Genomic DNA, 57671 nt, shown 5'->3' with positions numbered 1-57671 from the left:
TGAATCTTTGCAGTGTAAACTCCAATAGGTTAGTATCCTTAATTGAATAGATTATAGCGCTGATTTGATACTTATTTGCAAAAAGACTAGATTCACGTAGGACGATTTCAACATTTACTTCAGCAAATTCGTTGACAGTTTCCTTTTTAAATACCTTTTTAATGAACCGTTTTTCGTTGGTAAATACGCTCCTGAACTTTAGGTATGGAAAAGACTTACTAACATAAATCCTTGAGGGATGTCGCATTTTGAAATACTCAATTTCCTTTTTAAGATCTCTTCGCATTTATCATTTTCTTATTGTGTTCAAGTTGGACTGAAGAAGCCTAGGAGCAGAATGACATATGCACTTTCAGTGCTAGTTGGACATTGATTGAGTTAGTGGCGTCAACATGACTTTTAAATGACCACCTAGGAGATTTTCCAACTCGTCGGCTATAATCAAAGAGTCTTGACGTTTAATCACTTTTTTTGTTGAGAAATAATATCGTAAACCTATTTTTCTTGATACTTGAAGGATATCATCTGTTACTGTTTGGAGTGCCTCATTATACAGTATCGGTTGAACAGAATTTGTTAAAACTTCTTTCAATGAGTTAAAATTAAATGCTTCCTCGGTATTGTTGAGTTCCATCTTAAATAATTCATCCACCTTACCTGTATAATCTTCCAGAAACTCCAAATAATTATATAATTGTGTTTTTCCACTGATACTGTATGCCAAAATGGGTTCTATTGAAGCTAGCTCTTTAATTGAATCATTATATTTAGCCTCGATCTTTCCAATATCATTTCCCAGCTTTTCAGAAAGCTCTTTTTGAAGGAATATGTTGAACATTTGATTTATTATTGGTTGAATCGATTTTATATCTTCTCCAGGGAAACTCTTTTGAAGAAATTCAACGAGTGATGGTATAAAGTCGTCTAGTTTGGTTTTAGTAAGGACAAACCTTATTTCTAAAAGAGTAAATAAAATTGAATTTATGATCTTTCTATTTTCTCTTTTAACCTTGAAATGATCTCGAAGTTCATTCAAAAGCCAACCGACCAGAACACCAACAAGTGTTCCGATTAATGGTAGTATCGTCTTTATATTATCAGTCAAGAAATCCAAGCAGATTCAGATTTTGTCTATCTATAAATGTAACGTGCACTTTCCGTTTTATCTAATTGTAAGAGAAACAGGTTGAAATCTTGTAAGTAGTTCACTAATAATTAGATATCCATTTGTATCCGTCTATAATCGTTTACAAGCGGATTAACATTCACTGTTTTTTTGAAAATAACTCTTTTAATCCATATTCATATGGCCAAGTGTTGGTTGCCAAATAAAATACCAGAAAGTAGGGAAGAGGATTTTGGGAAAGTTTAGGACTAATTTAAGTTGGTGGATTTTAAGTTCTAGGTTTTAAGGTTTGCTGCCTATGCTGCGCTCTGGCAGGTAGGTTGGCTTTTGGCTACCGAGCTCCGCTCAACCTGATTTTGCTTAAGTCTTATGAGTTCTGGGATTTAGTCCTTAGGTTTTTGAAGATTATTCCAAACTGAATTTCAGCGAAGTAATTGAACTGGTTGATCTTCATATTGCTGTCTTCCCCAACGGGTATGTCATACGTCACATTTGGAGTAATGTATCTCGTGAATTGCGGAGAAGAATAGAGGCTGATTTTTTCATTAGGCTTGTATTCAAACATGAGACCTCCGCATAAATTCAAGGTAACTTGCTGAGGGTCTGAATATTGATACTTCACATCCGAATTTGTATAATGGTTCATGGATGGAATTTCATGACTCCCAATTTTATAGTTTATTAGTTTGTCTATTTCGGCACCTATTTCGATACCTATAACGTACTTGTTTCGTTCCACAAGGTTATGAGCGCCCATCACTTGTATTCCCAAATATTGATAGGTGTTATTAAATTTTTTCACCTCAGGGTTGTTTCCGTAGAAGGACCCAAGTGATCCATTGTATTGATAAATGGCCTCTGGAATTGGGACCGAAACTCGTTCAAAGAGGGACTTATACGTTAGACCAGTTGTTAACTTGACTTTCCTTTTTAAATCTAAAGAGAATCCTACAAAAGAACTTATGCCAACTTGAGGGTCTTCTCTGTCATCATAATAGTTCTTAAAAGTGTCAAAATTCGCCTTATCTGAATTGGAATTATCGTTTTTTACTTCTTTATAAGATCTGTAGTTATAATTCGGCGAAAGTGAAAAGACATAACTTATGTTAGATTGAGCGACTGATTGGAATGCAATTAAAAGGAATATCAGAGATGAAAGAATTTTAATCATTATGTCAAAGGGCTTAAAAGGTGTCATTATCAGATTTCGTTCGCATTGATCTCAAATTCAGTTTGGTTTTGATCTGGCGATTTCTCTATCAGGTTGCTTAAACTATTTCTTGTTAAGGTATTTCAGTGTTTTCTTGATATCAGTCTGTATTTCTTTCTCAAGCCAGTCAAACCAGTCTGAGCTTGTTTTTTCCTGATGATGTAGCCAATACCCAAGAAGAAAGGTATATAATTTATGGTGGAGATACCCAGCGCCACCGCCCATTTTCCAGCCAGTATGAGTATTGCCAGACCAGGTGGTCATTTTAATAAGGGATGAATTGGCAAGGAAAACAGCAAAGCCAAACAGTGAAGCTACCAAATCTGTCAAGGGCTCGTCATTTTCTTCAATAATGCCTTCTCCGAGAAGTTTAATGTGTGCTACTTCGTGAGCGATGGTTGCAATCAAGGCAATTGGATTCTTAATCAACGTGCGCTCGATACCAACTTCATATACTCCATCTACCAGTTTGGAATAGCGCCCATTGGTGAGTTGTGAGTTTTCCTCATAGTGAGAAAGCACACCTTCATCAGTAAATTCCATTGGTTGGAATTCTTCATAGAAGTATACCTGAATGGAGCTGTTTTGCTGAACGTTCATTTTGTCAGCTACCAAATCAACTAGCTTCAGTACTTCGTCCTCTTTTCCATGATAGTCGAAACCAATGAAGCTTTTGGTAGGAGCGTAAGGTTCTACTTCACGAAGGTTGACATGAAAAGTCTCTTCAAACCAGTGAAAACAGGCTTTGATCCATTCTTCGTCTTCAGCTGTAATCGGTGACTTTGAGGTATTCCAAAACATAGAGACTAAAGTAATGCAGATTGCTATAAAAGATGTAAGTGTGATTTAGGAGTTATTTCTTAATTGGATTTCTGCCTATGCTTCACTCCGGCAGGTTTGTATGTTCTGTGTTTTAAGTTTTAGAGTTGTGATTTGACCTTGCCTGAATATGGATGCCTTTTTCTGTAACGAGTGTAAAAAAGGCTGAGAATTACTCTCGTATAAAATTCGAAGGTAAGTTTTACTCCTGAGGTACAGAGCCAGTGGCGGGAATAAGTTCTTTTGGGGTTCTAATACCTAAGTCTGGTGTGCTCATTATTTGGCTCCAAATATGGCACTAATGTTTGTTGTCTAATAACTAAAGTGTTAATAGAGCTTATTGAAATCACTTCTTCAACTTCTCTACTTCCTCATTAATCCTTTTGATCATCCACTCTTTCATGTTGTCATATACAAGTGGGCCGAGGAGGTTTTCGACGACTTTTCCATCGACTACTAATTGATTGTGCGGATAACTCCTCACATTAAAGGTCTTTTTCACTTCTTTGAATCCATCGACCGTATATACTGGGAATCCGAAATCTCCGAATTTGTCAAAGTAGGCATGAACTTTTTCAGGGCTGGAAGGGGTAATAGATATCAACTGTACTTTATTGTTCGTGCTAAAGTATTCGCTTAGTTCTTTCAGGACTTGCTCTTCTTGTTTACATCCTCCACAGCCTACAAACCAATAGTTGATCCACGCCACTTTGCCTTGTAAGTCAGTGGCATCAAAAGTAAGGCTATCCAAAGAGTAGAGCGATAACTCCCTGATTTGAGAACCCATTTCAAATCCTTGTTTGGTTTGGTAGACATCAGGGAAAGCTTTTTGACTGAAGGAGTAGATGGAACAAAAAAGCAATAGGGTGGAGATAGTTAATTTCATGGCTAGTAAAATGATTCTATAGGTATAACGACGTTATAGCGTTTTTATAACTGAAAAGTTAATTGAATCATTTTGCATTTCGGGAATTGTAATCCCAAAGTGGTGGGATGAAGGATTTGTAATCCTGTAGCATTGAAGGAGTTTCCAATTTGTGGTGCCGGTGCAGTCCTCTGTATTGCTACAAGCCTTCCACTCTATATAATGCATTCATTTGTTTGCTCATTACTTTTTCAGGAGTCATTTTCATCATTCCTCTAAGTGCTAGTTGCCCTGCTCTTTGATGAACAAGCTTTCCAAAGCGCCAGGAGTTATTGACGACATAGTCTACTTTTTTCCTTCTTTGGTGCTCAAATACTGAGAAAGCCTCTTGAGGATTTTTGAATTTTTTTAGTGAATCGCTGATGTAATAGGCATCTTCTATTCCCTGACATGCACCTTGTCCCATATTGGGGGTAGTGGCATGCGCTGCATCACCGAGTAGGCATGCATGGCTGGTATGCCAGGTGTTCAATCGTTTCAGATCCATGAGTTCCGTAGTGTGCATATTTCCAGAAGCATTGATGAGGGAGGCCACTATCGGGTCAAAGTCATCAAATTGCTTGGATAATGATTCTTTGGTGATTGATTTTGGACTGATTTCCTTGTTCAGTACGGTAAAGAAGTAAACAGAATCATCTGATAGTTGAGAGAACCCAAAGCGGCGTTTATTTCCCCAAACTTCCTTGCCTTCATTTTTTAAATGATCCGGTAGATTATAGGTGACGACACTTCGGGTGCAAATTTGCCCAGTAGGTCGATAAACTGAGGCTATTTTCATTGATTCTCTAACCTTGGACCTGATCCCATCTGCACCCAATACGATATCCGTTTGAACGGATTTATCTTTAAAATGTAGCGTTGTGTGTTGGTCTGTAGTCTCGTAATGCAGGTAGGGCATACCTAATTCGATGATGCCTAATTTGGCACATTGATCATAGAGGATTTGTTGAAGTTTACCCCGATGTATAGCCACTGTTTGATTGCCATGATGGTCAGAAACCACATGGTTTTGGATTTTTTTGATTGGACAGAGGTTAGGATAAGTGATCTCCATTTTGTTAAGAATACATCCATTGCTTAAAACTTCATCATATATACCCAGCCAGCGCAATACCTGTACGGCATTTGGCTGCAACCAGATTCCTGCACCTATTTCATTGAGATGATCAGCTTGCTCATATACCGTAGAATAGATACCTCTCTTATGCAATGCCAGAGCAGTAGTAAGTCCTGTTATGCCGCCTCCTATGATTGAAATTTCCATTTGTTTATTAATTTAGGTTAAATATACTAAAATAGGTCAAGTGTACTAATTTTATGAAAACAAAGGAGCGAATACTGGTGAAGGCGTTGGAGTTATTCAATAATGAGGGAGTAAAGGAGGTCACGCTCAGAAAGGTTGCCGGGGCACTTGGTATCAGTCAGGGTAATCTGAATTACCATTTTAAGACCAAAGGAGAAATTATAAGACAATTGTATTATGATCTCGTAGATCAAATGAACGATGCAATGCAACAATTAACTCGAGAACAGCCAATACTTTCTTATTTGAGTAAGAGTTCACTTATTTCCATGGAGGTATTGTATGCCTATCGTTTTATTACGAGAGACCTGTATCAGGTTTTGGAATCCGATCAGGAATTGAAACAGCATTATCATCAACTACAGAAAATGCGTAATGAGCAGTTTTTATCACTTTTTCAGCATATGATCTCGGGTGGCCTTATGAGAGAGGAAGAGCTGGTAGGCGAATACGAGAGGTTGCATGAGCGCATGAATATTTTAGGAGATAACTGGATAAGTGCGGCGGATTTTTTTCAGGGTGAAAGTCTCTCTAAAGTAGCACATTACCACGCTTTGCTCTTTGAGATTATCTACCCATACCTCACGCCAAAAGGGAAGGAGCAATATTTGGAGATTGCGACTTAGATGACAGTTACTTTATGTCATTGATTTGGTTTTTTATGATCATTGAAATCTGCTTTACTAAGAAGTTAGGAGTTGTATTTACTTAATGTTGAGTCTGAAAGTGAACAAGAACGTACTCATTGGTCTGGTTTATTTAGGAATCTCTGTACCAAACGAAATAATAAATCCATTGGGGTCCGTAATGTCAAAGTCTCGCATTCCCCATTCTCGGTCTCCAATTGGATTGGTAATGTTTGCTCCAGTCTTTTGATATTCCTCATAGAGGGCATCAATGTCATTCACAAATATCATCAGTGAGATATGTGCTGTTGATGGTGCGAAATCATCTTGCTTTTTGGAGAAGTGTATACTTACCTCATCATCCCGGTTCACTACCACATAGTCAGGCGGATCTCCCCACTGGAAGCGGATCTCAAATCCCAATACATCCCGATAATATACAGCTGTTGCTAACGGATCATCTACCGGGAAGATGGATGCAGCATGGGAGTATTTGCTTTTCATGGTAGGGGGGTGATTTTGATTGGACACCTGAACTAAAGGTATGATTTTAATCCGTTTTGAATAAAATAAACCGTTTTGTGGAAGCAGCAAGTGAGAAGAAAATAGCATAGGAAAAGATATCCTTGCTATTCTTTAAGAATGGTGAAAACCTGTTTGTTTATATGTACAAAATAGACACCTTCTTTTAGTTCAGACAAATTAATTATGTTGTGATGTTGTCCAATATATTCTGATTTTATAAGTGATCCATCCAAAGAATAAATTTGTGTCAAAATCGACTTTCTCAATTCTTTTTCTGGAAGTACTATGCACATGTAGTTTTTTGTAGGGTTCGGATATATTTGGATTAAACTGGTGTTTAAGGAAAGTGGTATTAAAATCTCAAATTCCTGGTAGATCGTGTCAGAGTCGAGATATTCATCATTTCCTTCTGCAAAGGCTCCAACACGAACATGACCAATATCTTGTATGGTTACTTGATTTCCATTCAACGTTACATAATCTTCTCCTTCGTCAATAAAAAATGCTACGTCTAGGTTGCTGCTTGACTGAGCAATAAGTTCAAAAGACTGAGTCCCCAGTAATTTGTCTGAAATGGCTTCAAAATTAATTGTTTGCTCCGTTTTAATGTATTGTTGACTAATATTCGAATACCAGGAGTATCCTCCTTCAATGTTTTTCGCCACACGATAATAGTAAGTGAAACCTCCTTCAAGATTTTCATCCATGTAATTATTGCCCTCAATATTTGACGCAATTAGCTGAAAATGTATAGAATCAATAGAACGTTCCAGTCTGAAATTACTCCCTAAAGAAGCAGTGTCAGACCAGCTTAAGGTCACCTGAAAAGGTTCTGAAGCTTCAGCACTATTCTCGTATGGAGCGGAGGGGAAGTCGATTTCTGAAAGGGTTAGGAATTGGTTTGGATCTGTATTAAGCTTTTGTAGAAACCCTTTCATGGGCCATTCCACAACTATTGTGTCAATCTTATCGACCTGTCCAAATCCAAAATGTACCTTGAGTGAACTCTGAGAATTATGACCAGTTTTGGATTGAACAACCCTGGATTGCCAACTATTATTTGATTTAGTTCTGACAACAGATCCAATAGCAGAGCTATTGCTATTTGTGCCTATTAAGGTGATGCTAATCCAATTATTTTCATTAGGGGTGTTACGATATAATATATCTGAGGGTGAGTATCCGTCTTCATGAGAATTAGCGATATAAAGGTCAAGGAAACCATCTTGATTAAAATCTCCAGAAGCAACACCCCATGAATAATTAGAATTGTTAATGCCTTGATTTTCGCTAACATCAGTGAAAGATTTATCTCCATTATTTTGAAATAAGTAAGTTTTTCTATCCTCATCATTTCCTACCAGGATTAAATCGATAAAACCATCATTGTTATAATCTCCCCACGATGCGGAGTTAGAGCTGTGAGAGGTTAGTTCATTGTTCACCTGGGTGAATGTGCCGTCACCATTGTTTTCAAAAAATTGATTGCCTTGGTTGACATTATTCTGGATAAGAACATCGAAATCACCATCATTGTCATAATCCGCCCAGGATGAACCAGTTGAGCAGTTGGAAATCAGTAATTGATTGTTTGTGCTTTCGACGAAACTTTCATTATCGTGATTTATATATAGATAGTTTTCGTCACAATAGTTAGGTACAAACAAGTCTAATGTGCCATTGTTGTCAAAATCAATCCATGTAGGGTCTTGGCTAGATCCATTTGTCGTAACCACACTATTCGGAATCGGTGTAAATGTTTCATCTTGATGGTTGATGTATAGCACATTTTCAGCTTCGTCAGTTAGCTTATAGGAAGCTAAAAATAAATCTACATATCCATCACCATTGAAATCTCCCCATGCTCCTCCTTGATGATCACTTCCAGTGGACTCTGTATTTGTTGGAATAACTTCTTTTTTTGTGAAAATACCATTGCCAAAATTCTGATATAAATAATTCTCTTGCTGGTTAACAACAAACACATCTATCCAACCATCATTATTGTAGTCTGCCCATGTAGTATTTCTTCCAGTACCTTCGGTATTTACTAAATCGCCTGTCGTAAATTTCGAAAAGGTGCCATCACCATTGTTTTCATAGAGTACATCCTTTCTTGATTTATTCGAATAATAGGAAGTGGTAATGAATAAATCTTCGTCACCATCATTATCAAAATCAACCCAGGAGATGCCTAGTGATTCCAAACTGTCTTGTGAAATGGTAACATCTTCTACTTTACTGAATTGAGCGGAGGTTTTGCTTGATATCAGATAAAAAGTTAAGAGGATAACTATTGAAATCTTGTTCTTCATTAGAGGTATTAGTTTCAGTTATGGTTGAAGTTGGAATCTAACCATTTTCAAGGATAAGTTTCAAGTCAATTTCACGTTTAGAATGTTAATAGTGAGATTATATATTGATTGCTACGTTTAATTTCATTTAAAAAATATTTCCAATTACCACTCCTTATTCAATTAAACCCTTCTTCCAATTAAAAAATGTCAACTACTTCAAACTAATTGATATTTAATTAGTTACTTTTGTATGTATATACATCTATCTATAATCATTTAGAAAAATATTATGAAAACTAACCTATTGAACAATCTAGGACTAGCTGTAATCGTGACCATTTTCATGACAGCATGTGGTGGCGGAGCTAAAGAACAAAGTACAACTGAAGAACCAACTGAATCTACAGAGGTTGCTGCAGCAGATTATGCTGTAGATCCCGCAGCTTCTACAGTAGCCTGGAAAGGTGAAGTAGCAGGTGTTTATGGTCACAATGGAGTGATTGACATCAAAGAAGGAACGATCTCAGGCGCAGATGGTAAAATCACTGGAGGTACGATCGTTATCGACATGACAACTATCCAGCCTTTGGATTCAGCGTCTTACTCTGAGGAACATCCTGCATCTGATTTAGTTGCTCATTTAAGTACAGGTGATTTCTTCTTGGTAGAAGAATTCCCAACTGCTAGCTTTACGATCAAGTCTCACGAAGGAAACAAATTAGTAGGTGACTTGACAGTAAGAGGTATCACAAGCGAAGAAACTGTTGACTTGAGCAGTGTTTCTTTTGATGGTGGATTCTCTGGTTCTGGAGTATTGGTGTTTGACCGTCAGAAGTATGACGTTAAGTGGGAGCACTACGTAGAGGACTATGTATTGTCTGATGACATTGAAATCAAATTGGATATCGTTGCTAAGTAAATAGTACGATAAATCGAGATAATTATTAGGAATGTAAAAGACCTGTGGAGTTCGCTTCGCAGGTTTTTTTATGCGCTGACGCGAGTCGATAGGATTAGGGTTTAAAGTTCTTGGTTTTCTTTAAAACATAGAACCAAAAACCTATATGTCAGCATCAAGCAAATAATCAATTGGACTCCCTTTAGGGTTGGGGCCAATTCAATTGATTTTTGTCTCTTCATCTTTTAAATCATGTAATAACGGCAGAGTGATGAAAGGTATGTTCTTAAGTCCAGTGTCTAGGTACTTATGTTTGCAAGATGAGATTCCCGGATCTCCACTTCGTTTCGTCGTGGAATGACGTTCTATTTTAATTCAAAAGTTTATCTCAACTCACTAGGATTCACCTTTCGATATTTTTGAAACATTTTATTCATATGACTACCGTCTGTGAAACCAACCTTTTCAGCAATTTGGCTCATGGGAAGACTGCTTTGTTTGATGAGTCTTTCAGCAGTTTTGAGTCGAGTTTCAGTGATCAGATTTTGCAGACGCATACCGGTGTGTTTTCTAAGGTAAATGCTCACATAGTTCTGCGAAATGCTAAACTCCTCGGCTAATTGTTTTTGAGTGAGTTTGTCTCGCGCTCCGATATTTTGACGGATGTAGGTGAGTAATTCACTTACTTTTTGACGTTCATCCAATTTTACTTTGCTGATAGTCGCAATCTTACCCACCAGGTTCCTGAGCATAATGATGAACATGGAGCTAAACAGGTTGAGTAAAAGTGGTCTTGAGAGGGTGGAGGTCACATCAAATTCTTTGAGCATGATCTCTGCCAGATCGCGAATGGACTTTTGATCACTTTCATCTTTGATGATACTTTCAGGGATGGTGTTGGGCATAGTGATCACCTGTTGGATGCGTTTTTTCCAAAGCTTGTCTTGCCATTCTTCTTTTTCTTCAAATAGCTGTTCTGTAAACTTGATGAAGATAAAGCTAGTGGGTGTTCCGATCACAAAATCGTGATGGTCTTCTGGCGTTAGTAAAAAAACATCACCTTCGGCATAGTCGAATGATACATCATTTAAGCGATGCTTACCAGAACCTTCTCTGATGATAACAATCTCGAAGAAATTGTGTGAATGCGTGGGGTAGTCCCATTCATCCATGTCAATTCTGAAGATGTTGAGCGCGTATCGACTAAAGTATCTATGCATAATTTATAAGAAGATGGAAAAGTACAAATTTAAGATCAATTCTTACATTAACATTTGTTCTAAAGTGTCGTTCTTACACTAACCATTACATCAGTGTATTATGGAAAAGATAAAAATAGGAGAATCGGACTTAGAGATAGCACCCATTAACCTTGGAGGTAATGTGTTTGGGTGGACACTGGATCAAAAGGAGTCTTTCGAAATATTAGATGCTTTTGTTGATGGAGGTTTCAATTTTCTGGACACTGCTGACATGTACTCGTACTGGGTAGATGGCGGAGAAGGTGGCCAGTCTGAAACGATCATCGGTGATTGGATGAAGTCTCGTGGCAATCGTCAGGAGATTGTCTTAGCAACAAAAGTAGGGGGTGAAACAGGTACACACCCTGTGGATATCAGTAAAAAGCATATTCTCGAGTCTGTAGATAAGTCTTTGGCAAGATTGAAAACAGATTACATAGACCTGTATTACACGCATTTTGACGATGAGAAAACTCCGGTTGAAGAAACGCTGGAGGCTTATGATGAAATTGTGAAAGCTGGTAAGGTAAGATACATTGCAGCTTCCAATATTTCTCCTGAGCGATTGGTAGAATCATTTGATGTTTCTGATACTAAGGGATATCCAAAATATCAGGCATTGCAGCCACATTACAATTTGCTGGAGCGTAAAAACTACGAAGGAAATTATGCAGAGTTGGCAGATCGCTATGGAATGACTGTATTTCCCTATTGGTCACTAGCGGCTGGATTCCTGACAGGGAAATATCGCTCAGAAGATGATTTGAATAAGAGTGTTCGAGGCGGAAGCGTAAAACAATATTTGAATGACAAGGGCTTGGGAGTTTTGAAGGCGCTCGATAAGGTTGCTGAGGCGCATCAATCCACCCAGGCAACTGTAGCATTGGCCTGGTTATTGTCAAGACCAAATGTAGGAGCGCCAATTGCTTCAGCTACTAAGAAAAGCCACTTGGAAACGATCTTCGCTGCTCCTAAACTGGAGTTGACAGTAGAAGATATCGAGTTGCTGAATGAAGCAAGTGCCGTAGAGGTGCCTGCTTAATGGATAAAGGATTTTTTAAAAATCATATAGTTTAGTTTGGTTAGATTAGGACGCTACACACAGACGGTGTGTAGCGTTTCTTTTTTTATTTAGAGCCAGTATAGGAAGATGGCGAACATTGGAACATCTCCTGGAACGATTTGTAGAAATAGGATCGACTGTTGAATCCTGTTTTGTAAATGATCTCAGAAACGTTCAGATCCGAATTGGTTAGCAAATAAGCTGCACGTTTTAATCGGTATTGATTAAATAAAGCATGTGGTGTTTGACCAGTCAAAGCTCTTACTTTTTTGTACAGGGAGGTTTTACTCATTCCCAGATGGTTGGCCAAATGCTGTGCATCTAGCTGCGGATTACTCATTTCCTCTTTGATGAACTCATCTATTTGTTTGAAAAACTCATCATCTTTCTCACCTATTCCAAAAGAAGAAAACTCTTCTGTTTGGGAATTAATCGATTCAAATTTCTTCTTTAAGAGCTCACGTGTTCCAATTAGTTTCTCTACTCGGATCTTCAAGTGATCGGGATGGAAAGGTTTTGGAATGTAGGCATCGGCTCCAGATTTCAATCCTTCAATGCGTTCTTCCAGTTCACCTTTGGCAGTTAAAAGTATTACAGGTATATGACTTGTTTCTATTTTAGTTTTAACCACATCACACAGATCATAGCCACTCATTTCCGGCATGATCACATCACTGATGACTAAATCAATTTTCTTACTTTCCAGGATGTTCAATGCCTCTTGTGCTCTCGTGCAAGACGTCACATGATACATAGGAGACAGCATGTCTTTCAGTAAACTTAGAATCTGTTCATTGTCATCCACAATCAATAAGTTATGCTCAAAGCGTTCCAAACTAATGTTAATGAGTTCCTTGTCCAGATTGTCTTTATGATAAAACTCAGCCTGCACATGGTCATTGAGCCTGGTGAGCATGGCATTGTCTATCGTATCTTGATGTTGCTGTTCCTGAGTTGGGAGATTGCCTGGAAGCCAGAAGGTGAACTGTGTTCCTTCGTCTGTGTTACTGGTTACGTTGATCTCTCCGTGATGCAGGTTAATGAGCTTCTTGGTTAGCGATAATCCAATTCCTGCACTGTTAGCTGACGGTTCTTCCTTCTCATGATGTATGCTGGTAAATCGCTCAAAAATTCGATTGACTTCATTTTCAGGGATTCCCATGCCATTATCCTTGACGGAGAAATGTACGTTATCACCTTCATTCCAGATTTTCACATCTACTTTACCTCCTTGCTCGGTGTATTTTAGTGCATTGCTGATCAAGTTGATAAGGATTTTCTCCAGGATGTCAGAGTCCATCTGCGCTTGAAGTTCATCTGGAGCTTCATAGGTAAGAGCAATTTCTTTCTCCAGTGCATATTGACGGAAGCTGTGCAGTAATTCTTCGGTGAAGGCTATCACATTGATTGGACGAATGCGCAGTTGTTCTTTACCCATCTCCACTTTTCTAAACTGAATGAGCTCCTGAATGAGCTTTTGTAACCGAAGCGAGTTTCGATAGATCGAATGTGCAGCATTGTTGAGTTCTGCATTGGCTTTGGTCTTCTCCAAAAGCTTCACTGCTGGTCCAAGAATTAAAGTCAGTGGCGTTCTGAATTCATGAGCGATATCCGTAAAGAACTCTAGTTTGTATTTCTGTATCGTGTCGGCTTGTTCCTTTTTAAGGTTCTCGATTTCCCGTGCTTTCTTGCGTTTGGCTCTGTTTCGGGAGATTTGAATCAATCCCAATTGCGCGAGTATTGCCAGAATTCCATAAATCACATAGGCGGTGTTAGTTGCCCAGAATGGAGGGTTGATTGTGATCGCTAATTCCCTGATTTCAGGATTCCAATCACCATTTTCGTTGCTGTTGTTGAGTAAAAGAGTATAGTCGCCCGGAGGAATGTTGGTGAGGTTGATGTTCGATTGTCTGCCTATTTCTATCCAACGATCATCAAAGCCAGCCAATCGATAGCGATAAGAACATCGTTGTTTATGCCAATAATCCAGGGTGGTAAACCGGAAGGTCAAAAAGTTCTGATCATAAGTCAGATCAATGGATCTCTGAAAATCGATGTTTGTTTGAAGAATAGTCGAACTATCGCTTGGTGTTACCGAAACATTGTTGAGAGCAAAGTCAGTAATTACCAGTCGAGGGAAGGTGCTGCTCGTGTCTATTTTGGTTGGATCAACTATGTCAATTCCTTTAGTGCCGCCAAAGTAAAGAAGATTGTTCTTTACATCATGATAATAGGCTCCGTCGGTGTATTCATAGTTCAGAAGCCCATCGGTCCAGTTGAAGTTTTTGAAGGTGTTCGTAGCAGGAGTGAAGGCAAATAAGCCATTGTTGCTGGACAGCCACAAGCGGTTCATATTGTCTTCCAGTATCGCATGAATCGTATTATTGGCCAATCCTTCAGACTGGCTGTACTGCTCTACAGAGTAGTCACTCAGGTTAACTTTGTTCAATCCACCACTTGTACCAACCCAAAGCTTAAAGTGGTCGTCCAAATAGAGACTTAGAATGTCGTTATTGCTCAATGCATAGCGTTTGTTCTCACCCTCTTCCATGGAGTGAGTAAACTTTCTGGTCAAAGAGTTATAGCGATACAATCCTCCATTTCTGGTTCCAAACCAAAGGATGTTAGCTTCTTCGGAAGTGATTGCATACACGATATTACTTTTCAGAGCAATGTTGCCAAAAGGCTGGTCTGGTGTAATGGAGTAATATTCTTTCAACGCGTATTGTCCGGTACCTTTTTTGACGATATCCAGGTAGATGATTCCGTATCCGCTTGTTCCTAACCAGAGATGTCCATAGGCATCAAAGAACACCTTATACACCGAGCCAAAATATAGGTCTGAAGGAGCATTGATGAAATCTTCTGGGAAGTGCAGTACTTTACCAGTCCCATTTTCTAGCATGTCAATACCTTCATTGTCTACGCCCAGCCATACATTTCCATGCTTATCTGGTGCCATTGAAAGCACTGTATTGTCGCTAAGTCCTTTGCTTTTATTTAGTGTTTGGGTAGCATATTGAATCAATATGTTCAATCCACCACTTCGTGTTCCTGCATATACTTTGTTTTTATCCAAATAGATCGAGCGTACAATACTGTGAGAGAGTTTTCCTCCTGTGGTACCTTCTGATATTGGCATAAAGGCTCTGTCCTTGGTTAAATATTTATAGACACCATCACCATCTGTTCCTATCCAGAGAATTCCTTGCTGGGATTCATAAATGGAGAAGATTTTTAGCTTTCGGTCTGAGATAGCTGAAATGTTGTTGTTAAGGATTTTACTTTGAACTTCGGTTCCTGCAAAGGACAGTTTGAGTAACTGACCATCATTGGTTCCCAGGTAAACCGCTTCGCCATCTTTCGTTTTACCAAGTCCTGTGATCATTGCTTGATCTGTGTCAATGGTATATTCCTGAATAATGGCCCCTCCTTTTAGCTCTTTTACAAGTAATTGACCAGATTGATACTGATAGAAGTAGTAAAATCGGTTGTCAATGGCTACAAATCGCTGGAAGAAGACATTTGGCGACCAGCTAAGTTGTGTTGGTTTTTTAGGTCCTTCCGTAGCAAATAATTGCCCCTTGTCGTCAATCGCATAAACGACTCCCTGAAGTACACCGATGTTATGAATGTTTTTGGATGCTCCAGGTAGTTTGACTAGAGTAAACTCATCTCTCTTTTCATCATATTGACCGACACCCCATCCAACCAGGGATATATATAAGGTAGAATCTATAGAAAGAGTCGCTTTTAAATTGTTCTCCAGAAATGGAATGTCCTTGAGGTCGTGGAAGTAGCGATGAAACTGATTGAGTTTGCGATCATAGCGATTGATGCCATCGTGCGTTACTATCCATAAATTTTGAAATCGATCTTCAAGTATTTGTCTGACAATATTATTGCTGATAGACAATGTATCCTCAGTGATCGGTTTGTAACTCTCAATTTGTGCACCGTCGTATCTATTGAGCCCATCCCAGGTTCCAAACCATACATAATCCCGGTGATCCATGTAAATCGAGTTGATCGCACTATTAGATAGTCCTGATCGCTTGTCCACATGCTGCAATGGCCAGTCCGCCTGGGCGTGTAGATCTACTCCCAGTATTACGAAAATGATAAAATACACCCACGTCCATTGCTTTCTGCTCATCTGCTTGTCCTCTCTGGTATTTAAAGTGTCCAAAATAGTAAGAAAATAGAGGAATTTTCAGGCTCTGGACTATAGTAAACACAATTTGAACCATAGAGGACACATCGTGGCAATCGAATTATGAAATTGGCAATACGATACTTGAATGAAGTGTCAGTATTGATTGATTTCTAATAATTCATTTAAATAATATGGATATATCAAGAAGGTTTCAGCAGAATCCAATTCTTGTACCGAATAATGTAGCCCCGAGTACACCTGCTGTGAAGATCGAGTGCTTACTAAACCCAGGAGTTTTCAGGTTTAACAATAAAACCTGGCTTTTGGTGCGAGTAGCAGAGCGACCAGAGCAGGAAGAAGGTAAAACGACGCTTCCTATATATAACGAGGAGGGCCAGTTGGAGCTACTTACTTTTAACAACGACGACCCGAAGTTTGACGATAGTGACAAGCGTGTCTTTGAATACGATGGTGAGCACTACTTGTCCACACTCTCTCATTTAAGATTGCTTTCCAGTGAAGACGGCATTCATTTTTCAGAAGATCCTGCATACGGGCCAGTTTTTCCACTAGGTGCTCAGGAGACTTTTGGTATTGAAGATTGTAGAGTTTCTCAAATCGAAGACACCTATTATCTCACCTATACCAAGGTTTCTCCAACTGGAGTTGGTGTGGGATTGATTACCACCAAAGATTGGAAGAACTATGATCGTAAGGGAATGATCTTCCCCGCGCATAACAAAGACTGTGCGTTGTTCGAAGAGCCAATCAATGGAAAATATTTTGCGCTGCACAGACCGAGTAGTCCTTCAATAGGTGGAAACTACATCTGGATTGCCGAGTCTCCAGACCTGGAGCACTGGGGCAATCACCAGTGCATTGCTACTTCTCGCAAAGGTTACTGGGATAGCGCTCGAGTAGGAGCCGGAGCAGCACCAATCAAGACCGAAAAAGGCTGGTTAGAAATCTATCATGGAGCAGATGAGAACCATCGCTACTGTCTGGGGGCCTTGTTGCTAGACTTGAATGATCCGTCCAAAGTATTGGCACGAAGCGAAGAGCCAATCATGGAGCCGAATGTGGAATATGAGCAAACAGGGTTCTTCGGCAATGTGGTTTTTACCAATGGTCATCTGGTAGATGGTGATAAAGTAACCGTTTACTACGGCGCAAGCGATGAAGTGATCTGCGGTGCCGAGCTGTCCATAAGTGAAATATTAAAATCTCTTGGTGTATGAAATTGTTTGGCAAACTAACTAGGGAAACTTCCTTCTTCAAAGAGCAGCCACGTGACATGCAGGTGTTGCTGATGACCAATATGATCTACGCTTTTGTGTTGCCTGTCATTGAAATCTTTGTTGGTGCTTACATCATGCGAAGCAGCAACGATCCAAAAATCGTAGCGCTGTATCAATTGACAGTTTATACAGGAATTCCTTTCACGTTCATGATTAATGGATATTTATTGAGATGGTTCCGTATCAGCAATCTATACAGTTTCGGAATGCTGTTGAGTGGAGCATCCATGTTCGTGATGATGGGATTGGAGACACTTTCTTTTGAAGGTGTAGCAGTTGCCGGATTTTTAATGGGAGCTTCATTTGGTTTCTTCTGGGCAAACAGAGATTACCTTGCACTTGGAACAACCAACGATCAAAATAGAAATTACTACTACGGACTGGAGACCTTCTTCTACACCATCACGGCAATATTGGTGCCGTTGGCTGTGGGTTGGTTTTTAGGTGCTGCCAATAGAAATGGCTGGTTTGGAGGGCAGATGGTGCAGAGTTACCGCATGGTGACAGTAGCCGTGGTGGTTCTGACAATCCTTTCCAGTATTGTTATTCATAGGGATCGTTTCAAAAATCCCGCACAAAAGAAATTCCTCTTCTTCAAGTTTGATCAATTATGGAACAAGTTGATGGCCCTGGCTGGCCTCAAGGGAATGGTGCAAGGTTACCTGGTAACCGCACCAGCCATATTGATTATGAGACTTGTTGGTGATGAGGGCTCATTAGGATTGATACAGGGGGTGAGTGGGGCATTCACTGCGGTGATGCTCTACCTCATCGGCCGAATGACCAAACCTAAGCATCGTATTACCATTCTATCGGTTGGCTTAGTCATTTTCACTGTAGGGACACTTGTTAACGGAATCCTATTTTCATCAATCGGTGTGATGGTGTTTGTATTGTGTAAAGTACTCTTCCAGCCACTTCATGACATTGCGTATTTCCCAATTCAAATGCGAGTAATCGATGTGGTTTCTGCTAAGGAAAAGCGCAATGAGTTTGCCTACATCTTCAATCATGAGTTTGGCTTGTATCTGGGCAGATTCTTTGGACTTGGATTGTTCATTGCCCTGGCTACTTATGTGTCAGAAACATTCGCACTGAAATACTCTCTCATTGTCGTGGCAGTGTTGCAATTGTTGTCCATTCCATTGGCAAAACACATCACGAAGCAGACAGATGCCTACGAAGGAAAATCAAGTGAAACAGAAGAAGAACCTCTAATTGCAGTAGCAGCAGCAAATGAAACAACTATTTAATAGACATTATGTAATGGTTGCCATCACCACCTCACTGCTCATCAGTGGGTGTGGTGAAGCACCTCAGAAAATTACCCAAACAGCTATTAGCCGAGTGGAAGGAATGCCAAATCAGCCTGAGCCCTACAAGCAATTGAAGTGGAAGGAAAAGGCGATCAACTTCGATCAGTATGCTTTTGACTTCAATCAGGAAGGTGAATACATGCCATTGATTTGGTTGGATTCCTCCAAAAGAAACATTGATCAGGTGACTTATGGCATGTACACAGTTATTGGTGACGTGCGTCAGGGCTTCAAAGCACATCCTGATTTTCATGAGTCATTGACTTCACTTGGAGCATTGATGAGTGCAGGTCTTTCAGGAATTGATAAGACTAATCAGAACGGATACAATTTCGTGAAGATGGCTCAGAACTATTTCAATAGTGATAATGGCTGGAACATCGTCATGAACAACACCAATCCAGATATTGCAATGCTGGGTGGTGGATATGGTCGTGACTGGTGGTATGATGTGTATCCGAACGTGTTGTTTTATGGAGTAAGTGACCTCTTTCCAAATGTCGAGAATGCGGAGAATATCCAGCGCACGGTTGCTGAGCAGTTCTACAAAGCTGATTCTGTATTGAATGGCAATTACGAATACTCGTACTTTGATTATTCCACCATGACGGGAATGAACAATCACATTCCACCTCAGGAAGATGCAGCAGCCGGTCATGCTTATGTGTTGCTAAGTGCTTATAACAAATTCGGTGATGAGAAATATTTGGCTGGGGCCAAATCAGCAATCGAAGCGCTTGAAAATCTTAAAGAAAGCCGCTTTTATGAAGTGTTGCTTCCTTTTGGAGCATATGTAGCTGCTCGATTAAATGCAGAGCACGGCACCAACTATGACATTCTGAAAATTTTGAATTGGTCTTTCGATGGCTGTAAAGCTGAAAGAGGAAGAACCGGTTGGGGTGTGATCTCTGAAAAATGGGGACCTTATGATGTTCACGGCTTGCAAGGAAGTATCATCGATGGCGGAGGTTATGCCTTCTTGATGAACACTCACAGCATGGCTTGGCCTCTGGTTCCGATGGTGAAGTATGATCCATCTTATGCGAGAACGATCGGTAAGTGGATGCTAAACGCTTCCAACTCTACCAGATTATTCTACCCATACGAAATAGATGATGCGCATCAGTGGCTACCAGAAAAGAAAGGCATTACAAAGAATGTGGTTGCTTATGAAGGTCTAAGAAAGACGGATGCTTATGGCAAAGAGCGATTGAAAGGTGTGGAGCCAGTTGCATTAGGCGATGGTCCCAACTGGGTGCCTGGACAGCCAGAAGAATCCATGTTTAGTCTTTACAGTTCAGCCTATTCAGGGATCTATGGAGCTATTATCAAGCAAACCAACGTGGAGAAAATTCTTCAGTTGAATTGTAACGCTACGGATTTCTATAGTGCGAACAACTACCCAACTTATCTCTACTTCAACCCATTTGCGGAAAGCAAAACAGTGGAGTATGAAAACAAGAATGCCGGTTCGATTGACCTCTATGACGCGATCTCTCATACGCTGGTAGCAGAAAGGATTTCAGGAGTTGGTTCATTCGAAATCCCAGCGGATGAAGCAGTGCTATTGGTAGAGATTCCACACGGATTAAAGGTGGAATATAGCAATGGTAAATACTATGCGAATGATCAAGTGGTCGCTTATAAGTGATTGAAAATAAAAGGATTAATCAAAAGATGATGAAAATATACAAGTTACTATTCATGATGTGTCTGATGCTGGCGAGTTGGTCAGTGTCTGCACAGCAGCGAGTCACAGGAAAGGTGATCGATGAAACCGGTATGGAAGTAATTGGTGCCAGCGTATTCATCCAAAATACTACGATCGGAACCATCACTGACTATGAGGGAAACTATGCGTTCTCGGCTCCGGATTCCTTACAGGATGCCAATTTAGTGATCTCTTTCATCGGTTATGCAACTCAGATCATTCCAATGGGAGGTAAAACTCGCATAGATGTTAGTCTGGAGTTGGACAACAAACAGCTAGAGGAAGTAATCGTTGTTGGATATAGCACTCAAACGAAATCAGATGTAACTGGTGCTTTGGCATCGGTGAAAGGAAAGGATTTGAACGCTCTTCCAGTTGCGGGTATTGATCAGGCATTGCAGGGTCGTGCTCCTGGTGTGAACATCTCACAAGTCACTGGTGCTCCTGGTGAAGGAGTATCGGTTCGGATTCGAGGTATCGGTTCATTGAACAGTAGCAACGATCCATTGTATGTCGTAGATGGTGTGCCCACACGTGAAGTGTTGAACATCCTTTCTCCACAGGATATCGAAGAGATTACTATTCTGAAAGATGCATCTGCAGCGGCTCTTTATGGATCTCGTGCCAACAATGGTGTCGTTTTAATTACTACCAAAAAGGGATCAAAAGATCGCTCCATGATCACCATCAACTCTCAGGTTGGTGTGCAAACACACGGTAAGCTGACAGAGATGACCAACCGTGATCAGTATATCGAAATGTATAATGAAGCGGCTAACAATGACAATGCTTTCGTTTCAGACGACTTATTCAAAAGAGCTTTAATCACTGATGAAATTGCAGCCGGATTACCAGATGAAAATCACCTGGAAGCAATCTTCAGAACTGCAGTTATGCAGAACTACGGCATCACAGCAAGTGGCGGAAACGATAAGACTCAGTACTTGCTATCAATGACTTACTTCGATCAGGAGGGGATCATTATTGGAAGTGATTACGATCGATTGTCAGGTAGAATCAATCTAAATACGAAAATGAATGATTGGTTCACTACGGGATTGAATTTGAATGTATCAAGATCGCACAGAAGCATTATTGGAAGTTCTGGAGATGGAGCTGGTGGAAACGGTGGAAGTATTGTTCGATATGCTTTCTTCAGAACTCCTGCCATTCCAATTTATGACGAAAATGGTGATTATGTAGATCTTCCGCAGTATCCAGGGATGTTCGGAGATGGTTACAACCCTGTTGGATTGGCCAATTATTCAGATAACAACAGAACTACAGACAGATACTTTGGAAAAGTATTCGGAATCGTTCGATTCGCTGAGAATCTTAGACTGACCTCTAACTTTGGTTTTGATTCAGAAGATGGATTGCAAAGAAGGTTTGACAGAAACTGGGGTTCCAACGATCGAATCAACAACCCGAATCGATTGAATGTGCAAAATAACAGCGCAGTTTCCTGGACTAATAACAACGTTCTTCAATTTGATAAAAAGTTAGATAGTCATCGATTCAGTGTATTGGTTGGATCGGAAGCGATAAAGACAGAAGGCTATTTTTCAAGCCAAACAGGAAGAGACTTCCCAGATCAGGATCCGAATTTGGTGTATCTAGGCAATGGAATGGGCGAGCCTGCTGTAAGTGAAGGTCGATATGCATTCACCCTGTTGTCTTTCTTCGGTAAGGTTGACTATGATTTCAATGATAAATACCAGTTCAGTGCCTCTGTAAGAAGAGATGGTTCTTCACGCTTTGCGTCTGAGAACAAATGGGGAACGTTCTATGCGGTTTCAGGAGGTTGGAACTTGCACAAAGAAGCATTTCTAGAAAATGTAGACCTGATTTCTCAATTGAAATTAAGAGTGGGATATGGAGAAATTGGTAACCAGGAGATTGGAAACTATGCCTATTCTGATCTGATTAGTCCAAACTACAATTACCCGTTCACTGGTACATCATATAATGATGGCTATGCAGTAACTCAATTGGGTAACAACCAGGTGAAATGGGAATCCAGCAACCAGTTCAATACAGGTGTGGATTTCGAAATCAAACAAGGTGTATTGTATGGTTCAGTGGACTACTACTACAAGTTGACAACAGACATGCTGGTAAAAGCGCCAAACCCTGCAAGTGCGGGGTATGCTTCGGCTGCCTGGGTGAACAATGGTGAGATTTTGAATGAAGGTATTGAGTTGCTTTTAGGTTTCAGAAAGACTTACAATGATTTCAGCTTCAATATCTCTGGAAACGGAGCATATCTTCATAACGAGGTACTTAGCATGGATGGCTTCATTTCTGGTGGAGCGATCGGAAGCAACTACACCACGAGAACAGAAGAAGGCCACTCTATTGGATCATTCTACATGTATGAAATGGAAGGGATATTCCAGAATCAACTGGATATTTCAACGAGTGCCTATCAGGGGAGCAACATTCGTCCGGGAGATGTGAAATACAAAGATCAGAATGGCGATAACTACATAGATGAAAAGGATCGTACGCATGTAGGTAGTCCAATTCCAAAGTTCACAGCTGGACTTAATCTTATGGCTAATTACAAGAATTTCGATGCGACTTTATTCTTCCAGGGCGCCTACGGCTTTGATATCTACAATGTGGCATTCCATGATATTGAAGGATTCTACAGGCCATTCAACTTAACCAAAGAGTATTACGACAATCGCTGGACAGGTGAGGGTACATCTAATGAATATCCAAGAGCGTCCTGGAGTGGTTCGAATAACAACACCAGAATCTCTACTCGATTCCTGAGAGATGGATCTTACACTCGATTGAAGAACGTTCAGGTGGGATACAATTTCCCTCAAGCAACATTGGATAAACTGCACTTGACCCGACTGAGAGTTTATGTGTCGGCACAGAACCTATTGACCTTCACGAAATACTATGGGCTGGATCCTGAGATGACTACCAGTGACAATGCCACCAGTGATGGAGACATGGCAAGAAGCATCGACTGGGGTACTTATCCATCCGCTCGCTCTTACAATATCGGTGTAAACCTAAGCTTCTAAACACATAAGAATCATGAGAAAAAATATTCTATCTATCGCATTGCTCGGATCATTCTTATTTGGATGTGAAGACTTTTTGCAAGAAGATCTACAAGGCAATTATTCCAACGCTACGTTTTATCAAACGGAGGATCATGCAGAGTTGGCATTGACCGGAATTTACAATGCCGTTTCCTTCAGTGATGTTCGCAACCACCTTTGGGTATTTGGTGATGTGGCTTCCGATGATGCTGTGAAAGGTGGTCAGTCTGGAGATCAAAATGACATTCAGTTCATTGATGATTTCACCTATCAGCCAAGTAATGCTTACTTGAACAATATCTGGAAGCATTACTATGAAGGTATTACGAGGGCTAACTATTTGCTGGCCAGTCTTCCTGATATTGACATGGATGCGGAGAGAAAAGGAGAAATCCAGGGAGAGGCGCTGTTTCTAAGATCGTATTTCTACTTCCATTTGGTAAACATCTTCGGAGAAGTACCATTGAAATTGTTGCCTCCACTGACTTCAAATCAAATACATGTTCCACTGAGTAGTGTGGAAACTATCTATGCGCAGATTGATGAAGATCTGGAAACAGCAGCAAGCATTTTACCAGTATCAGCAAGTGGCCGCGTAACTTCAGGTGCAGCTTGGGGTTTATTGGCTAAATGCAGACTCTTTCAAGGAAATTATCAGGGATCATTAGATGCAATCACCGAATTGGAGTCTGCTGGTTCTTATGCATTGACTTCATTGTATACAGACAATTTCACTCTGGGAAATCAAGATAATTCAGAAACCGTATTTGCTATTCGACACCTCACAGGGATGTCTCCAAAGTTAGGATCTTACTTAAATCAATACTTTGCTCCACAGCCAGAGAATGGCTATTTCTTTAACTCTCCTACACAGGATTTTGTCGATGAATTTGAAGAAACCGGAGAGGCAGTCGTTGACCCGAGATTGGACTACTCAGTAGGTCGAGAAGGAACCAAATGGTTGAACGGTGAGGACTTTGTTCCGACCTGGTCACCAACAGGATTTATTAGCAAAAAACATTTGCAGCCGCTAGCAGAAGTGCCAAAGGGAACCAAAGGAGATGGTGGACTGAACTATGTCTACATGCGCTATGCGGAAGTTTTGCTCATGAAAGCAGAGGCTCTGAATGAATTGGGTAGAGGTTCTGAAGCTTTAGCTCCACTCAATGCAGTGCGCCAGCGAGCGAGAGAAAGCTATTTACATGATGAAGATCTTACTGGATTTGGAGCATTGCCAGCAGGCTTGCTTCCAGCAGTGACCACTACAGATACCAATCAACTTCGTGAGGCGATACGTCATGAGCGAAGAGTTGAGCTGGGGTTAGAGTTTCACAGATACTATGACCTCATGAGATACGGGAAAACCGCTGCTGAAGCGGCTCTTTCTGCAACCACCGATTTCAGCTATGAGGCCAATAGGTACTTCTTGTTGCCTCTGGCTGAGACGGATATCAATCAAGCAATCAATTAATAAATCTTAATAACCATCAAAACACATAATCTAAAAAACAGATGAATATGAGAACAAATTTCAAACACTTTTTATGGGTCTTTTCGCTAGTAGCGGTATCTATTCTTGCTTCTTGTTCGGATGATGATCCAGAGGTGCAAGTTGATAAAACTCAGCTTGCAGCGAAAATTACAGAAGCGAATACCGTATTGGACGCGAGCGTTGAAGGTACTGCTGAAGGCCAGTTTCAGATTGGATCAAAAGCAGGATTGGAAGCTGCTGTTGATCTTGCAGAACAAGTAAATGCATCTGAGGATGTTACTCAAACGGCAGTTGATAATGCAACTACAGCGTTGAATCAGGCGATCATCGATTTCCAGGCAAAAGAAGTTATTGCTATTGAGCCGGATGCATTGGTAGGTCACTGGACATTCGATGAAGGTGAAGGTACTTCTACAATAGATTTTTCTGGAAACGAAAGAACAGGTACACTGACAACTGGTCACAGCAACTGGGGTGCAGGTTCTCCTGAGTGGACTACAGATAGATATGGTAATGCTGCTAAGGCACTTCACTTTGGTGACGGAGCTAACGTAGAAATCCCTTATTCTACTGCATTGAATCCTGAAAATATGACGATTTCTCTGTGGGTAAATGCCGACGATGAAGGTGATATTTGGGCGAATAACTACATGGTATCAATGAACCGTTGGAACGGTTACAAGTTGCAATTGCAAGAAGCAAATAAAGCTTTTATGACTGTGAAAGCTGATGTGGATGGTGCTGCGGATCCTGCATATTATGATAGAGATAACGAATCACCTGAGCTTCCAAGAGGTTCATGGTTGCACGTTGCTGTATCATTCGGTGGTGGTGAAATGACTTTCTATGTAAATGGTCAGGAAATCAAAAAGTGGGACAATACCCCAGGTACTGCTATTTCTATTGCTGATGCGCCAGTTAACTTGACAATCGGTCAGGACTTACCAACTTCTACTTACTCAACTGATGAGTCAAGTCCTTACTACGTGGATTGGGGTGGATACTTCAAAGGTTCTTTGGATGAAGTTCGTATTTACAACAAAGTACTTACTGCTACACAGATTGCATCTATCTATGATGTAGAGAAAGTAGCCGAGTAATATATATTCCATTTAATACTTAATTAAGACTGTCTCAAAGGTTCTAAATAATGTCATTTCGAGGTAACGAGGTGCTCGACTAGAGAAATCTATCTCTTCAGAATATTAAGACTTTAAAATTCTAGAAAGATTTCTCCAAAGACGAAATGACACCTTGTGAGACAGTCTATTTTCCATCCAGACCTATGAGAAAAATCTACTTATGCCTGTTGGCTTTGTTCACATTGACTGGTCAATTACTGAATGCTCAGCAAATTGAACTTGATCGAGTAGCTCAGATGCCAGATCTACCTTCCACATATACTATGCGGGATTGGAAGGATGTGGCTAGAAAGTATGATAGTCTGGTCTTTAATATTTCTCAGGAAGGTGAGCATCTTCCTATTGTTACTTTAGGCTCAGAGGGAATCAATTACCCTGAGATTCAGCCTATTTTTATGGATAGCTATGTTGGGTCTAGTTCTCATGGACAGCAGCGAGAAGCTATCAACATTATTCCTTCCATTGTAGGTGCTACACTCGTTGGTGCTGATAAAACTTCCCAGTTCAATATTGATTGGGTAACAAAAGTTCGAGATTTCTATAATCTCAAAAATGAAGAATTGGTATACCTCAATGGGCCGTCCGATAACTCTGGTCATGATTGGTGGTATGAAACCATGCCTAACGTCTTCTTTTATCAATTGTATGATTTGTACCCTTCTACTGATGGCTTTGAAAATCAATTCATCAGTGTGGCGGATCGCTGGTTGGCGGCTGTGGAGGCAATGGGAGCGAATGATGCTCCATGGACTCAACCGGAAATGAATTATCGTGCCTGGAGTTTAACAGACATGCAGCCTTTGGATGAAGGTGTCAAAGAACCTGAAGCATCTGGAGCGATTGCCTGGATATTATATCAAGCTTATCAGCATACTTCAGATGAAAAATATTTAGTTGGAGCACAATGGGCTCTGGATTTTCTTAACTCAGAAACTGAGAATCCTTCTTACGAATTGCAGTTGTCTTACGGTGTGCTAACAGCCGCTAAGCTAAACGCTGAGTTTGGTGCAAATTATGATATAAATAAGCTACTCAACTGGTGTTTTGATCGTGGAGATCTGCGTGGCTGGGGCAGTGTTGTAGGCACCTGGGGAGGGGAAGATGTTTCAGGACTGATAGGTGAAGCCAATGATCAGGGCAATGATTATGTCTTTTTGATGAATGGCTTCCAGCAAGCAGCTTCATTAGCTCCTTTGGTTAAATACGACAAGCGATATGCAAAGTCCATTGCCAAATGGATTCTCAATGTAGCTAATGCTAGTAGACTTTTTTATTCCAAATACTTGCCTGAAAATCAACAATCCGATTATGCCTGGAGTCAGGCCAATGATCCACATTCGGTCATTGCTTATGAGGCGATCAAAGAAACCTGGGAAGGAACCGATCTGTATGCACAAGGAGATTCCAAAGGAGCAGGCTGGGCAGAGACCAATTTAGGCTTATATGGTTCTTCTCATGTTGGATATTTGGGCGCGTTGATCGATGAAACGAATGTTGAGGGCATCTTGCAGATAAATGTGAATGCAACTGATTTTTATAGCGCCAATGAGTTTTCAACTTATTTGTATTTCAATCCATATGATCAGGAGAAAGCAATAACTCTGGAGGTTGGAACGGAATCTCATGATCTATACGATGCCATTTCTGAAACAGTAATTCAGACCAATGTCAATGGATCACAAACGATCAGTATTCCCGCTAAAGGTGTAATTCTTGTGAGTTTGTTACCACCAGGTTCTGCATTGGAGGAGGTTAACGGAAAGTTATATACTGGAGAAGATATCGTCGATTACCATTATGGGTATGACTTCACCTCAGAAGTCCGAATTAAAAGCTTGGCGTCACCTACGGATCAGCTTGAGCTAGGTACCACTTCTGCTATTTATTGCACCACTTCTGGTGCTGAATCTGTGAGCTATCAATGGTTTGTTAATGATGAATTGCAAGAAGCTTCAGCGTCAGAACTAAGCTACATGCCTGCTGAATTAGGAAATGTGAAAATCAAGGTAATCGCTACTTCCGGAGGTCAATCCGTTTCAGATAGCTTATTTATTGAGGTGGTGGAGTTGATTCCGGAACCACCAGTAATTAACGCTATTACTTCAGAAAGTAACTGGTTTCGTCTCGGAACTACATTTACCGTAGATGCTTCAGTGACTGATCCTAAGGGTTTGGAATTGACATACGATTGGTCGGTTACAGGAGGAACGATAGTCTCTGAAAATGGTGCATCTATTGAAGTGACTTCAGTGGAGGAGGGGGTTGTTTCTCTGATGCTTACAGCTTCCAATGGGACCGAATCCAGTAGTGCTACAAAAGATCTGTTAATTGTGGATGAGCATGAACTTTCTGAACCTTTGCTTCAGTTGTCAATGAATCAAACCGTATCTGATCAAAGTGTAAACAATTTCAGCACCTCGTTGAGTGGAGGAAATTATGTGGAAGGTCCTGAGGAGGCGGCTTTAGAAGCTTTACGACTGTCAAGTCCTTCACATGAGTTATTGGTAACCAATTCTGATGAACTTAATTTCCGTGATCATATAGGAATATCACTATGGGTGAAGTTTACAAATTTCTCGGAAGAGCGTTTTTTGATTTCACATGGTAGCTGGGAGCAGAGATGGAAACTATCTACTACAGCTGATAAAAAACTTCGATGGACAGTCAATACTACCACTGGTATCAAGGATTTGGACAGCAGCGAGGAAATGGAGGTCGATCGATGGTATCATGTAGCGGTAGCTTACAATGGCTCTAGTATGCAGATGTATATAGATGGGATGTTGAATGCTTTTATTGCGCATTCCGGGCAGTTGAACCAATCGAGCGTTGCGATCACTGTTGGTAAGAGACTTCCTGGAGATGAACTATACGATATTAGGGGTTCCTTAGATGAAGTTCGTATATATGATGAAGCATTTGATCCAGAAAGCATGGTGAATCTTCTTAGTGAGTGGTCACCAAAAATTGTAACAGGCTTGACAGCTGATAATATGACTATTTATCCTAATCCTGCAACCTCATCTGTACAAATAAAAGTGAGTGCTGGTGATCAGGTAGAGCTCTATGATTTCTCTGGACGAATGGTCAAAGCAGTACTAACCAGAAACCAAAATGCGTCCTTTGTGACTGTTGATGTACGAGATATTCCAGAAGGAGTGTATTTGATTAGAACATCATCTAGTTCATTAGGACATTCATTGATTATCAAAAGATGAACAAACAACAGATTGTAGTTGGAATAGATATAGGTGGCTCACACATTACCGTAGCACCCGTTGATTTAACATCTGGCAAAATTATTACTGAAGGAACTTTCCGAGGAGAGGTGAATTCTAAAGGCTCAGTAGAGGAGGTTATTCAAAATTGGGGGACGGTTATTACATCTTGTATCAATTTTTGTGGTGCAACCAAATTGGGGATTGCCATGCCTGGTCCGTTCGATTATGAAAAAGGAATTGCATTGATTAAGGATAACAACAAGTATGAAGCGCTATATGGTCTCAATGTAAAAGAGCTGCTCGCCGAATCGTTGAATTTGTCAACCACAGATGTTTTGATGAAAAATGATGCTGGCTGTTTCTTGCAAGGAGAGGCTGTAAGTGGTGCTGCTCGTAAATATTCCAGAGGTATTGGAATGACTTTGGGTACAGGTATTGGTACTGCCTTCATGGAAAATTCCCTTGCTGACGATGCTTCCATGTGGTGTTCTCCTTTTAAGGATGGTGTGGCCGAAGATTACATTTCTACGTTGTGGTTTGAACAACAGTATGTACTTCGGACTGGGAATAAGAAGTCTGTGAAAGACATGGCACTTACCCATGATCAAGATGAAGTTGCGCGGGCATTATTTTTAGAGTTTGCTCAAAATTTTGGCGAGTTCATTGTAGGTTTTGCGCAGCAACGGAAACCTGAGGTGATTGTAGTTGGAGGCAATATCATGAAGTCTTCCCAATTGTTTATGCCTCGTGTATTCGAGATACTAGGGGATAATGATATTTCCATTCCTGTTAAGTGCGCTGAACTAGGAGAAGAAGCTGCCATTATTGGAGCAGCCTCTTTACACAGATGAAACTCTGAAATTCGTCACTCCCTGAATCATACGGTTTATTTCATGACTTGGAAGAACTATCATTGATTCTAAGGGAGTCTAAAATATGGAGGCATAATAGATTCCCCTAGAATTTAAATTGATGAAGAGGAAGATTTTTTATCGATCATTATATTCAGGGAATGACGAATTTGACCTTACTGCAATTCTTGTACTTGATCAAAAAGGTCTGATAACTTAGGATTAAAAGAATAGATGAGTTTGTCTTTCATTTCTGTTGTGTACTTTTTAATCCTCTTTTCTCTGTGAATTGCATCCTGAATCGTTGGATGAAATTCAAAATAGACTAAATCGTGGCATTTATATTTTACAGTAAATGCGGAGCCAAACCCATTTTTATGTTCCCATATCCGATTATAAAGATTACTTGTGACACCAGTATATAGGACTGTCCTCGATTTATTGGAAACAATGTATGTGTAGCCGCCTTTTGCACTCATTTTTAAAAGATAGGAGGATTGTGGTTTTATTCAAAACACCTTTTGTCGTCACTCCCTGAATTATGCGGTATATTTCATGACTTGGAAGAACTATCATTGATTCTAAGGGAGTCTAATTTATGCAGGCATAATAGATTCCCCTAGAATTTAAATTGATGAAGAGGAAGATTTTTTACTGATCCTCAATTTCGGGGAATGACGTGTATTAATTTATCGTCACTCCCTGAATCATAGGACTTATTTCATGATTTGGAAGAACAATGACTGATTCTAAGGGAGTCCAATTCTTGTGGCAAAATAGATTCCCCTAGAATTTAAATTGATGAAGAGGAAGATTTTTTATTGATCCTCAAATTCGGGGAATGACGTTTGGTGATAATCACCAATCCAATACAAACTTGTGTTCCTTCAGCGATTGGTATACTTCCTCGTTGAATCGATAAAGTTTGGCGGCACGATGAGAGACATTGTCTTGTTTTTCATCACAATCGATCAGCAACTTCATGCCGAGCATCTTTCTGCGAAAGTTCGGCTTATCTAACTTAATCTGAAGAATTGATTCGTATAGGTTTTGTAATTGAAGTAAGGTGAATTTCTTTGGCAATAAGTTAAATCCAATTGGCTCCTGCTTCACTTTGTGCTTTAGCTGATCCCAGGCATATTGCAAGATCTCCTGATGATCATAAGGTAGGTCAGGTATATCATTGATCGAGAACCATTGCGCATCAGAAGCAGTAAACCCAGCTACAACATCATAATCTGAATCTCGAATTAAAGTGTAGTAAGCGACTGTAACCACACGTTTAGAAGGGAAACGTTCTACTGAGCCGAAAGCTTTCAGCTGCTCTAAAAACAAATTATCTACACCTGTCAGTAAATTGAGGATACGATTAGCAGCCTGATCCAGTGATTCATCATAGGTGATCCATCCACCAGGCAAGGCCCATTTGCCTTTGCTAATTCCTTCTGCATGTTTTACTAGCAAAACTTTAAGTTCATCGGTAAAACCAAATATGACACAGTCTATGGACAGGTCGTCCATAATTTGTTGCTCCACAGTCGTGTTTTTTTAATCCAACGCAATACTAAGATAAATAAATTTCAACAAGTAATAGTCAAAAAGACTATAAGTGTTATATTTGGGTACAACAACTTACTAAAAATGTATTTTATCGGATACGATATCGGTAGTTCCAGCGTCAAGGCGGCCCTTTTGGATGGCGAAACTAATCGTCAACTAGCCGTGGCACATTATCCGGAGACCGAACTAGAAATAAGCAGTCCACAGCCTGGATTTGCCGAGCAAGACCCTGAAATGTGGTGGGAATGTGTCCAAAAGGCTACTCGTCTGGTTTTGGATAAAGCCAAAATCGATGCTTCCAAAGTAAAAGGAATTGGTATTTCTTATCAAATGCATGGATTAGTAATGGTGGATAAGGACTTATATGTTATTAGGCCTTCCATTATTTGGTGTGATAGTCGAGCGGTACCGGTAGGAGACGTGCTTTTGCAAATCATTGGCGAGGAACGAAGCAACGAGCACATGCTCAATGCTCCAGGTAATTTCACAGCCGCTAAACTCAAATGGGTAAAGGATAATGAACCCGAGCTTTTTGCCAAAGTGCACAAAATCATGTTGCCAGGGGATTATGTGGCGATGAAGCTCACTGGACTTTGTACTACTACTGTTTCTGGATTATCTGAAGGTATTTTCTGGGACTTTAAGAACGAAGAGTTATCCAAGCCTCTGATGAATGCTTGCGGATTTGATGAGAGTGTTATTTCTACTATCGTACCAACATTCGGAGAGCAAGGAACCTTAACTTCAGAAGCGGCCAATATATTAGGATTAAGTGGGGGTATCCATGTTGCGTACCGTGCTGGTGATCAGCCAAATAATGCACTTTCTTTGGGAGTTTTCAATCCTGGGGAAATTGCCGCAACTGGTGGTACATCTGGTGTGGTATATGGAGTGCAGGGTGAGCCTGTTTATGATCCAAAATCACGCGTCAACAGTTTTGCTCACGTCAATCATACTTCAGCAGATCCTCGTATTGGAGTGCTCCTTTGTATCAATGGATCAGGAAGTCAATACCGATATGTTCGTCAGATGATCGCTCAAAATGGATTGTCTTATCCGGAAATGGAAGAAAAAGCTTCTGCTATATCTATAGGATCTGATGGTTTGCGGATGTTGCCTTTCGGCAATGGTGCAGAGCGAATGTTGTCAAACCAGGATCCAGGAGCTACTGTGCTCGGTCTTCAATTCAATAGACACCAACAGTCACATTTTTATCGCGCTGCATTGGAAGGAATTGCATTCTCTTTCATGTACGGTATGGAAGTGATGCAAGAGCTTGGTTTGGATATCAACAAACTAAGAGTAGGAAATGACAACTTATTCCAATCCAATATTTTCAGTACCACGATTGCCTCACTTTCAGGAGCACCCATCGAAATGGTAGAAACCACAGGTGCTATAGGAGCAGCGAGAGGTGCCGCGTATGGGTTGGGGTATTATAAAACATTAGCAGAAGCTGTAGCTGGGGACACCATTTTGAAAGTGTATCAGCCGGCTTCTGGAAATTATCAGGAAGCTTACCAAAGCTGGAAAAACGAATTAATCAAAATCTTAAACAAATAACCATGAGTGATATCTTATTAGGAGATAAAGAATATTTCAAAGGAATTGGAAAAATCCAGTTCGAGGGAAGAGAGTCTGACAATCCATTAGCGTTTAAATGGTATGACGAAAACAAGGTAGTAGCAGGTAAGACCCTAAAGGAGCATTTCCGATTTGCTATTGCTTATTGGCATACACTATGTGGAACTGGTGGCGATCCATTTGGCCCGGGAACGAAGGAGTTTCCCTGGAGTGTCAATGCAGATGCATACCAGGCTGCTAAAGATAAAATGGATGCTGGTTTTGAGTTCATTACTAAAATTGGTGCGCCATATTTCTGTTTCCATGATTTTGATTTGATTGATGAGGCAGATACGATGGCCGAGTCTCAAAAGCGTCTGGACTTCATCACAGACTATGCAAAAGAGAAAATGGCTGCTTCTGGTGTGAAATTGCTTTGGGGTACTGCCAATCTATTCTCCAATCCACAATACATGAACGGAGCATCAACTAACCCTGATTTCAACGTAGTTGCTAGAGCTGGAGCCCAACTGAAAGGTGCTTTGGATGCTACCATCAAATTGAATGGTGAAAACTACGTGTTCTGGGGTGGTAGAGAAGGTTATATGAGCCTGCTCAACACTGATATGAAACGTGAGCAGGATCACCTGGCTCAGTTCTTAACGATGGCGAGAGATTATGCAAGAGCTCAAGGATTCAAAGGAACATTCTTCATTGAGCCAAAGCCAATGGAGCCTACCAAACATCAGTATGATTTCGATTCAGCAACTGTGATTGCCTTCTTAAGAGAGCATAATTTGATGAATGATTTCAAATTGAACCTGGAAGTAAACCACGCAACTCTAGCACAGCATACGATGCAGCACGAAATGCAGGTTGCGGCAAATGCAGGTCTTTTAGGTAGTATGGATGCTAACCGTGGAGACTATCAGAATGGATGGGATACTGATCAATTCCCAACAAACTTGAATGAGTTGACTGAGATGATGTTGATCTTCTTAGAAGTAGGAGGTCTACAAGGTGGCGGTATCAACTTCGATGCGAAAACCAGAAGAAACTCTACTGATCTGGACGATATCTTCCATGCACACATTGGAGGTATGGACGCATTTGCTAGAGCATTGATTACCGCAGATAAGATCTTGACAGATTCAAGCTATGCAAAACTGAAAGCTGAGCGTTATGCTTCGTTTGATAGTGGAAATGGCAAGGAATTTGAGACAGGAAAACTGACTTTGGAGCAGTTAGCAAAACTTGGCGACAACACGGAGTTGAAGAGCGGAAAACAAGAGTTGTTTGAAAACATTATTAATAATTACATCTAAGAAATTTAAAAACACTTCTTTATACTAATTACAAAACCTCATGGCTGGTGGCTGTGAGGTTTTTTAGTTCTTAGAGAATAGTATATACAACCTTATTAGTGAAAGCCATATTCAATGAATGAATAATACTAATCCCCATGTTTTCAAACTCTTGTTCAAAACCATGAAAATCTGATTTGATGGTTATTTTGTCATCAAAAGACACTTGGCCTTCATTAAAGAAGTTTGTGGTTCTTAAATGAGCTTCTAGCATGTAGAGATCACCTTCTTGGAGGTATTTGAGTTGATCTATTTCAATTACAAAGTCATATGAGTTAAGATCAGCATCTTCTGAATTACACTCAATTATTTCTATGTTGATTTCCGAGAAATAATTAGAGCAATTAAATTCCAGAATTGCACTAAACTCAAACGATAGCATATTTTCTAGATTGACGGTCTTGAATGCAGCTGTTCGCTTATCTCCACTAGCTTCAAGCGAATCGATAATTCCCATTCTTTTGGCAAGTTGTGAGAGGGAATCACAATGGTTTAGAAAGTTGTCGGCCTCAACTATTAATTGCTCATCCACTTCAACACTACACGAGGAGATGATTAGAATATTAATTGAATCCTTTGGGATAGGTGGACTAAGAATTAATAGGAGTAAGGTGAGTAGCATTGGTCTAATTTAAATTGGCATGTTAAATTAGTAAGCACCAACCATAATGTGATGCAATCATTTCTTCAGATATAATATGCTCATTGGAAGTGGTTTGTCATTAGGCAACTTTCCATAATGATTGAGGTATCCATAATCGTCTTTTTTTTGGTCTTCATTCCATTCAATAACACCAAATCTTCGATTTTCATCATTGCGAAATCTTAAAAAGACCGTATCATTTTTAATGGTATAAGTGCCAGTTTGCTTTTCAACACCAAAACACACAACTCTTTGAACAAAAGTGCTGTCTATGCCAAGAGTGATGGTTGAAGTACAATTTGCAGCACCTTCACGACTCGCTATCAAATAGGGCTCTGGATCAAAGTCACTGCTTTTTATTACTCCCAAAGGGAAGAGAAAACAAAAAAGAAGTACACTACCTAAGATGATTAGGTTGATACCGTTCTCTCGTTTCTTCTTTGCATTTTGAGCGAATGTTACAAGTTTCCAAAGAAATATCAATAATGTAAGAAGCCAGATGCAAGCTAGAAAAAGCGTAAGTAAAAAATCCCATCCCGAGGGTAATTGTTCCCATGCAAAAGTTGTATTCACGGCAACAAGAAGTATCAATGCCACTATGACGGACTTGCTTTTCAGTATCTTTTTAATTGACCCAGTCAAATGATAAGCTTTTCTATGGGTGTATTGTAGCTGCTAGTTACTTTCTTCGGTAAAACTGCGTTATTTATATAAGAATCTTAATCAAAGATAATAGGCACTACCGTGGTGACTTTGACCCTTTTACCTCTTTGGATTCCTGGTGTCCATGCAGGCATTTGCTTTGCTAAGTTCATTGCCATTTCATCTGATTTTGGTGACAATGACTGGACTACCTGAAAATCATAAGGTACACCTGTGCAGTCAATTATGAACTTGATAAATACCTTTCCTTTAACGTCTTCTGATCTAATCTGGAAATAATCTTTAATCGATGTTCCTGTGAATTTTGGAGCTTTTTCGACTATCGTATAGATAAGGTCTGGATCTCCACAAGGAGGAACATCAGTTGGAACTGTTATGTTAATCTCAATTTCATCTTCAACCTCACCTGAGGGAAGCTCCATGTATTCTGGCTGATTCCTTTCAGATTCACCTAAAAGTTCGGAATCCTTTACAATATCTAACATCAATAGAACATATATAGCTTGAAATAATTCACTTTTAAGTTCTTCTTGACTTAGGACATCTTCAATCTTTTTTATTCTAGAATTGCTGGATTGGTTTCTGGTTTTTTGAGAATTCTTTTTTAGGTCTTGTAATAAAAATAGAGTCTGATGATAGGTTGATGTGGTGTCTATATTTATGTCCTTTTGGTTGTAGGAATTACTCAAACAGTTAATCAGAAGTTGTTCTTGAAGGTTGTTGTCTATGAAAAGTGGACTATTTAGCAATATTTCTACTATTTCTTTTTCGTCGATGGAAGAAAAGTCTTGATCATTTTTTTCATTCTTTGCTTTAAAGAAATTATATAATTTTTTGAGATTTTTTAGTTCTTTTTTCTTTACTCCTATAGTGTGATTAATACATTGATAAGCTGTTTTTTCAGCCTTTACGATTGTTTGACAATAACCGGAGAAATGGAATATTACTATTAATACAGTCAGGAAAGCCTTCATAGTTAATCATTTAGTTGATCAAATATAGTTTAATCGATCAGTTTTCGAGGAGAGAGATAGTTTTACAATTCATATTTTGGCTTTGGGGTTTGATAGAAATTGTCACCATGCTGTTTGATGATAAATCAAGGTCACTACCTGATTATATTGCTGGGACCATTGCTGTAAGGGAATACTAAGAATTTGCATTCCCTCACTTAAACCCGTAGTTTCATCAACTCAAAATAACTTAGTCCATGAAGGCAATCTATTTCTTTTCGCTTGTTGCATTTTTATTCATCGCTTCCTGTTCTGCTCCTGAGTCCAATCAGACTGAAGTAAAATCTAATGACTATCTGGATTATTCTGGTAAATCAGATAAGCTGAGTGGCGGTGCGAGAATGATTCCAATTGAAACGCCAAGTGGAACCTTCAATGTTTGGACAAAGAGAGTCGGAAATAATCCTAAAATGAAATTGCTCTTGCTTCATGGTGGGCCAGGAGCATCTCATGAGTATTTTGAATGCTTTGATTCGTTTCTACCTGAGGCCGGAATCGAGTATTATTACTACGATCAGCTGGAGTCGGCTTACAGTGACCAGCCTTCTGATACCAGCTTGTGGAACATTGATCGATTTGTGGAGGAAGTAGAGCAAGTGCGACTTGCTTTAGGTTTGGATAAGGATAATTTCTTTCTGCTTGGACATAGTTGGGGTGGTATTCTGGGAATGGAATATGCACTTAAATATCAAGACAACATGAAGGGATTGATCATTTCCAACATGATGGCTTCCATTCCGGATTATGTTGACTATGCCAATAATGTGTTGGGACCGCAATTAGATTCAGCAGTATTGGCTGAGATCAGAGAGCTAGAAGCCAATGAGGACTATTCCAATCCGAGATATACCGAACTCATTTATGAACATTACTATCCAGAGCATGTGTTGAGGATGCCAATGGATCAATGGCCAGATCCTGTTAATCGTGGTTTTGCGAATATCAATATGGACATGTACGTGACCATGCAAGGTCCAAGTGAGTTTGGGATAGTGGGTGATGCCAAGCTGAAAAACTGGGATAGAACTGCCGACCTTTCCAAAATAAAAGTTCCAACCTTAAGTATTGGTGGAGCTTATGATACCATGGATCCTGAGCATATGAAGATGATCGCCGAATCTGTTCAAAATGGTGAGTACCTGCATTGTCCTACGGGAAGCCACTTTTCCATGTATGACGATCAGGAGACGTACTTCAAGGGACTAATTGAGTTTATTAAGTCGGTTCAATAATCTTAGCTAACTTATTAAACATTCAAATCCAGGTGATAACCTTGCTTTCTTAGCTCGTTGTATTTCTCCGTATCAAATCGATAAACGAAGGCTCCCTTCTTGGATGTCGTTTTATCTTTCTTGTCTGTTTTGATCAGTAAATCTGTAGACAAGATCTTTTTACGGAAGTTGCGGTCATCGATGCTTTTACCATAGATGGCATCGTACAGTTGCTTTAGTTGTGGCAATGTAAAATCCTCTGGCAATAGCTCAAATCCAATGGGTCTACTTTTGGCATTATGGACCAGTTGTTCTGTTCCCAGCTTGAGCATCTCAGAATGATCAACAACCAATTCCGGCAACTGATCCAGGTCAAACCACTTGGCCCCATGCTCATTAGCAATGTCTCTATGTAGGTCATCCAGTTTGATCAAGCTCCAATAGAGAATGGATACTACTCTGCCTCCTGGATCGCGATTAGCTTTACCGAACGTTGAAAGCTGTTCCAAAAAGACATCCTTTAGTCCTGTGAATTTTTCCAATACACGTTCAGCTCCATCAGAGAGATCTTCATCTTCATTGACAAAACCTCCAATAAGCGACCATTCGCCAGCAAAAGGCTCCACTTCTCGTTGGAATAAAAGAACCTTCAGATTGTTTTCCGTCGTGTCGTAACCGAATACCAAACAGTCGATTGCGACCAATATCTTGGGGTGATTATACGTCATTAATTCAAAAATAGTATTTTGTATTTACTTTATTAAACGTTAAATTTACGTTTATAATTAATAATCATATCCCAAACTGATGAATGAAAAGATATTAAATGAGGTTAAATCCTCATTTGAACAACGATTTGGTGTAGAGCCCATCGTTATTAAAGCACCAGGTAGGATCAATTTAATTGGCGAACACACCGATTATAATAATGGATTTGTACTTCCGGCTGCCGTAGATCAGGCCATTTACTTGGCTGTAGCTAAATCAGGTTCTTCGGAATCTACGCTGGTTTCACTTGATATGGACCAGACGTATGAGTTTTCAATCAACGATTTTCAACCAACCAAAGAGAAGCCCTGGGCCAACTACCTGATGGGGGTTGTGGCTGAGATTCAGAAATCAGGACGTGAAGTGTCTGGGTTCAATATCGTGTTTTCTGGTGATGTGCCTCAAGGTTCTGGAATGTCCTCATCTGCAGCCCTAGAGTGTGGAACTTGCTTCGCCTTGAATGAGCTTTTTGAGTTATCCATTCCAAAAGTGGAAATGGTGAAGATGTCTCAAAAAGCAGAACATAATTATTCTGGAGTGATGTGTGGAATCATGGATCAGTTTGCCAGCATGATGGGGTCAGCTGATCATGCATTGCTGTTGGATTGTGAGTCTCTGGAATACAGACATTTCCCAATTGAATTAACGGACCATATCATTGTTTTGTGCAATTCCAATGTGTCGCACAATCTCGCTGATTCTGAATATAATATTCGTAGAAAGCAATGTGAGGAGGGAGTTAGCTTGTTGCAAAAGTATTTTCCAGGGGTAAAGTCTCTCAGGGATGTTTCGTTAGAACAACTTAATGCCCATCAATCTGAACTTTCTGATGTCGTGTACAAAAGATGTAAGTACGTGATAGAGGAAAATGAGCGCGTGATGAGTATGACCAAAGCGATGGAGGCTGGTGAGATTGATTCACTTGGTGAAATCTTGACCATTGCACAGGAAGGAATGCGTTCAGAATACGAGATATCATGTCCTGAAATTGATTTCATGGCAGACTTTGCGAACAATCGCGAGGATGTTGTTGGTGCGCGTATGATGGGAGGAGGCTTTGGAGGCTGTACCATTAACCTGGTCAATAAAGGTTCAGAAGATCAATTCATCTCAGAATTGAGTGCAGCGTACAAAGAACAATTCAATAAAGAGATCACTCCGATTAAGGTGGTGATTTCCGATGGTGTCAAAAGAATTTAATTCAGCAATGAGTTTAAATATTGAAAAGCCGCACAAGCGGTACAATATCCTGACGGATGAATGGGTGCTGGTATCTCCACATCGTACCAAACGTCCGTGGCAAGGAAAGACCGAGGATGTAGAAGAAGCCAAGCGTCCAACTTATGATCCTGGGTGTTATCTCTGTCCTGGAAATGAGCGAATGGGAGGGGAGCACAATCCTGCCTATGAATCGACATATGTTTTTCAGAATGACTTTGCTGCGCTGATGGAGGATCAGGGAGTGGAGGAGCATAATGATGGATTACTTCGCTCTCTGGAGGAAAAAGGTACGTCCAGAGTGATTTGTTTTTCGCCTAATCACTCGCTAACCATGCCTGAAATGAGTGTGGAGGATTTAACTAAGGTTGTTAAAGTTTGGAAGGAGCAGTTCGAAGAGCTTGGAGCTGTTGACTACATCGGTAATGTGCAGATCTTTGAAAACAAAGGTCCAATTATGGGCTGTAGCAATCCACATCCACATGGGCAGATCTGGGCACAAAGTAGTGTGCCGAATGAAATAGCCAAGCGTACGGCTACACAAGAAAAATACTTTGCAGAAAAAGGAACCTCCATGTTGGGAGATTACTTGAAGCAGGAGTTAGCTGCCGGTGAGCGAATCATTGCTGAAAATGATCACTTCGTTTGTCTGGTGCCTTTTTGGGCAGTTTGGCCTTATGAAACCATGATCGTTCCAAAGCGTCATTTTCAAGCAGTAACAGATATGACGGAAGCGGAGGAAGAAGCATTTGCCGCTATGCTTTCCATTATTACTATCAAATATGATAACTTGTTTAAGACTTCTTTTCCGTATTCGGCTGGGATGCAGCAGCGCCCGACTGATCGAAAAGATTACACAGGATGGCACTTTCATTACTCATTTTACCCACCTTTGCTGCGGTCCGCGACTGTGAAGAAGTTCATGGTGGGCTATGAAATGTTCGCCAATCCACAGCGAGACATTACCGCTGAGATGGCTGCCAATACGTTGAGATCACTTTCTGAAATACACTATAAACAACAATGAATAAAGTATTAGTAACAGGAGGAGCAGGATACATCGGTTCACACACCGTGCGTATGCTTGTTCAAAAAGGCTACGAAGTAATAGTATTAGACAATCTGGTATACGGTCACCCGGAAGCAATCGTTGATGATTCTGTGGAGCTGGTAAAAGGCGATATTGGAGATCAGGAGTTGTTGAATACACTTTTTGAAAAACATCAATTTGAGGCGGTGCTGCACTTTGCGGCTTATGCTTACGTTGGAGAGTCTGTTTCTCATCCGCACAAATACTACGTGAACAATGTGGTGAAGCCTTTGACTTTGTTGAAGACCATGGTAGATCACGGATGTTTGAAGTTTATCTTCTCTAGTACATGTGCGACCTATGGCAATCCTGAATACATGCCATTGGATGAAAAGCATCCACAAGTACCAGTAAGTCCTTATGGTAAAAGCAAGTATGTATTGGAGCAGATCATCAAAGATTACGAAGTTGCCTACAACTTGAAATATGTATTCTTAAGATATTTCAATGCATCAGGAGCATCTGAAGATGGTGTGATTGGAGAGGATCACGATCCGGAGACTCACTTGATTCCTTTGATTTTGGATGCGATCAACGGTGATCGTCCAGCCATCAAAGTATTTGGAACTGATTACGATACGCCGGATGGTACTGCTGTAAGAGATTACATCCATGTGAACGATCTAGGTGATGCTCACATCAAAGCATTGGAGTATTTAGGCAAAGGAAATGATAGCATCGCGGTTAATCTGGGAACGGGTGTTGGTTACTCGGTGAAAGAAGTGATCGATGCGGCGGCCGAGGTTACAGGCAAGGAAGTGCCAACGGAATACGAAGGAAGACGTCAGGGTGATGCGACTAAGCTGATCGCTGATGCAAAACTTGCTTTGGATAAACTAGGTTGGGATCCAAAATACAAAGACGTAAAAGAAATCATAAAAACGGCGTGGGCCTGGAAATCAGGAGATCGCAAAGGGAAATATTAATACTCGATGATACACTGGTGTATCTATTGAGTTAAAGATCATCATTTTTATTGGGTTAAAAAGCCGGACGAGTTTCTTGTTCGGCTTTTTTCGTTTTTAGCGGTATGGTTGATGGTTTTTGAATAAATCATAAAATCTCTTCATTTTTTGGTTGAAAATTTATTAAATTTATAACCGTATTATTTACGTATATGTCCAGCCTTTCCCACGACCATCAACCCAACGCCAAGGAAAGAACCTTGGTGGTTAACGCAGATTCTGATACTTATCAGGAGAGCGAAGACCTAATTTGGGAGCGATTCAAAACGGGAAACGAAACTGCACTGACTTATATTTATCGGACCTATTCCAATACATTATTTAACTATGGTTGTCAATTTGTTGATGATCGTGATTTGGTTCGTGATACGCTACAAGACTTATTCATTGATTTAATTAACTCTCGCGAGCGTTTAGGAGCCACTTCTTCCATCAAGTTTTATTTGATGAAGAGTTTTAGAAATAAACTCGTAAAGGCGATCAAAAAATCACAACGCAGAAGAGAGGTGGAAGATGATTCCAGTAAAGATTCTTTCCTGGTGACCATATCAGCTGAGGCTCGCTGGATCAATGGTCAGTTGGATCAGCGAAAGGAAAAATTGATTCAGGAAAGTCTCAATCAATTGCCTGCACTTCAACGAGAAGCGCTTGTCTTGTACTTCTTCGAAGGGTTGAAGTATGAACAAATCGCAGAAATGCTTGGAATCAAAGTAAAATCTTCCAGAGCGTTGATTTACAGATCTACCGAATCTTTAGGTAAAATTTTAGGTCCTCATAAAGAGGAAATCCTCACGATGCTATCTCTTTCTTTGTTGGCAAATCAGTAATTTATTAGTTGATTTATTGTGTTGTGTGATGTGATATAGCTGAAATTGTTGAATATATTATAAATATTTCAATAAGCTATGGTCATTTAAGGGTTTGGTTCCTTTTAATGGTAGAAGGAAGAAAACCAGATGGACTACCGCAATTACGATATAGAAGATTTTTTACAGGATGAGTTCTTTGTGAGTTGGGTCTTGCACCCCAATAAAGAGAACGATCATTTCTGGAATCAGTGGATATCAACATATCCTGAAAAACACACGGTGGTAGAACAAGCCAAGGAGCTGGTCAAGTCTATCAAGTATCAAGAAGAACAACGCTTATCCGAAGCAGAATACACTCAAGTTTTTGAATCAGTATTAAAAGCGAATCGAGATCGAAATAATCGTACGTTTATTTGGCAACCTAAGTATACCGTGCGTTTAGCCGCGACAATTGCTTTGCTTCTGGTAGCGGCGATTGTTCTGGTATTAAATCCTGATTCTTCAGGAGAGATTCAGTCAGTAAAAATGTTGGTTGCTAAAACGGAGCCTGGTCAGAAGCGTACGATCAAATTGTCAGATGGAACGACTGTCATGCTCAATGCTGGAAGTTCTTTAGTCTATCCTGAGCACTTTACAGATAGCAGTAGGTTGGTGACTCTCTTCGGTGAGGCCTTTTTCGATGTGGAAAAGGATCCTTCCAGGCCATTCGAAATCGAATCTAATAAACTAACGACCACAGTATTAGGTACGTCTTTCAATGTGCGAAGTTATCCCGAAGAAGCTACCGTTTCTGTGGCTGTGATAACTGGACGGGTAGAAGTAAAAGGAGAATCTGGAAGTTCAGAGATCTTATTGCCAGAAGACATGGGAACCTTTGATGTGGCCTCCGGAGCGATCGAAAAATCTCACTTTGATGAGACGTCATGGATTGGATGGACCAAAGGAGTCCTGGTATTTGACAATCAAACATTGCCTGAAATATTCAAAGAATTAGAAAACTGGTACGGTGTAAAAATAGAAGTCCAAAAAGGTATGAAGCTGGAAGGGCGCTACAGTGGCCAGTACCTCAATAAATCCCTGGAAGTAATACTGGAAGGGATTAGTTACACCTCTCATTTTAAGTATTCAATAAACCAAAAAACTATACTAATCTATGATGAAAAATGACCTCTTAAAGACCTAGGCTCTAGCGAGTCTACTCAATTAACCTAAAACAAATAACCCTCGCATCCAAACAGTTGGGGAACTCCGGTTGCAAGGGTTAGTTCTAGCAATCTAATTATTCACTAAAACACCTTAAAAGTATGAAAAATAATCTACTGAGGGAAATATTGATTATGTCCAAACCCCTATTTAACGTCATATTTCTACAGGTACTTTTCGCTGGTATGCTGCACGCAGGAGCTGGTGTGGCACAGCACAAGAGCTTGTATGAAATTGATATCAACCTAAAAGTTGAAGATGCCGATATCATGGCCATCTTCAAAGAGATAGAGCATGAGACAGACTTTGTTTTTACATATAACAACAAGTTTGTTAGGAATAAGAAAATTACCATTTCTTCATCTGCTAATTTGGGAAGCGTTCTGGAGGAAATCTCTAAGAAAGCCAATGTTCAATTTAAGCGGATCAACGAGCACATTCATGTTGATAAAAATCAACGAAGTAAGAATGGTGTCCTTGAATCATTCGGTACTCCGGCAGATATGACTATTACAGGTCAAGTGACTGATGAAAATGGTGAAGGATTGCCTGGTGCGACTGTAGCTGTGAAGAATAGCAGTATCGGAACTATCACTGATATTGATGGAAGCTTTACGGTTAAAGTGCCAGAAGATGCACAAACATTAGTATTTTCTTTTGTGGGCTATCAAACACAAGAGATTGCATTTACAGGACAGACTTCATTCAATATTCAACTTAAGCTCGACTATACTAGTTTGCAAGAAGTAGTAGTTGTGGGTTATGGAGAGCAGAAAAAAGCTGACTTGACAGGTGCTGTTTCTGTAGTCAAAACGGAAGAAGTTCAAAAGCGTCAGGCTACTACAGTGGCTGAGGCGATGCAAGGTTTAGCTACTGGTGTGAACATTCGTGGTGGTGGTCAGCCGGGTAGTGAAGCACAAATTCAAATCAGAGGTTTGAGTAATTTCTCAGGTCAGCCTCCTTTGTATGTTATTGATGGGATGATTACCACGGCCAACAGAGATTTCAACCCGAATGACATTGAGTCTATCCAAATATTGAAAGATGCCTCGGCAGCTGCCATATACGGTTCTCGTGCTGCAAATGGTGTAATCATCATTACCACCAAAAAAGGAAAAGAAGGTCCACTACAGGTGAAATTCTCAGGTAAGACTGGTGTTCAGCAAATGCCGCGTTATGATTTAGCAGATAGAGATGAATACATTGAAATTAATAACATGGCCTATGATAATGCGGGTGTTCCTCGTCAGGATCATGACATGACAAATGACACAGATTGGCAAGATGAGACTTTCCAAACGGGAAGAATTCAGGATTATAACTTGTCTTTCTCGGGTGGTGGTCCTAATGGTACTTACTTGATTTCCGGTAACTATTTCGAAAATAAAGGTACGGTAATTAGTACAGGCTTTGAGCGATTGAGCTTCAGAGTCAATACTTCAGCTAAGAAAGGAATTTTCAGTGTTGGTGAGAACCTGGCCATTACCAATGCTCAGGCAGATGAAATGTCAGGTAATCCAATTATCGATGTGGTTCGTTTGATGCCGACTATACCGGTATATGATGAAAACAACCCAGGTGGTTATGGCTATGGAAATGAAGCACGCGCTAGAACTTTTGGTACTAACCCTGTTGCGCTTGCAGATTACAGCGATCGAATGAATGAGAACTTCAGAATTCGTGGAAACTTCTGGTCAGAAATCAAGCCAGTTGATTTTTTGACATACCGATTGAATGTTGGTTATAACACAAGTTTTGATCATTACCAGTTCTTGAGAAAAGAGGGTAACTGGACGTTGAATCAGCCGTATGAGCCAGCAATAGCGATTGAAAACAGAGGAACTTCAAGCACCTTATTGGTGGAGAATACCTTAAACTTTGATAAGGATTTCGGAAAGCATAGCTTAAATGTCCTTCTAGGTCAAACCTATCAGGATGATAAGTATGAACGTATAGAAGGAACTAAGAGAAATCTTCCTCAAAATCCAAGTACTGGTGAATACTATACTGTTTTAGATCAAGGTGATCAAGCAGTTGTGACAGGTTTTCGTCAACAAGCAGTATTGATCTCTTACCTAGGTCGTTTGAGCTATACCTATGATGATAAGTACATTTTCTCTGCAATCTTCAGAAGAGACGGTACTTCGCGATTGAGTCCTGACAATAGATGGTCTACTTTCCCATCTGTAGCTGCAGGTTGGAGAGTAAGTGATGAAGCTTTCTTTAATAGCAGTTTGATTTCAAACTTGAAATTAAGAGCCAATCATGGAACACTAGGTAGTGCCAATATTGGATACTGGGATTATCAGCAGAGAATCAACACGTTCCCAACTATTGCAATTGGTGCAGATCAGCATATAGAAGGTGCCGCAACTAACGTGCAGTTAGCAAACAACAACTTGAGATGGGAAACTTTGACTCAGAGCAACTTTGGTGTTGATCTTGGTTTCTTCGATGATAAATTGACAGCAACAGCAGAATACTACATTTCTACAACAGATGATGTTTTGACGCAAGCACCAATCGCTATTACTACAGGTAATGACGGAGGTAATCCATTTGTCAATGCTGCTTCTTTGAGAAACACAGGTTTTGAGTTCACCATTTCGTATGCTGAAGCAGCTAAGGAGTTTAAATACAACACTTCTTTGAATATCACGACGATCAAAAATGAAGTATTGTCATTAGGTTATGATAGAAATGACATCTACGTTGGGAACACCGTAACAGAAGTAGGTAACCCAATCGGAATGTGGTATGTTTTGGAAACGGATGGTCTTTTCCAGGGTCCTGATGATGTATTGAACTATCAAAATGATGAGGGTCAGGTAATCCAGCCGACAGCTCAACCTGGTGATATTCGTTTTGTAGATCACAACGGAGACGGACAGATCACAAATGATGATAAAGTGGTGATGGGCAGTCCTTGGGCTGACGTAGAGCTTGGTTGGAACTTCAATGCTTCGTATAAGAACTTCGAGTTTTCTATGACCTGGTTCAGCTCACTTGGTGCTACTGTTTACAGTGCTACCAACTCTGTGATGGGAAGATTTGATGATAACTCAAACTATCAAGCTGGTACTAAACCATGGACTGAAGAAAATCCTAATACAGAAACACCAAGAGCATATTATGGTACTACGTTGAACTCTAGAGGAGATACCGACAGATGGCTGGAGAGCGGCAATTTTGCTCGAATGAAATTCATCAGCTTGGCTTACAACTTGCCAATAGGATTCCTTGAAAAAGTAGGTTTCCAAACTGCACAAGTATCTATTTCTGGTCAGAACTTAATTACGCTTACGAAATATTCAGGCTTAGATCCTGAATTCAGAGGACCGACAATCTATGAGAGAGGGTTTGATCTGGGAGCATTCCCGAACGTGAAAACCATGTCTGTAGGATTAAACTTTGGATTCTAATCTTAAAAATCAAAGCGAAATGAAAAATCTTAAATACATATTTCTACTAATGGTTGGCATGACGCTTTACAGCTGTGATGAAGACCGTTTAAATGTTGAAAACCCTAATACCTTAACTGAAACACAGTTTTGGTCAACAGCAGATGACGCTAGACTAGGTGTCAATGCGATCTATGCGATGCAGTATAAGCCAGGGCTTTGGAGTAGATGGATTTACTTTAGATATGACTTGACTTCAGATATTGGTTACAGTAAAAGTCCATGGATCGAACTAGGGGATTGGACTAGATTCCAGTATGTGAACTATAACTTCTGGGAAGGTCAGGTAATCACCTGGAGAGATCATTATAAGGCGATCTACAGATGTAATCAAGTATTGGCTAATGTGCCGGATATTGATATGGATGCTGCTGAAAAAGAGTTGATATTAGCGCAAGCCAAATTCTTCAGAGCGTTCTACTATTTCAATATCGCTGTTCTTTGGGAAGATGCACCTATCGTTTTAGAACCATCTAATCCGGATGATTTGCCAGCAAAAAGAACGATGGATGAGATTTTTGCTCAGGTTGAGCAAGATTTAAATGAAGCTGTAGATGTTCTTCCTACTACATGGGATGAAGCGAATGTCGGTCGTCCAACAAAAGGTGCTGCGTATGCATTCTTAGCTAAAACGTACATGCAACAGCGTATGTGGCCAGATGCTAAAGCGGCGTTGGATTATTTCATAACTGGTGATGGCAAGGATCTATATGATCTGGTTCCAAACTTCAAAGACAACTTCACCCACATGAATGAAAACAATGTGGAGTCTGTATTCGAAATCCAGTTCTCTGATGGAAACTATGGTGGTGGTGATGGTGAAGTGCCAAATGCTAGTATGGGTAATAACAGAGCACAATTTTTCGCACCAGGAGGTATTGGCTGGTCTGATGGTCAATTGAGATACTGGGTGATCGAAGAGTTCAAAAAAGAACTTGATCTGGATGGTAACCTGGATGAACGTTTAAGACATTCTGCATTGTATTCTGGTCTGGAAGCTGATTTCGGAGACAAGACTTATAACAGAGACTGGCAATGGGGTGATCAGGATGCGTATTTCAGAAAATACCAAAGAGATTACTACAGAGACAATGAGGATTATTTTTCTCAGGTAAATCTTCGATTGATCAGATATGCGGATATTCTATTGTTATACGCTGAAGTATTGAATGAACTAGGAAATACAGCTGAAGCGTATCAATATGTGGATAGAGTGCGTTCTAGAGCAAATATGGCTCCGTTAGCAACAGCATATCCATCTATCGGAAGTGATCAGGATGCATTCCTTGATCGTTTGAAAATGGAGCGCGTACTAGAACTATGTGGTGAAAGTACCAGATGGATGGATTTAAAAAGATGGGGTGATTTGGATTCACAATCTAGTGTAGATGAAATCGCTCAAAGAGATCCTGACTTCTTCAACTTCGTTGTTGGAAAATCACACCGTCTACCGATTCCACAAGTTGAGGTAGAAAACAATCCTAATCTGGATCAACATCTAGAATACTAAAATTCTTCTTCATACATTTTGGTCATTTGTTAGGGCAGCATTTGCTGCCCTGGCAGATGTTTTGCCAAAAGACAAGCAAAACGTTATATAAAAAATACTTCTACGGCTCATGAAACACTTTATCCCAGTCTTACTACTAGCACTTTTGGCAGCGTGCAGTCCTAAAAAGGAAACTTCCGAAACTCCAGAAAAACCATTTACCAGATCTGTTTGGAGTAAAGAGCAAGCAAACGAATGGTATCAAGATAAACCCTGGTTTGCAGGTGCTAATTTTAACCCTAGTACTGCTATCAATCAACTAGAAACCTGGCAAGCAGACTCTTTCAATCCAGAAGTAATTGATCGTGAGTTAGGCTGGGCAGAAGGAATCGGTATGAATCTAATGCGCGTGTATTTGCATCACCTGGCATGGGAGCAGGATCCTGAAGGATTCAAAAAACGAATGGATCAATATTTATCCATTGCTGACCAGCACGGTGTTTCTACCATGTTCGTATTCTTCGATGATTGCTGGAACAATACGTATGCTGCAGGAGTACAGCCAGAACCTAAGGTGGGAACACATAACTCAGGATGGGTACAAGATCCGGGTCAATTGATTTATGACTCACCTGAGAAGATGACAGATCTTGAAGCCTATGTAAAGGATGTGTTGAAGCACTTTGCAGATGATAAGAGAATCCTACTTTGGGATTTGTATAACGAGCCGGGTAATTCAGGATATGGTGATCGTTCGATGCCACTTTTGAAAAATGTCTTCCAATGGGGGAGAGAGGTCAATCCATCACAACCATTATCTGCAGGAGTTTGGAATTTTAAATTGACCAACCTGAATAAATTCCAGTTAGAGAATTCGGATGTCATCACCTATCACAACTATCAGGATAGTGCGACTCATGCACAGATGATTGACTCTCTACAGCAATACGGAAAGCCACTGTTGTGTACTGAGTACATGGCTAGAACTAGAAATAGCACATTTGAGGCAATCATGCCGATGCTTAAAGAAAATAAGATTGCTGCCATTAACTGGGGTTTGGTTGCAGGTAAAAGCAATACCATTTATGCATGGGATACCCCAATCGAATCTGGTGAAGAGCCAGAAGTTTGGTTCCATGATATTTTCCGTCAAGATGGATCTGTTTATAGTCAAGAAGAGATCGATCTAATAAAAGAATTAACCTCCGCTGACTGATTGAGAATTGCAGGTGTGACTTAATCAATGTTTCATTAAAACCACAAAATGATGAGAAAACTCACATCACTCATTCTATTAGTAGTAATGAGCATCTATGCGCATGCTCAAGAAGTTCTGTTAGAGGATACAGACTCATTTTATCCTCGATTAATTCGACTGGCAGCAAATGGAGCTGCCAATGGTCGATTAATTGCCAGTTTCGATGTTATCGGTGCTGGTCATATTTACCAAAGTACAGATGATGGGATCAGCTGGTCGCAGATTGCAACCATCACAGAAAATGGCTTTGCTAACACATGTTGTAGTGAACTGTATGAAATGCCTGTGAATATGGGAGCTACGACTGCAGGAACACTGTTTTGGGCAGTTTCTGCCCATAATGGAGCCCCGCCAGCTAGCAGAGCGATTAAGATTTATAAGAGTACGGATCAAGGAAATACCTGGTCGTATTTTTCCACTCCGGTAACAGGAAATACTGGATTGTGGGAAGCTGAGTTCATAATTGATGATTTTGGTCGACTGGTCATGTATTATGCATCTGAAGAGCATAAGGGGTCTGGATACAATCAGCTGATTGCTCATAAAATATCTACAGATGGTGGCGCTACATGGAGTAGTGAGACCATAGATATTGGTATCCCAGACAATGATCAGCGTCCGGGTATGCCAACGATTAGCAAGTTGCCAAATGGTGATTATGTCATGGTCTATGAAATATGCGGTCCAACTTACAGTTGTGATGCGTTTATTCGGTCTTCTGCAGATGGAGTCAACTGGGGGGCTGTCTCCGCTGTAGGGACCAGAATAGAATCTGTTTCCGGAAATCACTTTTCGCACGCACCTACTGTGACCTGGATAGATAATGGTACTGCCAATGGTGAATTGCTTGTAGCAGGGCAAGTTCTTCGAAATGGAGCCAATGTGAATGTTGCTGAGAATGGCCAGAAGTATATGGTCAATTCTACAAATGGTACAGGACTTTGGGCAGAGCGATCTTCACCCTTGTTTACACCGAGCGATGGTACCAATCCATGCGGTAACTACAGTTCACAATACGTATCTCGCTCAGGTAGTTCAGAGATCATTCAGCTTTCGAATAAAGAGTGTCGTGTATTCTCAGGTATTGGTCCATTCAATGCGCCATTTGCGGATGGAGTTTATAGATTAACGGCTAAACACAGTGGCAAAGCACTTGATGTCAGTGGATGCAGTGATGCCGATGGAGCCAACGTACAACAATGGCCTTGGGCTGGTGGTGATTGCCAGCGATGGAAGATCGAATATCTTGGTAATCGTGAATATAAGATCACTTCACAGCTGAGTGGAAAAGCACTAGAAGTAAACAGCTGTTCTACTTCTAATGGCGGTAATGTACAGCAATGGCCATGGAATGGCGCTGATTGCCAACGATGGTATATCGAGCCGACAGGTGCAGGATATTTCAGACTGGTTTCTAAAAATAGTGGAAGAGTATTGGATGTAGACGCATGTTCAGATGCTGATGGACAGAATGTTCAGCAGTGGGAATGGTTAGGTGGAGATTGCCAGCAATGGAAGCTGGAACCTGTAAGTCCGAATGAAATTCCTGCTGGATCTTACAGCATCACGTCTAAAAATAGCAACAAGGTATTGGATGTTTCTGGATGCTCTACAGCTGTAGGTGCTAACGTGCAACAGTGGCCATGGAATGGAGCTAACTGTCAACGATGGACCATCAATGCAACACCTGATGGCTACTATGAAATCCTGAGTAATGTGAGTGGTTTGGCGCTAGATGTGGATGGCTGCTTGTCTACTAGTGGTAGGAATGTGCAAACCTGGACAAGTTCAGGTGCCAATTGTCAGCGTTGGGGATTTGAAGAAGTGGAGTCTGGATATTTCAAAATCATTTCTAAAAATGGATTGAAGGTACTGGATGTTTCTGAGTGTTCCACTGCGGACGGTGCCAATGTGCAGCAGTGGACGTGGCTTGGTGGCGACTGTCAGCGATGGTCATTGCAATCAGTTTCTCAGAGTCAGCGAATTGTGACTGGTGTGGAGGAGTTAGATTCAGAATCAAAGTTGACTATTTACCCAAATCCTGTTGCTGATGAAGTTCAAATACGATTTGGTAATGAGCGTTCACAGAAAGTTGAATTAAGAATTACCAATACCGCGGGACAAGAAGTTTATCATGAAGAATTTCAAAGTACAGCAGGGAGTAATTACCATACACTGAATCTAGGAGGTATAAGTGGAGGCATCTACTTTATTTCCATTTCCTCAGATGAATTACAATTCACTCAAAAACTTATTAAAAACTAAATCAAAAACCGCAGGTGCTTTCACCTGCGGTTTTTTTAAAATCCATCAAGTATGCGTCATTTAGTCTTCCTTCTTTTACTTCTCACAGGTGGTTTGGGGTTTTCTCAGAAGCTTTCTGTAGCTGATTTAACCGTTGAGTTTAAATCGAATCCAATCGGAATAGACGAGGAGCATCCAAGATTTAGCTGGAAACTGAATGCGGAACGAAATAACACGAAGCAAGCTGCTTTTGAACTTCAGGTTGCAATGGAAAAGCAGTTTAAGAATTTGGAGTGGGGCACAGGTAAAGTTGAATCTGATCAATCCATTTTAGTCTCATATGATGGCGAGAATCTTGTGCCAAACCAACGATATTATTGGCGTGTCCGAGTTTGGGATAACTATAAAAAGAGATCTGATTGGAGCACACCACAATATTGGGTAACAGGTATGATCAACCCTTCCAACTGGAAAGCTATGTGGATTGAGCCTATTCAGGAAGAAAAGCATTCTGGTCCAGCGGCAATGGTCCGAAAAACATTTTCTACAAGCAAAAAGGTGACCTCAGCAAGAGCGTATGTTTCAGCCCATGGATTATATGAATTGCATCTCAATGGAGAAGTTGTTGGCGATCAGGTGTTTGCTCCAGGGTGGACGTCCTATGAAGAACGAATCCAATATCAAGTATATGATGTTACATCAAATATCCAACAGGGTGAGAATGTCATAGGAGCCTATATTGGTGATGGTTGGTATAGAGGTCAGTTGGCTTGGGGACCTAATAATTGGGCTCATTATGGTCACAAGATTGGGCTGATATGTCAGGTAGAAATCACCTACCAGGATGGATCAAAAGAAACCATCGTCAGTGATGAGAAATGGAAGGGTACAATGGACGGCCCGATTACTATGAATAGTTTGTACAACGGCGAGCACTATGATGCTAGAAAGGAAAAATCTGGTTGGAATAGTACAAAGTTTGATGATAGTGATTGGCAGCAAGTTACTGTTAGTGCCGAAGGTGCCGAGAAACTAATCAGTACTCAAACTGTACCAGTAAGGCGGATTGAAGAGATCAAACCAGTGAAAATCTGGAAGACTCCAATGGGAACTCTGGTTGCGGATATGGGACAAAATATGGTAGGATGGGTTAAGCTTAAGGTAAATGGACCTGCAGGAACTCAGGTCACCATCCGACACGCAGAAGTTCTTGATAGTGACGGGGAATTCTACACAGACAATTTAAGAGCTGCCCAAGCTACCTTGATGTATACTTTAAAAGGTGATGGAGATGAGGTTTATGAACCTCGATTTACATTCATGGGATTCCGCTATTTAGCGATTGAAGGTTTTCCGGGAGAACTCACAGAAGAGAATCTTACCGGAGTAGTCATTCATTCAGATATGGAGCCGACCGGTTCATTCGAATGCTCCAATCCACAACTCAACCAACTTCAGCACAATATTCAATGGGGACAAAAAGGCAATTTCCTGGATGTTCCAACCGATTGCCCACAGCGAGATGAACGACTTGGCTGGACAGGAGATGCGCAGGCATTTATTAGAACAGCTTCTTTTAACATGAATGTAGCTCCATTTTTCACTAAATGGTTGCAGGATATTCCGATTGCTCAAGATTCTGCTGGGATTGTTCCTTTTGTAGTTCCTTATGTGATGGAGGATTTTCGTGCGTCAGCGGGATGGGCTGATGTGGTAACTATCGCTCCATGGACCATGTATGAAGTCTATGGAGATCGTCAAATATTGTCGCAGCTCTATCCAGCCATGAAAAAGTATGTGAATTATGTTCAGCAAAGCGCAGGAGATGATTACCTCTGGCAAGGAGGAAGTGTTTTCGGAGATTGGCTGTTTTATAAGCCAGAGTTGAAATTCTGGACCGAACCAGACGGTCATACCGATCCCGATCTAATCGCTACAGCGTTTTATGCATATTCCGTTTCCATCCTTGCTAACACCGCAGAAGTTCTTGGTAAAAACAGGGAGGCGGACGAGTACAGAGAACTGTTTCTTGAAATCAAAAAAGCATTCAATCAAGCTTATGTGACTCCATCAGGTTTAATCCTGTCTGATAGTCAGACCTCTTATGTGTTGGCCTTGATGTTTGATTTACTTGACGATGCACAACGTGATGGAGCAATAGATCGACTGGTACACAACATCAGAAATCGTGGAAATCATCTATCTACGGGCTTTTTAGGAACTCCCTACTTGTGTCGGGTATTGTCTGACAATGGACGTGCCGATGTGGCATATGATTTATTACTTCAGGAGACTTTCCCATCCTGGATTTACCCAATCACTATGGGAGCAACTACTATTTGGGAACGATGGGATGGGCAAAAACCAGATGGAAGCTTCCAAAACACAGATATGAATTCTTTCAATCACTATGCTTACGGTGCTATTGGCGACTGGATGTATCGAGTAGTAGCTGGAATAGATAATGCTGCCCCAGGTTATAAAGAGTTACTTCTTAACCCACATCCAGACTCGAGATTGGGTTATGCTAAGGCATCGTTTGAAAGTAGTTATGGTTTGATTGAATCTTCTTGGAGGATGGATAGTACGGCGTTGGCAATTAGTGTGACGATTCCACCAAATACTACAGGCAAAGTAGTGCTGCCAGATGCAGTTGATAAGGAGGTATTGATGAATAATCGAGCGCTTACTATCGCTACTAAAACTTCAGGATCAGACCTGGTACTTCAGCTTGGCTCTGGAAAGTATGAATTTAAAATTTTGAATAATGAGTAATATGAAGTTTCGCGAAACCATTGGAGTAAGTTATAAATGGGTATATCTTCTTGTGATTCTACTCTTGAATTTTTCGTGTGCTGAAAATGCTGAAAAACCTGATGATGAGCCGGAACCGGAGGAACCACAAGAGCCGGTCTTTAGTACCGTATATTTAGCAGATCCGAGTATTTTCAAATCAGAAGATACCTACTATTTATATGGAACCTCGCAGGGTTCACTGGAATCAAAAGGGAAGGGATTTCTTGTTTTCACATCATCTGATTTGACCAATTGGGAAGGACCAAATGGAATTGCTTCGGGTTTTGCTTTAAGTGAGCAAGCTGCTTTTGGTAACACGGGGTTTTGGGCACCCCAAGTCCTGCACTATGAAGAAGAATTCTACATGGCCTATACAGCCAATGAACAGATTGGTGTTGCCAGGAGTAGTAATCCATTAGGGCTGTTTACGAACAATGGTACTTCGATTGATAACTCACAAAAACAAATAGATCCGTTTGTTTTCATAGATGACGATGGAACGAAATATCTCTATCATGTCCGCTTACAAGATGGTAATCGAATCTATGTGGCAGAGATGAACGATGATTTAGCATCCATCAAATCAGAAACCTTACAAGAAATCATTGCCGCTGAAGACCCTTGGGAAAATACAGAAAATGCTTCCTGGTCAGTAGCGGAAGGACCAACAGTCTTTAAGGCAAATGGTCAATATTATTTGATCTATTCAGCAAATGATTTTCGAAATCCAGATTATGCGGTTGGATATGCCACTAGTGATCACCCGTTAGGACCATGGACCAAATCAGTAAATAACCCTATCATCCATGGAAATGATTTCGGTGAGAGAGGAGCAGGGCATGGTGATTTGATCATCGATGGTGGAGAAATGAAATACGTTTTACATACTCACTTTTCAACCAATGCTGTACATCCACGAAAGACGGGAATTATCAATTTGATATTTGATGGAGAAGAATTGTCAGCAGAAGAAGATAGTTACAGAGTGCTTGAGACTGAATTATTCTAACCTGTTAGACTAAGTGATTTTGATGAATTAAAAAGTATATACGATCACACCTGCGGATGGCTTTACTGTGAAAGAACTTCGGTTTGGAAATGGTAAGCCATCCAATGTTTAAAACGATTTAAAACAATGAAATATCTACTAACAACATTTTTTGCACTGATAATCGGTGCAGCTATGGCTCAACAGCCAAACCCTCCAGGGCAGGTGAAAACTGGTCAGAAACCTGTTAATGAGGCTTATCTTTTTGCTCACATGACTCATCAGGATTATGGTGAGTTGTATTATAGCGTCAGCTTAGATGGCTTGCACTGGTATCGATTGAATGCTGGTAAAAGAGTATTTGAAGATTATCATGGTCATCCAGATATCGTAAAAGGACATGATGGACGGTACTACATAGCAGGGAACCAAAGTGATGCTTCTCCTGATATCAATATTTGGGTTTCGGAAGACTTAGTGAGTTGGAAAAAACATAGCGTGTATACGCCTGATCTGAAAAAGACTCCTGGTTATAGTGAAGCATTGCAAAGAATTGGAGCTCCAAAGCTTTTCTACGATGAGCCAAGTAAACAGTATGTCATGACCTGGCACACGCCGCATCAAGAAGGTACTCGAGAAGATCCAGAGCGCTATTGGGCAAGTCAAAGAACTTTATATGTCACATCCAAGGATCTGAAGACATTCTCCAAAACCCCACAGCGATTGTTGGATTGGGACATGGGAACCATCGATGTGTTCATTAGAAATGCGGAAGGTAAGTACTGGACGGTTATTAAAGATGAGCGCTACCCGACATTGGATTGGGTGACCGGAAAAACCATTCGTATCGCCAGCTCAGATAACTTATTCGGACCTTATGAAAACTTATCTGACCCTATCAGTCCTAATTTTCGTGAGGCACCCATGTTAATTCCTTCACCAAATGGAGAAGTTTGGTATTTATATTATGAGCAATATCCTGGAGTATCTTATGGATTGTCTGTGGCGGATCAGCTGAATGGACCATGGTATCAGGTATCTGGTTACACCTTCTTCGCTGACTGGGATAAGTATTCATTT

Annotated in this window: 42 protein-coding genes (1 of these 42 running past the window's edge); 26 read left to right on the top strand and 16 right to left on the bottom strand. The window is 40.5% G+C overall.

Features of this window, described 5'->3' with window-relative positions:
* The 6 genes from NXS00_RS25305 to NXS00_RS25280 all read right to left on the bottom strand — a co-directional run.
* On the bottom strand, positions 1 to 286 hold the 5' portion of the coding sequence (locus NXS00_RS25305; RefSeq protein ID WP_258102090.1) for a hypothetical protein. The gene continues 209 nt to the left of window position 1, outside the view; the window shows 286 of its 495 coding nt (coding positions 1-286); its start codon is at positions 284 to 286; its stop codon lies beyond the left edge, outside the window.
* Positions 287 to 358: 72 nt separating this feature from the next.
* Entirely contained in the window at positions 359 to 1114 is a 756-nt protein-coding gene (locus NXS00_RS25300; RefSeq protein WP_258102089.1) for a hypothetical protein, read from the bottom strand.
* 379 nt (positions 1115 to 1493) lie between these two features.
* The gene (locus tag NXS00_RS25295; RefSeq protein WP_258102088.1) at positions 1494 to 2297 is read right to left on the bottom strand and encodes a hypothetical protein; all 804 of its coding nucleotides are present in this window, start codon (positions 2295 to 2297) and stop codon (positions 1494 to 1496) included.
* Between the two features lie 102 nt (positions 2298 to 2399).
* Complete coding sequence (locus tag NXS00_RS25290; protein ID WP_258102087.1) at positions 2400 to 3137, bottom strand: hypothetical protein; 738 nt, start codon at positions 3135 to 3137, stop codon at positions 2400 to 2402.
* Between the two features lie 364 nt (positions 3138 to 3501).
* A complete protein-coding gene (locus tag NXS00_RS25285) occupies positions 3502 to 4041 on the bottom strand; it encodes a TlpA family protein disulfide reductase (protein WP_258102086.1) in 540 nt (179 codons plus the stop codon).
* Positions 4042 to 4219: 178 nt separating this feature from the next.
* Positions 4220 to 5344 carry an FAD-dependent monooxygenase gene (locus NXS00_RS25280; protein ID WP_258102085.1) on the bottom strand — a complete coding sequence of 375 codons (1125 nt, stop codon included), beginning with the start codon at positions 5342 to 5344 and terminating at the stop codon, positions 4220 to 4222.
* Positions 5345 to 5397: 53 nt separating this feature from the next.
* On the opposite strand from NXS00_RS25280, the gene NXS00_RS25275 reads away from it, so the two are divergent.
* Entirely contained in the window at positions 5398 to 6009 is a 612-nt protein-coding gene (locus NXS00_RS25275; RefSeq protein ID WP_258102084.1) for a TetR/AcrR family transcriptional regulator, read from the top strand.
* A gap of 129 nt (positions 6010 to 6138) precedes the next feature.
* On the opposite strand, the gene NXS00_RS25270 is transcribed toward NXS00_RS25275, so the two are convergent.
* Both NXS00_RS25270 and NXS00_RS25265 read right to left on the bottom strand, forming a co-directional pair.
* The gene (locus NXS00_RS25270; protein WP_258102083.1) at positions 6139 to 6513 is read right to left on the bottom strand and encodes a VOC family protein; all 375 of its coding nucleotides are present in this window, start codon (positions 6511 to 6513) and stop codon (positions 6139 to 6141) included.
* Between the two features lie 125 nt (positions 6514 to 6638).
* The gene (locus NXS00_RS25265) at positions 6639 to 8849 is read right to left on the bottom strand and encodes an FG-GAP-like repeat-containing protein (protein WP_258102082.1); all 2211 of its coding nucleotides are present in this window, start codon (positions 8847 to 8849) and stop codon (positions 6639 to 6641) included.
* A 271-nt stretch (positions 8850 to 9120) separates the two neighbouring features.
* Here NXS00_RS25265 and NXS00_RS25260 point away from each other — a divergent pair, with 271 nt between their 5' ends.
* Positions 9121 to 9750, top strand: a complete 630-nt coding sequence (locus NXS00_RS25260) for a YceI family protein (protein ID WP_258102081.1) — start codon at positions 9121 to 9123, stop codon at positions 9748 to 9750.
* A gap of 362 nt (positions 9751 to 10112) precedes the next feature.
* Here NXS00_RS25260 and NXS00_RS25255 read toward each other — a convergent pair whose 3' ends face one another.
* Entirely contained in the window at positions 10113 to 10949 is an 837-nt protein-coding gene (locus NXS00_RS25255) for an AraC family transcriptional regulator (RefSeq protein ID WP_258102080.1), read from the bottom strand.
* Between the two features lie 100 nt (positions 10950 to 11049).
* Here NXS00_RS25255 and NXS00_RS25250 point away from each other — a divergent pair, with 100 nt between their 5' ends.
* Complete coding sequence (locus NXS00_RS25250; RefSeq protein WP_258102079.1) at positions 11050 to 12012, top strand: aldo/keto reductase; 963 nt, start codon at positions 11050 to 11052, stop codon at positions 12010 to 12012.
* Between the two features lie 85 nt (positions 12013 to 12097).
* On the opposite strand, the gene NXS00_RS25245 is transcribed toward NXS00_RS25250, so the two are convergent.
* Positions 12098 to 16189, bottom strand: coding sequence for a hybrid sensor histidine kinase/response regulator transcription factor (locus NXS00_RS25245; protein ID WP_258102078.1), 4092 nt, complete (start codon positions 16187 to 16189; stop codon positions 12098 to 12100).
* A 191-nt stretch (positions 16190 to 16380) separates the two neighbouring features.
* On the opposite strand from NXS00_RS25245, the gene NXS00_RS25240 reads away from it, so the two are divergent.
* From NXS00_RS25240 to NXS00_RS25205, 8 genes are all read left to right on the top strand, one after another.
* Positions 16381 to 17427 (top strand): glycoside hydrolase family 130 protein, encoded by a 1047-nt coding sequence (locus NXS00_RS25240; RefSeq protein WP_258102077.1) that lies wholly within the window; start codon positions 16381 to 16383, stop codon positions 17425 to 17427.
* Positions 17424 to 18740: an MFS transporter gene (locus tag NXS00_RS25235; RefSeq protein WP_258102076.1), complete on the top strand. Its 1317-nt coding sequence runs from the start codon at positions 17424 to 17426 to the stop codon at positions 18738 to 18740. The genes NXS00_RS25240 and NXS00_RS25235 overlap by 4 nt, the downstream gene beginning before the upstream one ends.
* Positions 18724 to 20454: a hypothetical protein gene (locus tag NXS00_RS25230; RefSeq protein WP_258102075.1), complete on the top strand. Its 1731-nt coding sequence runs from the start codon at positions 18724 to 18726 to the stop codon at positions 20452 to 20454. The genes NXS00_RS25235 and NXS00_RS25230 overlap by 17 nt, the downstream gene beginning before the upstream one ends.
* 26 nt (positions 20455 to 20480) lie before the next feature.
* Positions 20481 to 23558: a SusC/RagA family TonB-linked outer membrane protein gene (locus NXS00_RS25225; protein WP_258102074.1), complete on the top strand. Its 3078-nt coding sequence runs from the start codon at positions 20481 to 20483 to the stop codon at positions 23556 to 23558.
* Positions 23559 to 23571: 13 nt separating this feature from the next.
* A complete protein-coding gene (locus NXS00_RS25220; RefSeq protein WP_258102072.1) occupies positions 23572 to 25050 on the top strand; it encodes a RagB/SusD family nutrient uptake outer membrane protein in 1479 nt (492 codons plus the stop codon).
* A 47-nt stretch (positions 25051 to 25097) separates the two neighbouring features.
* A complete protein-coding gene (locus tag NXS00_RS25215) occupies positions 25098 to 26171 on the top strand; it encodes a LamG-like jellyroll fold domain-containing protein (RefSeq protein ID WP_258102071.1) in 1074 nt (357 codons plus the stop codon).
* A gap of 185 nt (positions 26172 to 26356) precedes the next feature.
* Positions 26357 to 29431 carry a LamG-like jellyroll fold domain-containing protein gene (locus NXS00_RS25210; protein WP_258102070.1) on the top strand — a complete coding sequence of 1025 codons (3075 nt, stop codon included), beginning with the start codon at positions 26357 to 26359 and terminating at the stop codon, positions 29429 to 29431.
* Positions 29428 to 30285: an ROK family protein gene (locus NXS00_RS25205; RefSeq protein ID WP_258102069.1), complete on the top strand. Its 858-nt coding sequence runs from the start codon at positions 29428 to 29430 to the stop codon at positions 30283 to 30285. The genes NXS00_RS25210 and NXS00_RS25205 overlap by 4 nt, the downstream gene beginning before the upstream one ends.
* Before the next feature lie 176 nt (positions 30286 to 30461).
* Here the strand turns inward: NXS00_RS25205 and NXS00_RS25200 are convergent, their stop codons facing one another.
* Together NXS00_RS25200 and NXS00_RS25195 are read right to left on the bottom strand one after the other, a co-directional pair.
* The gene (locus NXS00_RS25200; RefSeq protein WP_258102068.1) at positions 30462 to 30764 is read right to left on the bottom strand and encodes a GIY-YIG nuclease family protein; all 303 of its coding nucleotides are present in this window, start codon (positions 30762 to 30764) and stop codon (positions 30462 to 30464) included.
* A 379-nt stretch (positions 30765 to 31143) separates the two neighbouring features.
* Positions 31144 to 31821: an NUDIX hydrolase gene (locus NXS00_RS25195; protein WP_258102067.1), complete on the bottom strand. Its 678-nt coding sequence runs from the start codon at positions 31819 to 31821 to the stop codon at positions 31144 to 31146.
* A 105-nt stretch (positions 31822 to 31926) separates the two neighbouring features.
* On the opposite strand from NXS00_RS25195, the gene NXS00_RS25190 reads away from it, so the two are divergent.
* The gene (locus NXS00_RS25190; protein WP_258102066.1) at positions 31927 to 33408 is read left to right on the top strand and encodes a xylulokinase; all 1482 of its coding nucleotides are present in this window, start codon (positions 31927 to 31929) and stop codon (positions 33406 to 33408) included.
* A 2-nt stretch (positions 33409 to 33410) separates the two neighbouring features.
* Positions 33411 to 34733, top strand: a complete 1323-nt coding sequence (gene xylA, locus NXS00_RS25185) for a xylose isomerase (protein WP_258102065.1) — start codon at positions 33411 to 33413, stop codon at positions 34731 to 34733.
* A 70-nt stretch (positions 34734 to 34803) separates the two neighbouring features.
* Here xylA and NXS00_RS25180 read toward each other — a convergent pair whose 3' ends face one another.
* From NXS00_RS25180 to NXS00_RS25170, 3 genes are all read right to left on the bottom strand, one after another.
* Entirely contained in the window at positions 34804 to 35394 is a 591-nt protein-coding gene (locus tag NXS00_RS25180) for a hypothetical protein (RefSeq protein WP_258102064.1), read from the bottom strand.
* A 57-nt stretch (positions 35395 to 35451) separates the two neighbouring features.
* Complete coding sequence (locus tag NXS00_RS25175; protein ID WP_258102063.1) at positions 35452 to 36012, bottom strand: hypothetical protein; 561 nt, start codon at positions 36010 to 36012, stop codon at positions 35452 to 35454.
* Positions 36013 to 36134: 122 nt separating this feature from the next.
* The gene (locus tag NXS00_RS25170; protein WP_258102062.1) at positions 36135 to 37052 is read right to left on the bottom strand and encodes an energy transducer TonB; all 918 of its coding nucleotides are present in this window, start codon (positions 37050 to 37052) and stop codon (positions 36135 to 36137) included.
* A gap of 236 nt (positions 37053 to 37288) precedes the next feature.
* Between NXS00_RS25170 and NXS00_RS25165 the strand changes: the two genes are divergently transcribed.
* Complete coding sequence (locus NXS00_RS25165; protein WP_258102061.1) at positions 37289 to 38323, top strand: proline iminopeptidase-family hydrolase; 1035 nt, start codon at positions 37289 to 37291, stop codon at positions 38321 to 38323.
* A 14-nt stretch (positions 38324 to 38337) separates the two neighbouring features.
* Here NXS00_RS25165 and NXS00_RS25160 read toward each other — a convergent pair whose 3' ends face one another.
* Positions 38338 to 39030, bottom strand: coding sequence for an NUDIX hydrolase (locus tag NXS00_RS25160; RefSeq protein ID WP_258102060.1), 693 nt, complete (start codon positions 39028 to 39030; stop codon positions 38338 to 38340).
* A 79-nt stretch (positions 39031 to 39109) separates the two neighbouring features.
* Here NXS00_RS25160 and galK point away from each other — a divergent pair, with 79 nt between their 5' ends.
* From galK to NXS00_RS25100, 12 genes are all read left to right on the top strand, one after another.
* On the top strand, positions 39110 to 40270 hold the full coding sequence (galK, locus tag NXS00_RS25155) for a galactokinase (RefSeq protein WP_258102059.1): 1161 nt from the start codon (positions 39110 to 39112) through the stop codon (positions 40268 to 40270).
* A 7-nt stretch (positions 40271 to 40277) separates the two neighbouring features.
* Entirely contained in the window at positions 40278 to 41315 is a 1038-nt protein-coding gene (locus NXS00_RS25150) for a UDP-glucose--hexose-1-phosphate uridylyltransferase (RefSeq protein WP_258102058.1), read from the top strand.
* A complete protein-coding gene (gene galE, locus NXS00_RS25145) occupies positions 41312 to 42304 on the top strand; it encodes a UDP-glucose 4-epimerase GalE (protein WP_258102057.1) in 993 nt (330 codons plus the stop codon). Before NXS00_RS25150 ends, galE begins: the two co-directional genes overlap by 4 nt.
* A 191-nt stretch (positions 42305 to 42495) precedes the next feature.
* Positions 42496 to 43170 carry an RNA polymerase sigma factor gene (locus NXS00_RS25140; protein ID WP_258102056.1) on the top strand — a complete coding sequence of 225 codons (675 nt, stop codon included), beginning with the start codon at positions 42496 to 42498 and terminating at the stop codon, positions 43168 to 43170.
* A 129-nt stretch (positions 43171 to 43299) separates the two neighbouring features.
* Positions 43300 to 44319, top strand: a complete 1020-nt coding sequence (locus NXS00_RS25135) for a FecR family protein (RefSeq protein WP_258102055.1) — start codon at positions 43300 to 43302, stop codon at positions 44317 to 44319.
* A 137-nt stretch (positions 44320 to 44456) separates the two neighbouring features.
* A complete protein-coding gene (locus NXS00_RS25130) occupies positions 44457 to 47777 on the top strand; it encodes a SusC/RagA family TonB-linked outer membrane protein (RefSeq protein ID WP_258102054.1) in 3321 nt (1106 codons plus the stop codon).
* Positions 47778 to 47796: 19 nt separating this feature from the next.
* Positions 47797 to 49326, top strand: a complete 1530-nt coding sequence (locus NXS00_RS25125) for a RagB/SusD family nutrient uptake outer membrane protein (protein WP_258102052.1) — start codon at positions 47797 to 47799, stop codon at positions 49324 to 49326.
* A 109-nt stretch (positions 49327 to 49435) separates the two neighbouring features.
* On the top strand, positions 49436 to 50521 hold the full coding sequence (locus tag NXS00_RS25120) for a glycoside hydrolase 5 family protein (RefSeq protein WP_258102050.1): 1086 nt from the start codon (positions 49436 to 49438) through the stop codon (positions 50519 to 50521).
* A 48-nt stretch (positions 50522 to 50569) separates the two neighbouring features.
* Complete coding sequence (locus NXS00_RS25115; RefSeq protein ID WP_258102049.1) at positions 50570 to 52828, top strand: RICIN domain-containing protein; 2259 nt, start codon at positions 50570 to 50572, stop codon at positions 52826 to 52828.
* 51 nt (positions 52829 to 52879) lie between these two features.
* Positions 52880 to 55582 (top strand): family 78 glycoside hydrolase catalytic domain, encoded by a 2703-nt coding sequence (locus NXS00_RS25110; protein ID WP_258102048.1) that lies wholly within the window; start codon positions 52880 to 52882, stop codon positions 55580 to 55582.
* Position 55583: 1 nt separating this feature from the next.
* The gene (locus NXS00_RS25105; protein ID WP_258102047.1) at positions 55584 to 56612 is read left to right on the top strand and encodes a glycoside hydrolase family 43 protein; all 1029 of its coding nucleotides are present in this window, start codon (positions 55584 to 55586) and stop codon (positions 56610 to 56612) included.
* A 126-nt stretch (positions 56613 to 56738) separates the two neighbouring features.
* The coding region (locus NXS00_RS25100; RefSeq protein WP_258102046.1) for a glycoside hydrolase family protein at positions 56739 to 57671 on the top strand (933 nt) is incomplete at its 3' end.

It is taken from the genome of Marinoscillum pacificum, assembly GCF_024714495.1.
Lineage (GTDB): Bacteria > Bacteroidota > Bacteroidia > Cytophagales > Cyclobacteriaceae > Marinoscillum > Marinoscillum pacificum.
Note: the sequence above shows the minus strand (reverse complement) of the source record. Positions and strands in the feature narration are given on the sequence as shown.

Coding starts and splice junctions, on each gene's coding strand:
- NXS00_RS25215 (WP_258102071.1), top strand. CDS start 25,098: ATGAGAACAAATTTCAAACACTTTTTATGGGTCTTTTCGCTAGTAGCG.
- xylA (WP_258102065.1), top strand. CDS start 33,411: ATGAGTGATATCTTATTAGGAGATAAAGAATATTTCAAAGGAATTGGA.
- NXS00_RS25250 (WP_258102079.1), top strand. CDS start 11,050: ATGGAAAAGATAAAAATAGGAGAATCGGACTTAGAGATAGCACCCATT.
- NXS00_RS25165 (WP_258102061.1), top strand. CDS start 37,289: ATGAAGGCAATCTATTTCTTTTCGCTTGTTGCATTTTTATTCATCGCT.
- NXS00_RS25220 (WP_258102072.1), top strand. CDS start 23,572: ATGAGAAAAAATATTCTATCTATCGCATTGCTCGGATCATTCTTATTT.
- NXS00_RS25200 (WP_258102068.1), bottom strand. CDS start 30,764: ATGAGTGCAAAAGGCGGCTACACATACATTGTTTCCAATAAATCGAGG.
- NXS00_RS25275 (WP_258102084.1), top strand. CDS start 5,398: ATGAAAACAAAGGAGCGAATACTGGTGAAGGCGTTGGAGTTATTCAAT.
- NXS00_RS25190 (WP_258102066.1), top strand. CDS start 31,927: ATGTATTTTATCGGATACGATATCGGTAGTTCCAGCGTCAAGGCGGCC.
- NXS00_RS25245 (WP_258102078.1), bottom strand. CDS start 16,189: ATGAGCAGAAAGCAATGGACGTGGGTGTATTTTATCATTTTCGTAATA.
- NXS00_RS25150 (WP_258102058.1), top strand. CDS start 40,278: ATGAGTTTAAATATTGAAAAGCCGCACAAGCGGTACAATATCCTGACG.
- NXS00_RS25225 (WP_258102074.1), top strand. CDS start 20,481: ATGATGAAAATATACAAGTTACTATTCATGATGTGTCTGATGCTGGCG.
- NXS00_RS25110 (WP_258102048.1), top strand. CDS start 52,880: ATGCGTCATTTAGTCTTCCTTCTTTTACTTCTCACAGGTGGTTTGGGG.
- NXS00_RS25140 (WP_258102056.1), top strand. CDS start 42,496: ATGTCCAGCCTTTCCCACGACCATCAACCCAACGCCAAGGAAAGAACC.
- NXS00_RS25260 (WP_258102081.1), top strand. CDS start 9,121: ATGAAAACTAACCTATTGAACAATCTAGGACTAGCTGTAATCGTGACC.
- NXS00_RS25290 (WP_258102087.1), bottom strand. CDS start 3,137: ATGTTTTGGAATACCTCAAAGTCACCGATTACAGCTGAAGACGAAGAA.
- galE (WP_258102057.1), top strand. CDS start 41,312: ATGAATAAAGTATTAGTAACAGGAGGAGCAGGATACATCGGTTCACAC.
- NXS00_RS25205 (WP_258102069.1), top strand. CDS start 29,428: ATGAACAAACAACAGATTGTAGTTGGAATAGATATAGGTGGCTCACAC.
- NXS00_RS25230 (WP_258102075.1), top strand. CDS start 18,724: ATGAAACAACTATTTAATAGACATTATGTAATGGTTGCCATCACCACC.
- NXS00_RS25160 (WP_258102060.1), bottom strand. CDS start 39,030: ATGACGTATAATCACCCCAAGATATTGGTCGCAATCGACTGTTTGGTA.
- NXS00_RS25265 (WP_258102082.1), bottom strand. CDS start 8,849: ATGAAGAACAAGATTTCAATAGTTATCCTCTTAACTTTTTATCTGATA.
- NXS00_RS25115 (WP_258102049.1), top strand. CDS start 50,570: ATGATGAGAAAACTCACATCACTCATTCTATTAGTAGTAATGAGCATC.
- NXS00_RS25210 (WP_258102070.1), top strand. CDS start 26,357: ATGAGAAAAATCTACTTATGCCTGTTGGCTTTGTTCACATTGACTGGT.
- galK (WP_258102059.1), top strand. CDS start 39,110: ATGAATGAAAAGATATTAAATGAGGTTAAATCCTCATTTGAACAACGA.
- NXS00_RS25280 (WP_258102085.1), bottom strand. CDS start 5,344: ATGGAAATTTCAATCATAGGAGGCGGCATAACAGGACTTACTACTGCT.
- NXS00_RS25170 (WP_258102062.1), bottom strand. CDS start 37,052: ATGAAGGCTTTCCTGACTGTATTAATAGTAATATTCCATTTCTCCGGT.
- NXS00_RS25130 (WP_258102054.1), top strand. CDS start 44,457: ATGAAAAATAATCTACTGAGGGAAATATTGATTATGTCCAAACCCCTA.
- NXS00_RS25270 (WP_258102083.1), bottom strand. CDS start 6,513: ATGAAAAGCAAATACTCCCATGCTGCATCCATCTTCCCGGTAGATGAT.
- NXS00_RS25105 (WP_258102047.1), top strand. CDS start 55,584: ATGAAGTTTCGCGAAACCATTGGAGTAAGTTATAAATGGGTATATCTT.
- NXS00_RS25125 (WP_258102052.1), top strand. CDS start 47,797: ATGAAAAATCTTAAATACATATTTCTACTAATGGTTGGCATGACGCTT.
- NXS00_RS25135 (WP_258102055.1), top strand. CDS start 43,300: ATGGACTACCGCAATTACGATATAGAAGATTTTTTACAGGATGAGTTC.
- NXS00_RS25240 (WP_258102077.1), top strand. CDS start 16,381: ATGGATATATCAAGAAGGTTTCAGCAGAATCCAATTCTTGTACCGAAT.
- NXS00_RS25295 (WP_258102088.1), bottom strand. CDS start 2,297: ATGATTAAAATTCTTTCATCTCTGATATTCCTTTTAATTGCATTCCAA.
- NXS00_RS25180 (WP_258102064.1), bottom strand. CDS start 35,394: ATGCTACTCACCTTACTCCTATTAATTCTTAGTCCACCTATCCCAAAG.
- NXS00_RS25120 (WP_258102050.1), top strand. CDS start 49,436: ATGAAACACTTTATCCCAGTCTTACTACTAGCACTTTTGGCAGCGTGC.
- NXS00_RS25285 (WP_258102086.1), bottom strand. CDS start 4,041: ATGAAATTAACTATCTCCACCCTATTGCTTTTTTGTTCCATCTACTCC.
- NXS00_RS25235 (WP_258102076.1), top strand. CDS start 17,424: ATGAAATTGTTTGGCAAACTAACTAGGGAAACTTCCTTCTTCAAAGAG.
- NXS00_RS25255 (WP_258102080.1), bottom strand. CDS start 10,949: ATGCATAGATACTTTAGTCGATACGCGCTCAACATCTTCAGAATTGAC.